This window comes from Pseudomonas sp. MH10, from assembly GCF_034353045.1.
Taxonomy (GTDB): domain Bacteria; phylum Pseudomonadota; class Gammaproteobacteria; order Pseudomonadales; family Pseudomonadaceae; genus Aquipseudomonas.
Genome location: NZ_CP133783.1, coordinates 3,505,035 through 3,560,881, shown reverse-complemented (window position 1 = coordinate 3,560,881; position 55,847 = coordinate 3,505,035). Strand labels below are relative to the sequence as shown.

General features: G+C 58.0%; 57 protein-coding genes (2 of these 57 cut by a window edge). 22 read left to right on the top strand and 35 right to left on the bottom strand.

From position 1 onward, the window contains the following. Both RHM59_RS15815 and RHM59_RS15810 read right to left on the bottom strand, forming a co-directional pair. A protein-coding gene (locus RHM59_RS15815; RefSeq protein ID WP_322184429.1) for a DUF3482 domain-containing protein crosses the window boundary here: on the bottom strand, window positions 1–1,218 show its 5' portion. The gene continues 147 nt to the left of window position 1, outside the view; only the first 1,218 of its 1,365 coding nucleotides appear in the window; it begins with the start codon at window positions 1,216–1,218; its stop codon lies off the left edge, out of view. Continuing rightward, window positions 1,211–2,590, bottom strand: coding sequence for a DUF2868 domain-containing protein (locus RHM59_RS15810; RefSeq protein WP_322184428.1), 1,380 nt, complete (start codon window positions 2,588–2,590; stop codon window positions 1,211–1,213). The genes RHM59_RS15815 and RHM59_RS15810 overlap by 8 nt, the downstream gene beginning before the upstream one ends. Before the next feature lie 88 nt (window positions 2,591–2,678). Between RHM59_RS15810 and RHM59_RS15805 the strand changes: the two genes are divergently transcribed. Together RHM59_RS15805 and RHM59_RS15800 are read left to right on the top strand one after the other, a co-directional pair. After that, on the top strand, window positions 2,679–3,197 hold the full coding sequence (locus tag RHM59_RS15805; protein ID WP_322167011.1) for a dihydrofolate reductase: 519 nt from the start codon (window positions 2,679–2,681) through the stop codon (window positions 3,195–3,197). Window positions 3,198–3,352: 155 nt separating this feature from the next. After that, window positions 3,353–4,408, top strand: coding sequence for a haloacid dehalogenase-like hydrolase (locus RHM59_RS15800; RefSeq protein ID WP_322167012.1), 1,056 nt, complete (start codon window positions 3,353–3,355; stop codon window positions 4,406–4,408). A 146-nt stretch (window positions 4,409–4,554) separates the two neighbouring features. On the opposite strand, the gene ilvD is transcribed toward RHM59_RS15800, so the two are convergent. The 4 genes from ilvD to RHM59_RS15780 form a co-directional block, all read right to left on the bottom strand. Further along, window positions 4,555–6,402 (bottom strand): dihydroxy-acid dehydratase, encoded by a 1,848-nt coding sequence (gene ilvD / locus RHM59_RS15795; protein WP_322167014.1) that lies wholly within the window; start codon window positions 6,400–6,402, stop codon window positions 4,555–4,557. A 255-nt stretch (window positions 6,403–6,657) separates the two neighbouring features. Beyond that, a complete protein-coding gene (locus RHM59_RS15790) occupies window positions 6,658–7,314 on the bottom strand; it encodes a TIGR04211 family SH3 domain-containing protein (protein ID WP_322286712.1) in 657 nt (218 codons plus the stop codon). A gap of 825 nt (window positions 7,315–8,139) precedes the next feature. After that, window positions 8,140–9,336 (bottom strand): class I SAM-dependent rRNA methyltransferase, encoded by a 1,197-nt coding sequence (locus tag RHM59_RS15785; protein WP_322224680.1) that lies wholly within the window; start codon window positions 9,334–9,336, stop codon window positions 8,140–8,142. A gap of 87 nt (window positions 9,337–9,423) precedes the next feature. Then, window positions 9,424–9,963, bottom strand: a complete 540-nt coding sequence (locus RHM59_RS15780; protein WP_322167016.1) for a type 1 glutamine amidotransferase domain-containing protein — start codon at window positions 9,961–9,963, stop codon at window positions 9,424–9,426. 251 nt (window positions 9,964–10,214) lie between these two features. Here RHM59_RS15780 and RHM59_RS15775 point away from each other — a divergent pair, with 251 nt between their 5' ends. From RHM59_RS15775 to RHM59_RS15765, 3 genes are all read left to right on the top strand, one after another. Beyond that, window positions 10,215–11,027, top strand: a complete 813-nt coding sequence (locus tag RHM59_RS15775) for an HDOD domain-containing protein (protein WP_322170628.1) — start codon at window positions 10,215–10,217, stop codon at window positions 11,025–11,027. A gap of 31 nt (window positions 11,028–11,058) precedes the next feature. Then, window positions 11,059–11,871, top strand: a complete 813-nt coding sequence (gene mutM, locus RHM59_RS15770) for a bifunctional DNA-formamidopyrimidine glycosylase/DNA-(apurinic or apyrimidinic site) lyase (protein ID WP_322167017.1) — start codon at window positions 11,059–11,061, stop codon at window positions 11,869–11,871. 122 nt (window positions 11,872–11,993) lie between these two features. Continuing rightward, the gene (locus RHM59_RS15765; protein WP_322224678.1) at window positions 11,994–12,326 is read left to right on the top strand and encodes a multidrug transporter; all 333 of its coding nucleotides are present in this window, start codon (window positions 11,994–11,996) and stop codon (window positions 12,324–12,326) included. A gap of 14 nt (window positions 12,327–12,340) precedes the next feature. Here RHM59_RS15765 and RHM59_RS15760 read toward each other — a convergent pair whose 3' ends face one another. The 5 genes from RHM59_RS15760 to RHM59_RS15740 all read right to left on the bottom strand — a co-directional run bounded on the left by RHM59_RS15760 (window position 12,341) and on the right by RHM59_RS15740 (window position 16,974). Beyond that, window positions 12,341–12,592, bottom strand: a complete 252-nt coding sequence (locus RHM59_RS15760) for a YfhL family 4Fe-4S dicluster ferredoxin (RefSeq protein WP_322167019.1) — start codon at window positions 12,590–12,592, stop codon at window positions 12,341–12,343. An 82-nt stretch (window positions 12,593–12,674) separates the two neighbouring features. After that, window positions 12,675–13,154, bottom strand: a complete 480-nt coding sequence (gene coaD / locus RHM59_RS15755) for a pantetheine-phosphate adenylyltransferase (protein WP_322167020.1) — start codon at window positions 13,152–13,154, stop codon at window positions 12,675–12,677. Window positions 13,155–13,342: 188 nt separating this feature from the next. Further along, window positions 13,343–14,935 carry a GMC family oxidoreductase gene (locus tag RHM59_RS15750; RefSeq protein WP_322167022.1) on the bottom strand — a complete coding sequence of 531 codons (1,593 nt, stop codon included), beginning with the start codon at window positions 14,933–14,935 and terminating at the stop codon, window positions 13,343–13,345. Window positions 14,936–14,969: 34 nt separating this feature from the next. After that, window positions 14,970–15,509, bottom strand: coding sequence for a twin-arginine translocation pathway signal protein (locus tag RHM59_RS15745; protein WP_322224676.1), 540 nt, complete (start codon window positions 15,507–15,509; stop codon window positions 14,970–14,972). A 34-nt stretch (window positions 15,510–15,543) separates the two neighbouring features. After that, complete coding sequence (locus RHM59_RS15740) at window positions 15,544–16,974, bottom strand: coniferyl aldehyde dehydrogenase (RefSeq protein WP_322224674.1); 1,431 nt, start codon at window positions 16,972–16,974, stop codon at window positions 15,544–15,546. A gap of 220 nt (window positions 16,975–17,194) precedes the next feature. Between RHM59_RS15740 and RHM59_RS15735 the strand changes: the two genes are divergently transcribed. Together RHM59_RS15735 and RHM59_RS15730 are read left to right on the top strand one after the other, a co-directional pair. Further along, window positions 17,195–17,866 (top strand): TetR/AcrR family transcriptional regulator, encoded by a 672-nt coding sequence (locus RHM59_RS15735; protein ID WP_322224672.1) that lies wholly within the window; start codon window positions 17,195–17,197, stop codon window positions 17,864–17,866. A gap of 41 nt (window positions 17,867–17,907) precedes the next feature. Continuing rightward, window positions 17,908–18,762, top strand: coding sequence for a sulfurtransferase (locus RHM59_RS15730; protein WP_322224670.1), 855 nt, complete (start codon window positions 17,908–17,910; stop codon window positions 18,760–18,762). 51 nt (window positions 18,763–18,813) lie between these two features. Here RHM59_RS15730 and RHM59_RS15725 read toward each other — a convergent pair whose 3' ends face one another. The 6 genes from RHM59_RS15725 to RHM59_RS15700 all read right to left on the bottom strand — a co-directional run bounded on the left by RHM59_RS15725 (window position 18,814) and on the right by RHM59_RS15700 (window position 24,565). Next, window positions 18,814–19,137, bottom strand: a complete 324-nt coding sequence (locus RHM59_RS15725; RefSeq protein ID WP_322167030.1) for an AzlD domain-containing protein — start codon at window positions 19,135–19,137, stop codon at window positions 18,814–18,816. Then, the gene (locus tag RHM59_RS15720) at window positions 19,134–19,859 is read right to left on the bottom strand and encodes an AzlC family ABC transporter permease (RefSeq protein ID WP_322224668.1); all 726 of its coding nucleotides are present in this window, start codon (window positions 19,857–19,859) and stop codon (window positions 19,134–19,136) included. Before RHM59_RS15720 ends, RHM59_RS15725 begins: the two co-directional genes overlap by 4 nt. Before the next feature lie 68 nt (window positions 19,860–19,927). After that, window positions 19,928–20,974, bottom strand: coding sequence for a hydrolase (locus RHM59_RS15715; protein ID WP_416195022.1), 1,047 nt, complete (start codon window positions 20,972–20,974; stop codon window positions 19,928–19,930). A 198-nt stretch (window positions 20,975–21,172) separates the two neighbouring features. Next, on the bottom strand, window positions 21,173–21,754 hold the full coding sequence (gene rsmD / locus RHM59_RS15710; protein ID WP_322224665.1) for a 16S rRNA (guanine(966)-N(2))-methyltransferase RsmD: 582 nt from the start codon (window positions 21,752–21,754) through the stop codon (window positions 21,173–21,175). Next, window positions 21,754–23,217 carry a pitrilysin family protein gene (locus tag RHM59_RS15705; protein WP_322224663.1) on the bottom strand — a complete coding sequence of 488 codons (1,464 nt, stop codon included), beginning with the start codon at window positions 23,215–23,217 and terminating at the stop codon, window positions 21,754–21,756. The genes rsmD and RHM59_RS15705 overlap by 1 nt, the downstream gene beginning before the upstream one ends. After that, window positions 23,210–24,565: a pitrilysin family protein gene (locus RHM59_RS15700; RefSeq protein WP_322167034.1), complete on the bottom strand. Its 1,356-nt coding sequence runs from the start codon at window positions 24,563–24,565 to the stop codon at window positions 23,210–23,212. Before RHM59_RS15700 ends, RHM59_RS15705 begins: the two co-directional genes overlap by 8 nt. A gap of 300 nt (window positions 24,566–24,865) precedes the next feature. On the opposite strand from RHM59_RS15700, the gene ftsY reads away from it, so the two are divergent. The 4 genes from ftsY to rpoH all read left to right on the top strand — a co-directional run bounded on the left by ftsY (window position 24,866) and on the right by rpoH (window position 28,986). Then, entirely contained in the window at window positions 24,866–26,326 is a 1,461-nt protein-coding gene (ftsY, locus tag RHM59_RS15695) for a signal recognition particle-docking protein FtsY (RefSeq protein WP_322224661.1), read from the top strand. Continuing rightward, window positions 26,323–26,994 (top strand): cell division ATP-binding protein FtsE, encoded by a 672-nt coding sequence (gene ftsE / locus RHM59_RS15690; RefSeq protein ID WP_322167036.1) that lies wholly within the window; start codon window positions 26,323–26,325, stop codon window positions 26,992–26,994. Before ftsY ends, ftsE begins: the two co-directional genes overlap by 4 nt. Then, on the top strand, window positions 26,991–28,019 hold the full coding sequence (gene ftsX / locus RHM59_RS15685; protein WP_322167037.1) for a permease-like cell division protein FtsX: 1,029 nt from the start codon (window positions 26,991–26,993) through the stop codon (window positions 28,017–28,019). Before ftsE ends, ftsX begins: the two co-directional genes overlap by 4 nt. A 112-nt stretch (window positions 28,020–28,131) precedes the next feature. Further along, the gene (rpoH, locus tag RHM59_RS15680; protein WP_322167038.1) at window positions 28,132–28,986 is read left to right on the top strand and encodes an RNA polymerase sigma factor RpoH; all 855 of its coding nucleotides are present in this window, start codon (window positions 28,132–28,134) and stop codon (window positions 28,984–28,986) included. Between the two features lie 182 nt (window positions 28,987–29,168). Here the strand turns inward: rpoH and mtgA are convergent, their stop codons facing one another. Next, entirely contained in the window at window positions 29,169–29,879 is a 711-nt protein-coding gene (gene mtgA / locus RHM59_RS15675) for a monofunctional biosynthetic peptidoglycan transglycosylase (protein ID WP_322170635.1), read from the bottom strand. A 79-nt stretch (window positions 29,880–29,958) separates the two neighbouring features. Here mtgA and RHM59_RS15670 point away from each other — a divergent pair, with 79 nt between their 5' ends. The 4 genes from RHM59_RS15670 to trmB all read left to right on the top strand — a co-directional run bounded on the left by RHM59_RS15670 (window position 29,959) and on the right by trmB (window position 32,260). Then, entirely contained in the window at window positions 29,959–30,336 is a 378-nt protein-coding gene (locus tag RHM59_RS15670; protein ID WP_322224659.1) for a DUF423 domain-containing protein, read from the top strand. Between the two features lie 114 nt (window positions 30,337–30,450). Further along, window positions 30,451–30,651 carry a sulfur carrier protein ThiS gene (gene thiS, locus RHM59_RS15665; RefSeq protein ID WP_322170638.1) on the top strand — a complete coding sequence of 67 codons (201 nt, stop codon included), beginning with the start codon at window positions 30,451–30,453 and terminating at the stop codon, window positions 30,649–30,651. A 75-nt stretch (window positions 30,652–30,726) separates the two neighbouring features. Then, a complete protein-coding gene (locus RHM59_RS15660; protein ID WP_322167040.1) occupies window positions 30,727–31,521 on the top strand; it encodes a thiazole synthase in 795 nt (264 codons plus the stop codon). Between the two features lie 10 nt (window positions 31,522–31,531). After that, complete coding sequence (gene trmB, locus RHM59_RS15655; protein WP_322167041.1) at window positions 31,532–32,260, top strand: tRNA (guanosine(46)-N7)-methyltransferase TrmB; 729 nt, start codon at window positions 31,532–31,534, stop codon at window positions 32,258–32,260. 312 nt (window positions 32,261–32,572) lie between these two features. On the opposite strand, the gene RHM59_RS15650 is transcribed toward trmB, so the two are convergent. The 9 genes from RHM59_RS15650 to RHM59_RS15610 form a co-directional block, all read right to left on the bottom strand. Then, a complete protein-coding gene (locus RHM59_RS15650; protein WP_322167042.1) occupies window positions 32,573–32,896 on the bottom strand; it encodes a DUF3392 domain-containing protein in 324 nt (107 codons plus the stop codon). Between the two features lie 11 nt (window positions 32,897–32,907). Beyond that, window positions 32,908–34,122: a radical SAM family heme chaperone HemW gene (gene hemW, locus RHM59_RS15645; protein ID WP_322167043.1), complete on the bottom strand. Its 1,215-nt coding sequence runs from the start codon at window positions 34,120–34,122 to the stop codon at window positions 32,908–32,910. Next, window positions 34,119–34,715, bottom strand: coding sequence for an RdgB/HAM1 family non-canonical purine NTP pyrophosphatase (rdgB, locus tag RHM59_RS15640; protein ID WP_322224656.1), 597 nt, complete (start codon window positions 34,713–34,715; stop codon window positions 34,119–34,121). The genes hemW and rdgB overlap by 4 nt, the downstream gene beginning before the upstream one ends. Then, window positions 34,712–35,146, bottom strand: coding sequence for a DUF4426 domain-containing protein (locus RHM59_RS15635; protein ID WP_322224654.1), 435 nt, complete (start codon window positions 35,144–35,146; stop codon window positions 34,712–34,714). The genes rdgB and RHM59_RS15635 overlap by 4 nt, the downstream gene beginning before the upstream one ends. Window positions 35,147–35,184: 38 nt before the next feature. Then, complete coding sequence (metW, locus tag RHM59_RS15630) at window positions 35,185–35,805, bottom strand: methionine biosynthesis protein MetW (protein WP_322167047.1); 621 nt, start codon at window positions 35,803–35,805, stop codon at window positions 35,185–35,187. A gap of 7 nt (window positions 35,806–35,812) precedes the next feature. Next, window positions 35,813–36,952 carry a homoserine O-succinyltransferase MetX gene (metX, locus tag RHM59_RS15625; protein ID WP_322167048.1) on the bottom strand — a complete coding sequence of 380 codons (1,140 nt, stop codon included), beginning with the start codon at window positions 36,950–36,952 and terminating at the stop codon, window positions 35,813–35,815. Between the two features lie 248 nt (window positions 36,953–37,200). Beyond that, on the bottom strand, window positions 37,201–37,791 hold the full coding sequence (locus RHM59_RS15620) for a YggT family protein (protein ID WP_322167049.1): 591 nt from the start codon (window positions 37,789–37,791) through the stop codon (window positions 37,201–37,203). A 10-nt stretch (window positions 37,792–37,801) separates the two neighbouring features. Next, complete coding sequence (gene proC, locus RHM59_RS15615; RefSeq protein ID WP_322167050.1) at window positions 37,802–38,620, bottom strand: pyrroline-5-carboxylate reductase; 819 nt, start codon at window positions 38,618–38,620, stop codon at window positions 37,802–37,804. A 25-nt stretch (window positions 38,621–38,645) separates the two neighbouring features. Further along, window positions 38,646–39,332 carry a YggS family pyridoxal phosphate-dependent enzyme gene (locus tag RHM59_RS15610; protein ID WP_322224652.1) on the bottom strand — a complete coding sequence of 229 codons (687 nt, stop codon included), beginning with the start codon at window positions 39,330–39,332 and terminating at the stop codon, window positions 38,646–38,648. A 55-nt stretch (window positions 39,333–39,387) separates the two neighbouring features. Here RHM59_RS15610 and RHM59_RS15605 point away from each other — a divergent pair, with 55 nt between their 5' ends. After that, the gene (locus RHM59_RS15605; protein ID WP_322167053.1) at window positions 39,388–40,422 is read left to right on the top strand and encodes a type IV pilus twitching motility protein PilT; all 1,035 of its coding nucleotides are present in this window, start codon (window positions 39,388–39,390) and stop codon (window positions 40,420–40,422) included. A gap of 93 nt (window positions 40,423–40,515) precedes the next feature. Here RHM59_RS15605 and RHM59_RS15600 read toward each other — a convergent pair whose 3' ends face one another. Further along, window positions 40,516–41,289: a C40 family peptidase gene (locus RHM59_RS15600; RefSeq protein ID WP_322167054.1), complete on the bottom strand. Its 774-nt coding sequence runs from the start codon at window positions 41,287–41,289 to the stop codon at window positions 40,516–40,518. Between the two features lie 249 nt (window positions 41,290–41,538). Here RHM59_RS15600 and RHM59_RS15595 point away from each other — a divergent pair, with 249 nt between their 5' ends. Further along, window positions 41,539–41,958: a TM2 domain-containing protein gene (locus tag RHM59_RS15595; RefSeq protein WP_322167055.1), complete on the top strand. Its 420-nt coding sequence runs from the start codon at window positions 41,539–41,541 to the stop codon at window positions 41,956–41,958. A gap of 337 nt (window positions 41,959–42,295) precedes the next feature. Here the strand turns inward: RHM59_RS15595 and RHM59_RS15590 are convergent, their stop codons facing one another. The 7 genes from RHM59_RS15590 to gshB all read right to left on the bottom strand — a co-directional run bounded on the left by RHM59_RS15590 (window position 42,296) and on the right by gshB (window position 48,292). Next, window positions 42,296–43,567: a dihydroorotase gene (locus tag RHM59_RS15590; protein WP_322224650.1), complete on the bottom strand. Its 1,272-nt coding sequence runs from the start codon at window positions 43,565–43,567 to the stop codon at window positions 42,296–42,298. Next, window positions 43,564–44,568, bottom strand: a complete 1,005-nt coding sequence (locus RHM59_RS15585; RefSeq protein WP_322167057.1) for an aspartate carbamoyltransferase catalytic subunit — start codon at window positions 44,566–44,568, stop codon at window positions 43,564–43,566. Before RHM59_RS15585 ends, RHM59_RS15590 begins: the two co-directional genes overlap by 4 nt. 22 nt (window positions 44,569–44,590) lie before the next feature. Further along, the gene (gene pyrR / locus RHM59_RS15580; RefSeq protein WP_322167058.1) at window positions 44,591–45,103 is read right to left on the bottom strand and encodes a bifunctional pyr operon transcriptional regulator/uracil phosphoribosyltransferase PyrR; all 513 of its coding nucleotides are present in this window, start codon (window positions 45,101–45,103) and stop codon (window positions 44,591–44,593) included. An 88-nt stretch (window positions 45,104–45,191) separates the two neighbouring features. Further along, window positions 45,192–45,632, bottom strand: a complete 441-nt coding sequence (gene ruvX / locus RHM59_RS15575) for a Holliday junction resolvase RuvX (protein WP_322224648.1) — start codon at window positions 45,630–45,632, stop codon at window positions 45,192–45,194. Beyond that, window positions 45,632–46,201, bottom strand: coding sequence for a YqgE/AlgH family protein (locus RHM59_RS15570; RefSeq protein WP_322167060.1), 570 nt, complete (start codon window positions 46,199–46,201; stop codon window positions 45,632–45,634). The genes ruvX and RHM59_RS15570 overlap by 1 nt, the downstream gene beginning before the upstream one ends. A gap of 56 nt (window positions 46,202–46,257) precedes the next feature. Further along, window positions 46,258–47,157: an energy transducer TonB gene (locus RHM59_RS15565; RefSeq protein WP_322167061.1), complete on the bottom strand. Its 900-nt coding sequence runs from the start codon at window positions 47,155–47,157 to the stop codon at window positions 46,258–46,260. 181 nt (window positions 47,158–47,338) lie between these two features. Next, the gene (gene gshB / locus RHM59_RS15560) at window positions 47,339–48,292 is read right to left on the bottom strand and encodes a glutathione synthase (protein WP_322224646.1); all 954 of its coding nucleotides are present in this window, start codon (window positions 48,290–48,292) and stop codon (window positions 47,339–47,341) included. 250 nt (window positions 48,293–48,542) lie between these two features. Between gshB and pilG the strand changes: the two genes are divergently transcribed. The 5 genes from pilG to RHM59_RS15535 form a co-directional block, all read left to right on the top strand. After that, a complete protein-coding gene (gene pilG / locus RHM59_RS15555) occupies window positions 48,543–48,953 on the top strand; it encodes a twitching motility response regulator PilG (protein ID WP_322167063.1) in 411 nt (136 codons plus the stop codon). Between the two features lie 51 nt (window positions 48,954–49,004). Beyond that, complete coding sequence (gene pilH / locus RHM59_RS15550; protein ID WP_299829060.1) at window positions 49,005–49,370, top strand: twitching motility response regulator PilH; 366 nt, start codon at window positions 49,005–49,007, stop codon at window positions 49,368–49,370. Between the two features lie 10 nt (window positions 49,371–49,380). Beyond that, window positions 49,381–49,920, top strand: a complete 540-nt coding sequence (locus RHM59_RS15545; RefSeq protein ID WP_322167064.1) for a chemotaxis protein CheW — start codon at window positions 49,381–49,383, stop codon at window positions 49,918–49,920. A gap of 73 nt (window positions 49,921–49,993) precedes the next feature. Further along, entirely contained in the window at window positions 49,994–52,036 is a 2,043-nt protein-coding gene (locus RHM59_RS15540) for a methyl-accepting chemotaxis protein (protein WP_322224644.1), read from the top strand. A gap of 158 nt (window positions 52,037–52,194) precedes the next feature. Further along, window positions 52,195–55,847, top strand: partial view of an Hpt domain-containing protein gene (locus RHM59_RS15535; protein WP_322224642.1) — the 5' portion only. Its footprint extends 2,362 nt past the window's final position; only the first 3,653 of its 6,015 coding nucleotides appear in the window; it begins with the start codon at window positions 52,195–52,197; its stop codon lies beyond the right edge, outside the window.

Below are 55,847 nucleotides of genomic sequence, written 5' to 3'. Positions count from 1 at the left end.
TGGCGCGGCCAGCGTGATGCTTGTCATGGCAGCATGACCGCGCAGGGTCAGCGCTTGCAGCAGTTGCCGCTGGCGCAGGGCGAGCAGCCTCAACACCGCATCGTCAACCGTCAGCTCGCGTTTGCCCTTGAGCTTGCCGATCAGCCGCCCTCCATAGCTGCGAGCCGTTTGCAGGGCACCACCGGCAATCGCACCCGCCAAAGCGGCAGCGCCCAGCGTAATACCGCCCAATAATAAATCGACGCCAGCCCCGGCGGCGGCACCCGCAGCGAGTCCACTGCCGACGCGGACACCCAGCACCTTCAAGGTTTCCGGGTTGAACAAATCGTCGCTCCATCGCCCGTCCAACAGCGGTACATCAATGGCCGTCGCATCGTGCGGGCGAAACGAGTACAGCTTGAGCAGCGCATCGACGCAGCGTTGCTCGCGTTGCCGCACCGCTTTGCGCAAGTCCTCGATAGCAGCCTGTTCCAACCCCGAACCGGTGACGACGCTGCGGCGACAGGCGGCGCAATCTATCAGCAGTTCGGCAATCAGCCTCGTCGCACTGTGCTGACGAGCGCCCCGTTGTGTCTGTTGATCAACGATCAGGCGTTCCAGTTGATCGCGGGAATTTTCCAGCAGCAGCGCCAGGCTTTCATACAACCGGCGCTCGCCATCTTCCGGCGGTGCTACGCTGTCGAACCGCACTAATGCGTGCAAGCCCAGCCGCGCTAGCGCTTCGCGCCACTCGGCTTCGCGGTGTTCAGCGCTGCTGACGAAATTCAGCACCGGCAGCAAGGGTTTGCCACAGCTCGCCAGCACGGCCAATTCATCTCGGTATTTGGCCAGCACCGGTTCACGAGCGTCGATGACGTACAAACCGGCGTCCGACGCCAGCAACTGACGCAGCACCTTGGCTTCTTGCTCGAAGCGCTGTCGGGCTTCGCTGCCCTCAAGGAATCGAGCCAACCGCGCAGGCCCATCAAGGCGCTCACCGGGGCGGTCAAGACGTTCCAGGTAGTCGAGCAGCGCGATGGCGTCTTCGAGTCCCGGCGTGTCGTAAAGCTCCAGCAGCGCCTCGCCGTCCACCGACAAGCGAGCGCCTTCGACGTGTCGAGTGGTGCTCGGGCGGTGCGACACTTCTCCGAAGTCGACATCTCGGGTCAAGGTTCGCAGCAGCGAGGTTTTGCCAACATTGGTGTGACCGACCACCGCGAGCGTGAGCGCTTTAGTCATGGCCAGTCTCCAACCAAATCAGCGGCGAGCTGTTAGCGTAGGTAATGGCGAGGGAGTCCAGCGCCGAATGCCAGTCATCCAGTCGCTCTGCGTCCAGGGTCTGGTCCAACGGCGCCGGCAGCAACCAAACCCTGGTAGCACCGGCACAACGCGCCAGCTCGGCGATTAGCGCCAGGCTGCCACGGTCCGGGGAGCGACGCGGATCGCAGGCGATGCCCAGCCGGGCAGGGGGAAAGCGAGTGAGCTGATCAAGCAGTTTTCGCCGGGATTCGCGGCTGTCTAGAACACCTGCGTTCTTGACTGTCTCGGGCAGCATCGGTGGCCACGGGTGTTGTTCGTCCAGTTCGATGGCGACCAGCAACGCCCCTTCGCTGTCGACGGCCACGGTGTATGACGGCGCGCTCGCCAGATGCTCTGGCGCCGCGTCATTGATACCCAAACGCTCGCTGCTTGGCATCAGCTGTTCGCGCAGATGGGCGTAACCGGGCAGCGTCAGATCAAGACTGAGTGCGGCACGACCGCGATGCCAACGCCACAGGCACATCAGCGCCAGTAACAGGCGTGGGACTATTCCGAATACCAGCAGCACGCCAACCATCCATGCCGCCCACGCTTGACGTGCGCTGTCGATGCTCAAGGCGTTATCGCCACTGGCGCGAATCATCGCTTCGGTCGGGACATTGAAGCCCAGGACCGCTGGGATCGCTCCCAGAAAACGGGTCACGCTGACGAAGGTATCGCTGCCTAGAATGGTGGTTTCCCACACAAAGCCGTAACGCCGAGTCGCCATCAGTAACAATAGGATTCCCAGCGCGCTGAGCAACGCCAGCAGCCACGCACCGTTGACCACCATGCCCAGCGCCCAGCGATTCAAGCGTTGGCGTTGCAGTAACAAAATCAGCGCCGGGGCCAGTTGCGCGGCCTGTGCGTCGCGGGCGAGCTTTTCGCTCAGCCATAACCACAATCGACCAAGGCTGGCGGTGCTTTCCCCCGCGAAGACCATGCCCAGCACCCAACTCAGCAGCAAAATCAGATCAAGTCCAAGCAAACTGCCCAGGGCCCAGAAGACATTGACCGGCGTTTGCCCATTGCCCAGCGCCGCGAACGCCAGGCCGGCGCCGCTGATGACGACGATAACGGCCAATAGCAGCAGCGCCAGTCGCGCGCCTTGTTTCCAGCGATGCAGCGCGCGGACTAAACCATCGCGTTGGGCCAACCACAACGCCCGGTTCTTGATCCGAGTCGTCAAATCTCCCGCCGTGGCGCGGGCGCGGCGATTGGCTTCCATATCCTCCAGCGGCCCGGCGTGTTCTTCGCGCAGGCGCACGGCTTCGGTCAGCCAGAGGTTATCCATAGGGGTTAGAGCAGTCACACGGCGTCCCGTCGATAAAGTCAGCGGTGAGCATAACCTCTGTGACCGGGCTCGGGGCAAGCCCCGTGCTTCTGCTATTCTCGCGCCCATGAAAACTCATCTCCCCCTCAGCCTGATTGCCGCCCTCGGTGAAAACCGTGTGATTGGCGTCGACAATTCCATGCCGTGGCATCTGCCTGCGGATTTCAAATACTTCAAGGCGACCACCTTGGGTAAGCCGATCATCATGGGTCGCAAGACTTGGGATTCACTCGGTCGGCCATTGCCGGGACGGTTGAACCTGGTGGTCAGTCGGCAGGCCGATTTACAGCCTGAAGGCGCGGAAGTATTTGCTTCGCTGGACGCTGCTGTTGTACGTGCCGAGCAATGGGCGCGGGAGCAGGGCGCCGATGAAGTAATGCTGATCGGCGGAGCGCAGTTATATGCGCAAGGCTTGGAGCAGGCGGACCGACTGTACCTGACCCGCGTTGCACTAAGCCCCGACGGTGATGCGTTGTTTCCCGAGTTCGATATGGCGCAATGGGCGCTGGTCTCGAATAACCAACACCCAGCGCTAGATGACAAACCGGCCTACAGTTTTGAAGTATGGGAACGCACTAAGGCCTGACTAAAAACCTGTACAGGAACGTGGGTCGCGTTCAAACCCTGTGTCGCGATTGTTATCAACATGACGCCGTCGGAACAAAAGTAGTCGCGGGTAAACCTGATATGTCATGAGATTTTGTTACGGTCGGTACTTAATTAAAAAAAGGGGACGCCGTTATGAAACTCGTGCCGAAACTGCTTGCTGCCGCACTAACGTTGGGAATTGCCAGCCACGCGTTTGCCACCGAATTGACCCATTGGCCTGCCGCTCAGGCCAAGCAGCTCAATGCCATGATCGAGGCCAACGCCAACAAGGGTAACTTCGCCGTATTCGACATGGACAACACCAGCTATCGCTACGATCTGGAAGAGGCGCTGCTGCCGTACATGGAAAACAAAGGGCTGATCACCCGCGAAACCCTTGACCCTTCCCTTAAGCTGATCCCCTTCAAGGACACGGCTGACCACAAAGAAAGCCTGTTCAGCTATTACTACCGACTGTGCGAAGTCGATGACATGGTCTGCTATCCGTGGGTCGCCCAGGTGTTTTCCGGGTTTACCCTGACCGAACTCAAAGGCTATGTCGATGAACTGATGGCGTCCGGCAAACCGGTACCCAGCACCTATTACGACGGCGACACGGTCAAGACCATCAATGTCGAACCGCCAAAGGTCTTCACCGGGCAGGCTGAGCTGTACAACAAGCTGATGGAAAATGGCATTGAGGTCTACGTCATGACGGCCGCTTCTGAGGAGCTGGTGCGCATGGTCGCGTCGGATCCCAAGTACGGCTATAACGTCAAACCGCAAAACGTCATTGGCGTGACCACCCTGCTGAAAAATCGCAAGACTGGCGAGCTGACGACGGCACGCAAGCAGATCACAGCGGGCAAATATGACCAGAAGGCCAACATGGGCCTGGAGCTAACCCCATACCTATGGACCCCAGCGACTTGGATGGCGGGAAAGCAGGCGGCGATTCTGACCTACATCGATCAGTGGAAAAAACCGGTGCTGGTGGGCGGCGATACTCCGTCGAGCGACGGCTACATGCTGTTCCACAGCGTTGACGTGGCCAAAGGTGGCGTTCACCTGTGGGTCAACCGCAAAGACAAGTACATGACCCAACTCAACGGCATGATGAAATCCAACGCACAAGCCCAAGCCAAAGAAGGCCTGGCGGTGACGGCGGACAAGAATTGGGTGATTGTGAAGCCGCAAGAGATTCAGTAAAGGCTTTGAAGGGCGCGGTGTATCAATGGCAACGCGTCGCTTCATTCGCAGGCAAGCCTGCTCCCACAAATTGAATGTCAGGCACAAACTATGTGTCCGGTCCAAATGCTGTGGGAGCAGGCTTGCCTGGGAATGGCCGGTTGCGTTTAAGGCATCAACTTATCAAGCATCGCTTTGTCGCGGACCGCGCCTTTGTCAGCGCTGGTGGCGAGCAGGGCGTAGGCTTTCAATGCTGTGGTTACTTTGCGCGGGCGCTTTTCAACCGGCTTCCAACCTTTAGCGTCTTGCTCAGCACGACGGCCTGCCATTTCTTCATCGCTGATCAACAGGTTGACCCCGCGGTTGGGAATGTCGATCAGCACTTTATCGCCATCACGTACCAAACCAATCGCGCCGCCTGCTGCTGCTTCTGGTGAGGCGTGGCCGATGGAAAGACCCGACGTGCCTCCCGAGAAACGACCGTCAGTCAGTAACGCGCAAGCTTTACCCAGGCCTTTTGATTTCAGGTATGACGTTGGGTAAAGCATTTCCTGCATGCCTGGACCGCCTTTCGGGCCTTCGTAACGAATGATCACGATGTCGCCGGCCTTCACCTCGTCAGCCAAAATGCCGCGAACAGCGCTGTCTTGGCTTTCGAAGATTTTTGCGGTGCCTTCGAACACATGGACCGACTCGTCAACGCCTGCGGTTTTTACGACGCAACCATCCAGCGCGATGTTGCCGTACAGCACGGCCAAGCCGCCTTCCTGCGAGTAAGCGTGCTCGACGCTACGGATACAGCCGTTTTCACGGTCGTCATCCAGGGTTTCCCAACGGGTCGACTGGCTAAAAGCCGTCTGCGTCGGAATGCCGGCCGGGCCCGCTTTGAAGAAAGTGTGTACGGCTTCATCGTCAGTTTGGGTGATGTCCCATTTGGCGATGCCTTCGGCAAGCGTCTTGCTGTGTACGGTGGGCAGGTCCGTGTGCAGCAGACCGCCACGGGCCAATTCACCGAGGATGCTGAAAATTCCCCCGGCGCGGTGCACGTCTTCCATGTGGTACTTCTGGATGTTCGGCGCGACCTTGCACAGCTGAGGCACTTTGCGCGACAGGCGGTCAATGTCCTTCAGGTCGAAGTCGATTTCTGCTTCCTGCGCCGAGGCCAGCAAATGCAGGATGGTGTTGGTCGAGCCGCCCATGGCGATGTCCAGCGTCATCGCGTTTTCAAACGCTTTGAAGTTGGCGATATTGCGCGGCAGAACCGACTCATCATTTTCGTTGTAGTACTGACGGCACAGGTCAACGATGGTCCGGCCAGCTTGCAGGAACAACTGTTCGCGGTCGCTGTGGGTCGCCAGTTGCGAGCCGTTGCCTGGCAGTGCAAGGCCAAGGGCTTCGGTCAGGCAGTTCATCGAGTTAGCGGTGAACATGCCTGAGCACGAACCGCACGTCGGGCAAGCGCTGCGCTCGTATTCAGCCACCTTCTCATCGCTGGCGCTGGGGTCGGCGGCAATTACCATCGCATCGACCAAATCCAGACCGTGGGCTGACAATTTGGTCTTGCCGGCTTCCATCGGTCCACCGGAGACGAAAATCACCGGAATGTTAAGGCGCAAGGCAGCCATCAACATCCCAGGGGTGATTTTGTCGCAGTTGGAAATGCAGACAATGGCGTCGGCACAATGGGCGTTAACCATGTACTCCACGGAGTCGGCGATGATCTCGCGGCTCGGCAGGGAATACAGCATGCCGTCGTGGCCCATGGCGATGCCGTCATCCACCGCAATGGTGTTGAATTCCTTGGCAACGCCACCGGCGCGTTCGATTTCACGCGCGACCAATTGGCCCATGTCTTTCAAATGCACATGGCCGGGCACGAACTGGGTGAACGAGTTAGCGATGGCGATAATCGGTTTTTTGAAGTCGGCGTCTTTCATACCGGTGGCACGCCACAATGCGCGGGCACCGGCCATGTTGCGGCCGTGGGTGGACGTTTTTGAGCGGTAATCAGGCATGGGGCACTCCGGCAAATCAGGTATCAAAGGGGGAGAGAGCTTCTACTGACGTCGCGAACATCCGGCAGTGACCGGAAATTGCGATGAAACCGACAACGCCACGGGATCGCCGCGCGCTCGGCCTGAGCTCATAAACCCGCCGGGGGATGACTGGCGATGAATAGAAGCGATTCTACACCTGTGGTGGCTTGAGGGAATGCTAAAGGTCGGGAGGCAGACACAGAACAGTTTGTTTGCATCTCCAGAGCGCGGCCATCAAACCCAACCATCTTTACGCTTACGGCCGCGGGTCATTGCGGGAATGATCAGGCCGAGGAGCAACCCGGCACCGGCGATGCTGCCGCCGTAGGCCATGTAGCGCATCAATACCTGATTGTTCTCGTCACCCATCTTGGCTTGGGTGCTGCGAAGTTCGGACTGCGCGTCGGTCAGTTGCGCGTTGAGGTCCTTGCTGCGGGCTTCGAGTTCATCGATAAGTTTCTTGCGGGTGTCGAGGGTCTCTTGCATGCCCTGAATACGGGCCTTCCAACTGTCATCGATGGTTTTCAACTGGCCAGTAAGGTCGGCTACTTGCTGAACCAGCTGCGGCAAGCGTTCGGCTTGGCCGGGTACGGCTTGCAGGTCGGCGCTGGGAATCCATACGGTGCCGCCGCCTTCGCCACGCACTTGGCTGTATTCGCCTTGGGTGTTGATCAGCTCAACTTTACGACCGGATTTGAGGGTACCGACGATGCGGTAACCATCGGTTGGGCCAGCGCGCACGTAGGTATTGAGGTTGTCGCTAATCCAACGGTCAGTGGTTTTGGCGTCTTCAGCCTGCGCCATGCCACAGAGCCCGAGCAATGTGCCAAACAAGCTGGCACCTAAGGCATATCGTTGACGGGAAATGAGTGTAGAAAGATGACGAAACATAGGCATGGTTATCTTTGGTTGGAGAAAAGATAAGGGCGCCGATGGACGGGCCGGTCACGAAGGGGAATTCGGTAGTAAGACCCGCTTAGCCCCAACAAAGACCCGACAAATTGTTTCAAGTTCATTTCGACCTGATGTGTGGACGGGCCATCTACACACCTTGGTGGCACGAGCGTACGTACTACGGGACAACGCGGTATGGACAAACCGCGTCGTACGCCTCGCCAACAAGTTGGCTCTTATCAAGCTACTTTGTAATCTTTTAAAAACAATGGGTTGGCGCTGTATTTTGTGTGTATATCCGGCATTTTTGGTTGCTGAAAGTAGGGTTTCGCTTTTACAGCGAGGAACCTTTTTCAAACGCCAAAAAGGTCCCGCCAAAAGGGCTTGCCCCACCATGCGGGCCCTCGCTTAGGCTCGGTCTTCCCTCACTCCGGCGTTGCTCCGGGGGTCGCCGTGAGCGGCCGTCCCTGGCCGCGCACGGCTTACTCGGCATCCTTGCCTCGTTACCCCCTGCGTAACGCCTGCGTTCGGCCGCATGGTTTCACGGGGCCTCTTTCCGTAATTTGATATTCAATTCACGGGCGATCTACAGGCAGGCGACCATCTGTAGCCAACTTGTTGGCGAAGGTCCTTCGGACCTATCGCAGCCTTCGGCAGCTCCTACAGAAATCTGTGCGGCGCCAAAACTGTGGGACCGAATTTATTTGGGAAGGCTTCCGTCCTGACACGCTGCAATCTCGAAGCACACAAAGTGCTTCCCAGTTTGCTGCGCGACAGCGCAGCGTCGAAGACGTGGCGGACCCTCCTACAGAACGCTCGTTATCAGCTATTCGGCAACAACCGGCACGTAATGCTTTTGATGTACCGCGTTTCTGCGATAGCCGGGTGAACCGGATGATCCGGGCCTTGGCCGCCGCGTTCCAGCAGTTGGATGTTGCGATCCAAATGGCGGGCGCTGGTCAGGAGGATGTTTTGCAGGTCATCTTCCGGCAGGTGCATGGAACACGAGGCGCTGATCAAGATTCCGTCTTTGCTGAGCAGGCGCATGGCTTGCTCGTTCAAGCGGCGGTAAGCACCTTCGCCATTTTTCATGTCTTTTTTGCGTTTGATGAAGGCCGGTGGGTCTGCAACGATGACGTCGAAACGCTCTTCGCTGTTTTTCAGTTCCTTCAGGGCTTCAAACACGTCGCCTTCGATGCAGGTGATTTTGTCAGCAAAGCCGTTCAGCGTTGCGTTGCGCTCAACACCGTCCAAGGCAAAGGCTGAAGCGTCAACGCAGAAAACATCGCTGGCACCGAATGCTGCTGCTTGCACGCCCCAGCCGCCGATGTAGCTGTATAGGTCCAGTACGCGTTTGCCTTTGACGTACGGGGCGATGCGCGCACGGTTCATGCGGTGATCGTAGAACCAGCCGGTTTTTTGCCCGGCAATGACCGGTGCTTCAAACTTCACACCGTTCTCTTCCAGTGCAACCCACTCCGGCACCAGGCCAAACGCGGTTTCCACGTAGCGGGTCAGGCCTTCGGCGTCGCGGGCGGCGGAGTCATTCTTGAACAGAATGCCGCTTGGCTTGACCACCTGAACCAAGGCCGCAATCAAATCGTCCTTATGTTTTTCCATGGTGGCGGAAGCCAGCTGCACCACCAGGATGTCGCCGAAACGGTCAACGACCAAGCCTGGCAACAGGTCGGAATCACCAAATACCAAGCGGTAATAAGGCTTGTCGAACAGACGGTCACGCAGGGACAGAGCGACGTTCAGGCGATGCACCAGCAACGACTTATCCAGTTGCACCTTGATATCGCGGGATACAAGACGCGCGCAGATCAGGTTGTTGGGGCTCATGGCAACAATGCCCAGTGGCTTGCCGCCAGCGGCTTCCAACTGTGCTTGATCGCCTGCAGCAAAGCCGCTGAGTGGGGTGGCGGCTACGTCGATTTCATTGCTGTAGACCCACAAGTGACCGTTGCGCAAGCGACGGTCGGCGTTGGCTTTGAGGCGCAAGCTAGGCAGGGACATGAGGTCGCTCCTGAAAAAAGAGCGAGATTATAACGCGTGATCCCGACTCAGGGCCGGGATCACGCTAATTAACTGGTACAAGTCCGATTATGCCGACAGGGCCTGAATCAGCTCACGGTTAAACGCTGGAATATCGTCGGGCTGGCGGCTGCTGATCCACTGCCCATCCTTGACCACTTCTTTATCAACCCAGTTAGCACCTGCATTGATCAGGTCGTCCTTCAGGGTTTTATAGCTGGTCATGGTTTTCCCTTTAACCAGGCCGGCGGATACCAACAGCCAGCCGCCGTGACAGATTACTGCAATCGGTTTGCCTGCCGAATCAGCTTTTTTGACGATCTGTTGGGCATCGACATCAACCCTAATCGTGTCGGAGTTCTGAACGCCGCCCGGCAGCACAACGGCGTCGTATTGATCAATATTCGCTGACTTAAAGGTCAGATTGACCTTGAAGTCGTCAGCCGGTTTGTCATGGTTCCAGCCTTTTACCTGCCCTTCCTTGGTCGACAGGATTTCGACTTTTGCGCCTGCTTGCTCCAGCGCATCTTTAGGGCCGGTCAATTCGGCCTGCTCGAAACCATCGGTGACTAATATTGCGATGCGCTTACCACTCAGGGTGTTGGACATGGTTCTTTCCTCGTTTTATGGCAGTGATCGTTAGTCCTGAGCTAACGTGATGGCTATTTTGCGTTCGTTGAACGAATCCTCAGTCATCACACTGTCCGAAGCATCTCTTTGGTCAAAGTTCCTGCCTTGTGCGCCAGCAGTTGTCGACTAAATCCGTGATGGGGTTAGAATCGCCGCCTAGTCAAGAGTACGTATTTATGTCACCAGAGCTTACCTCCGAGCAGATCCGACAGGCCCTGCAAGGAATCAGCGTGCCGCCCCAGCCGCAAATCATGGTGGATTTGCAGATGGAGCAGTACATGCCCGATCCAGATTTGGGCACGATTGCGCGGTTGATTGCGCAAGATCCGGGCTTATCCGGAGCGTTGTTGAAAATTGTTAATTCACCGTATTACGGCCTGACCGATAAAATCGCCTCGATTGACCGCGCCGTGAACTTGCTGGGCAGCCGTTCGATCATCAATCTCATTAACGCCCAGTCGATCCGGGGCGAGATGTCCGACGAAACCATCGTCACCCTGAATCGTTTTTGGGACACTGCCCAAGACGTTGCGATGACCAGCCTGACCGTGGCCAAACGCATCGGATCGGAAACGGTAGATGAAGCTTATGCGCTGGGGCTTTTTCACGATTGCGGCATCCCGCTGATGCTCAAACGCTTCCCCAATTACATGAAAGTGCTGGAAGACGCCTATGCCAAAGCAGGCCCTACCTGCCGTGTGGTGGACACCGAGAACGCCGCGTTCAATACCAACCATGCGGTGGTCGGCTACTTCACTGCCAAGTCGTGGCGCCTGCCTGAATTTGTCACCAACGCCATCGCCAACCATCACAACGCTCTGGCGATTTTTCAGGATGACACCGGGCGCAATAGCCAGTTGAAGAACCTATTGGCCATATTGAAGATGGCCGAACACATCTGTGCGTCCTATCGGGTGCTGGGTAATCAGGGCGAAGACCACGAGTGGGACAGCATTGGCCACTTGGTCCTGGATTACGTTGGGCTGTCCGATTACGACTTTGAACACTTGAAAGAGTCCATTCGCGAGTTGAGCGTCCACTAGGTGTCGCTCCCGCTTTCTGCCTGGGTCCCTCATGCCTGAATTACCCGAAGTCGAAACCACCCGCCGAGGCATCGCGCCGCATCTGGAAGGGCAACGCGTCACTCGCGTTATAGTCCGTGATCGGCGTTTGCGCTGGCCCATTCCTGAAGACCTTGATGTGCGTTTGTCCGGGCAGCGAATTGTCCTGGTTGAGCGCCGAGCCAAATATTTGCTGATAAATGCCGAGGTCGGGACGCTAATCAGTCATTTAGGCATGTCCGGTAACTTGCGCCTGGTTGAAGCCGGCCTGCCTGCGCTCAAGCATGAACACGTTGATATCGAACTGGAATCGGGACTGGCCCTGCGCTACACCGACCCACGTCGTTTCGGCGCGATGCTCTGGAGCCTCGATCCGCACAACCACGAGTTGCTGGTCCGCCTCGGACCTGAACCGTTAACTGAACTGTTCGATGGCGAGCGTTTGTTCGAGCGGTCGAGGGGCCGATCAATGGCGGTCAAGCCGTTCATCATGGACAACGCTGTCGTGGTCGGCGTCGGGAATATCTACGCCACCGAAGCGCTGTTCGCTGCCGGAATTGATCCGCGCCGGGAAGCCAAGAGCATTTCCAAGGCGCGATACATGCGGTTGGCCGTCGAGATCAAACGGATCCTGATCCACGCCATTGAGCGCGGTGGCACCACGCTAAAAGACTTTATCGGTGGTGATGGCCAGCCCGGTTATTTTCAGCAGGAGTTATTTGTCTACGGGCGTGGATATAAACCGTGCAAGGTCTGCGGCACTGAGCTGCGGGATGTCAGGCTTGGCCAGCGGGCGAGTGTGTTTTGCCCTAAGTGCCAGACCTGAAATACCTTTAACGAAAGCAGCATGGCGGATGAAACGATATCTCACCGATGCAAGCCTTGCGAAACCGGCGCCGCTGTTTATAGTGTGCGACATTCCTACCTTAGCGCTTGAAGGATCACGCCATGAGCCCGTTTCGTACCCTTGCTGTTGCCTTAGCCTTTTTGTTTGGCTTGCAGGCGCTACCAGCGCAGGCTGAGCAAGAGCGCAGCGGTGATCCGACTTACGAGATTGAATCGCCGCCAGCCTTCGCTATGATTGGCGATTTGCTGATTGCCCGCCCTTTACTGATTGCGGCAACCGCCGTTGGTGCGGTGTTGTTTGTTGTCGCGCTACCGTTTGCCGCCGCTGGCGGTGGTATTGGCGATATGGGTAAAGCCTTGGTTGTGCAGCCCGGACAAGCAGCGTTTGCGCGCTGCCTGGGATGTACCGGCGTAGGCTACAACAAGCGCGAATAACCAACGTAAAGCGTTTACGCCTTGCTGGTCAGAATCAGGTATTTGCTCATCAAGTCGTCTTTGCTCTCAACGTGGGCTTCATCCAACGGGATGCAATCCACCGGGCAGACTTGCTGGCATTGCGGCTCATCGTAATGGCCCACGCACTCGGTACACAGGTTCGGGTTGATCACGTAGATCTCCTCACCTTGTGAAATCGCTTCGTTCGGGCACTCAGGTTCGCAGACGTCGCAATTAATGCAATCGTCGGTGATGATCAGGGACATGAAACACTCCTGCCGCGGTCGGCGCCGGGGCATAGGGAAACTAATGCGGCGAATTGTGCCGCATTAGGCATGTTTCTGCACCCTAGCGTTTGAACCGTTCAGTCAATGCTTCGGCGACGGCGGGGTGGACAAACTTAGTGATATCGCCGCCCAGCGCTGCAATTTCACGGACCAATGTCGACGAAATGAACGAATAACGCTCAGACGGGGTGAGGAACAGGCTTTCAACGTCGGGTGCCAATTGGCGGTTCATGTTCGCCAATTGAAATTCATATTCGAAATCCGACACCGCCCGCAGGCCACGCAGGAACACGTTGGCGTTCTGTTCTTTGGCGAAGTGGGCCAACAGGCTGGAAAAACCTACAACTTCGACATTGGGCAGGTGTTTGGTGACCTCGCGGGCCAGCTCCACGCGCTGTTCCAGGGAAAACAGCGGGTTTTTCTTCGGGCTGGCAGCGACAGCGATGACCACTTGATCGAACAGGCGCGAGGCGCGTTCGACCAGATCGCCATGGCCCTTGGTAATAGGGTCGAAGGTGCCTGGGTACAACACTCGGTTCATCGCGTCGTCCTGGTCGGAGTCCTTGGGGAATCGGATGGTATCGCAGCCATCCCGGTCGGCCAAGTCGGCTTATGGCTAGCGTGCGCTTTTCAGCTACCTCTGTAGGCGCCAACTCGTTGGCGAGGCGGCGTGTCACGCGCTCCGCATCATGCCTATCGCCAACAAGTTACCTCCTACAGTTGGCTTGATTATGTCTTCAACCGCTCCGCCAACGCCGTCGCCAGCTGTGCGGTCAGCCCGTAAACCGACAGCTGTGGGTTCGCGCCGATGCTGGTGGGAAATAATGAGCCGTCGTGAATCGACAGATTACTCAGCTGATGATGGCGTCCAAGGCTGTCGCACACGGCACTATGTGCTGCTTCTCCCATGGCGCAACCGCCCATCACATGGGCGCTGCCCAGCCGGGTGCGAAAGGTTTCCAGTTTCAAACCATCGATGACCGCCTTTGCTTGCGCAATATTTTTCACGTAACCGGTGTCCTCATGCAACGGCATCACCGCCTTCGCGCCGCCAGCGAATTGGATTTCGGCCATGCTCTTATAGGCACGACGGATGCCGTCCCACGCGTAGGGGGAGACTTGATAATCCAACACTGGCGTTCCGTCACCGCGCAATTGCACGCTGCCACCCACGCTGTCGGGGTGAAAGCCATCGCGCATCAGGGCCAGCATCATGTGGGTCTTGGGCAACTGAGCCATGTGTTCGGCGTTGTCCTGGCCAAAACTACCCAGCAGGGTGGTTGCCAGTGCGGGTTGTAGAGGTGGCACTTCGAGTTTGTAGGACATCTGCCCGGTGGTGCCGTCGAGCCACTGGAAATGGTCGGAATAGATCGACTGAGGTGCGCCGTAAAACGGATTGATAACCCGATCAAACTGCGCCGCAGAAAAGCTCGTCAAGTGCAGAAAAGTCCGTTTGCCGACCCGATTATGGGGATCGGGCGCCTCAGAGCGCATCAGCAATGCCGGGCTGTTGATGCCGCCACCGGCCAACACATAATGCTTGGCGTTGACCGTGATACTGCGACCGTTGGGCGTGACGCAGCGCTCATCCATGCCCAGGCATTGCAAGCCGACCACCTTGTCGCCCTTGATCATCAGTGACTCGGCCCGCGCCAGGTAAAGCAGTTCACCGCCCTTGTCCAACGTGGCGGGAATGGTCGTGACCAGCATCGATTGCTTGGCATTGGTCGGGCAGCCCATGCCGCAGTAACCCAGATTCCAGCACCCGCGAACATTGCGCGCAATGACCTTCCAGCTATAACCGAGCTGGTGGCAACCCTCGCGGATCACATCATTATTGGCGTTTGGCGGCATGGCCCAGGGCGCGACACCCAGCCGCTGCTCCATCCTGTCGAACCATGGCGCCATTTGCGCAGCACTGTGGCCTTCGACAGCGTGTTGGTCCGCCCAATGAGTCAGCGTTGGCTCTGGCGTGCGAAAACTCGAGGTCCAGTTCACCAGCGTGCTGCCACCCACGGCGCGGCCCTGAAGGATGGTGATCGCGCCGTCCTTGCTCATCCGGCCAAGACCTTCTTGATACAGCGTGGAATAGGCCTGCTCTTCAAGCATCTTGAAATCGCTGCTGGTTTTGAGTGGGCCTTCTTCAACCAGCAATACCTTGTAGCCGGCGGCGCTGAGAATCTCTGCCGTCGTCCCTCCACCGGCGCCACTGCCGATGACCACTACGTCGGCCTCAAGCGTCAGGTCTTTCTCCAGCCGCGCACCGTTGTAGGCTTTCCAGCCACGGGCGAGGCCTTCTCGAAACATGTCAGGTACCGGCATAAAACCTCAGTTCTTATTGTTATTAACAGGCTGGTCAAACGGTCGGCGGGCCGGGGTATCCGCAGTGCGCCCATGATTGCGTTCGGCTGTACCACGCCATCATCACCAGTTGCAGCAAGGCGTTATGGCCCATGCGCAAAAGGCTAAGCGAGCTGTTATCCCAACGATCAAGAAAGCTCCTGATTTGCTCCGGGCTCGCGTTGACCCAGCGTCCCCAAATACCGGTTAACGGTGCACGCGTCACCGGCAACGCTAAAACATCGAACAGTTGCTGAGTCAGCTTCTGCACTTCAGGCGAAAGCCCATGCAGGCTGGCATCAATGTTTTTTAACGTTCCTGCGACGGCATCCTGTATTGAAACGGCGCCGAGGCTGCCTTCCAGCATCACCGGGATCAGCGCGCGTAGAAACGGCAAATCGCTGTCGCGCAGCACGTTAAAATCGCTGGCGGGCACGCTGGCTGAGCAGCCGCTCAGGCTTGCGGCGAGCCCGGCCGTGGACAAAAAAGCGCCCGCACACAGGCCGACTTTCAGTGCACTACGCCGCGACAACCCGGGGCTTTCAGGGCTATTCATTTTTAGTCGTGGACCTTTAGTTTCAGGAGCCTGATCAGCGAACAAACAGTTTGTAGATCAGCCGTTGAATCGCCTTCCCATACGGCGGATAGATCACTCGCGCGGCGTTAAAGCGTTGCTTGACGAACACACCCTTGGCCTTACTGAACGTTAGAAAACCTTCATGACCATGGTAGTGACCCATGCCCGAAGCACCGATGCCGCCGAACGGCATGTCATCCTGAGCGACGTGCAACAACGTGTCGTTCAGGCAGACGCCACCGGAATGTGTCTGCTCCAATACCCGCTGTTGCTCAGCTTTGTTGTATCCAAAGTAGTACAACGCCAGCGGGCGTGGTCGCTGATTGATGTAGGCAAACGCTTGGTCGATACGGCCGTAGGGCACGATGGGCAAAATCGGACCGAAGATTTCATCCTGCATCACCGTCATGTCGTCGCTGACGTTGAGCAATACGCTGAACGGCATGCGTCGACCTTGGCTTTCGTTGAACAGCGAAATCACGTTTGCGCCTTTGCTGCTGGCGTCGGTCAGGTAGCTACTAAGCCGTGCGAGCTGACGGTCATTGATGATTGCGGTGTAGTCCGGGTTGTCAGCCAGGGTCGGGTAAAAATTGTGGATCGCCTGGCGATAGGCTTCGACAAAGGCATCGACTCGATCTTCCGGAACCAGCACGTAATCCGGCGCAACGCAGGTTTGCCCGGCGTTCAGGGTTTTGCCGAAGGCGATCCGTTCAGCCGCATCCTTGAGTGGCACGTCATGGGAAACGATGGCCGGGGATTTTCCGCCCAGTTCCAAGGTGACCGGTGTCAGGTTTTCAGCTGCCGCACGCATCACATGCTTGCCAACGCTGGTGGCGCCAGTGAACAACAAATGGTTAAACGGCAGCTTCGAAAAGGCCATGCCGACTTCAGCTTCGCCCAACACCACCGTCACCAAGTCCTCGGGAAAGACCTGGCCCAACAACCGCTTGAGTAACTGACCGGTGGCTGGCGTGGATTCGCTGAGCTTGAGCATCACCCGGTTACCCGCCGATAACGCCCCAACCAGCGGCCCAATGGCGAGAAACAGCGGGTAATTCCACGGCACAATAATCCCGATAACTCCCAGCGGCTGATACACCACTTTGGCCGAGGCGGGTTGAAACGCCATGCCGACACTGCGTCGAGACGGCTTCATCCAGCGCTTCAAGTGTTTGCTGGCGTAATGAATGCCCAACAGACTTGGCATCAACTCCGCCAATAGCGTTTCGTCGGCGCTGCGGTGGCTGAAATCACTGCTGATGGCGTCGATCAATGCCTGCCTCTCATCGCTCAGCAACGTGCGCAAAGTCTTCAGCCATTGCTGGCGCTGACCTGCAGTCGGCATCGGATTGGCCGCGAAGGCCTGACGCTGGACGTTGAAGCGCTGTTCAAGGTCGGTGGCGGTGTGTTCAGACGCTTGCAAATAGGCGAGTTCGGCGGGCATGGTCGTGGCTCTTTTTAGCGTTATGCTGTGGTTTTAGAGTCATAACTCTATAAAGTCAAATACAAACATGCCCTCTGTAGGAGGCAAGGTGTGGGCGAGGGTATTTACGCGGCGACTCGTGAGCCGCTTCGCCAACACGTTGGCTCCAGAGATTCTGTGTGGGGTATGCCATTCTCGGTTGCGTTAAGATCCGGCTCATTCCCGCCTACCCGAGTTGAACATGGCCCCGCGTATCAAAACCCGTGAGCGCATCGTTGATATCAGTCTGGAGCTGTTCAATCAGCAGGGTGAGCGCAGCGTCAGCACCAACCATATTGCGGCGCACATGGAGATTTCTCCGGGCAATCTGTATTACCACTTCCCCAACAAACAGGCGATTATTGCCGAGTTGTTCGCCGCGTATGAAACGCTGGTGGACACCTTTTTACGTCTGCCAAAAGGCCGTTTGCCCGGCCTGGATGACAAGCGGTTTTACCTGTTTGAGCTGCTTGACGGCATGTGGCGCTATCGGTTTTTGCACCGCGACCTGGAGCATTTTCTCGACGCCGATCCAGAGTTGGCCGCGCGTTATAGGCGGTTTTCTCAGCGCTGCATGGTTCACGGCATGGCGATTTATGGCGGGTTTGTCGAAGCCGGCATTCTGCAGATGGACAAAGTGCAGATTGAATCGCTGACCCTGAACGTCTGGATTATCCTCACCTCGTGGGTGCGCTTTCTATGCACCACAACCGAAAACGCCACGCGGCTCAGTGAAGAAGCCCTGCGCCGAGGCGTTTACCAAGTGTTGATGTTGGAGTTGGGTTACGTCACGCCACACGCACGCGGTGCGGTGAATGCATTGTGCGAAGAATTTTATGTGCCGTTGAACCGGGCGCTGCAAGAAATGAGCTGATGCCTGGGTTTGAATCAACTTTTTCCATAGAGGAGCCTGTCATGTCTATTGCGCAATTGATCAGCCCGGAACAACTGGCTGCCCGCCTGGGGGAACCAGGGTTGGTGATTCTGGATTGCCGCTTCGCCTTGGAAGACCCGGAATATGGCCACAGCAGCTATGCCGAAGGGCATATTGCCGGTGCGCTGTTTGCAGATCTGGAACGTGACTTTAGCGGTTCGGTGATTAAGGGTGTGACCGGCCGGCATCCGTTGCCGAGCCCGGCTGATTTGACCCGGCGCTTGCAGGCGTGGGGCGTTAATCAGGACAGCGACATCGTGCTTTACGACGATGCTCCCGGTGCATTCGCCGCGCGGGGCTGGTGGCTGTTGGCATGGCTGGGCAAGCGCGATGGCGTGTATTTACTCGATGGCGGATTGAAAGCCTGGCATGCGGCGGGTCAAAAACTCAGCCTGGATGTGCCCGACGTTCAAAAGGGAGCGTTCGCCGGGCATGCAGATGATTCGTTACGGCTAAGTACTGAGGCGTTGCAAGCGCGTTTGGGCCAGCCGGAAATGACGTTAATCGATGCTCGCGCCGAACCGCGTTTCCGGGGTGAGGTTGAGCCGATTGACCCCGTCGCCGGGCATATCCCCGGCGCAGTGTGTGCCGCGTTCAACGAAAACCTCGGCCCGGACTCTCGCTTTCTCCCGGCAGCACAACTCAAGCAGCGTTTTGCGGCAAAACTGGAAGACCGCTCACCCGACGATCTGGTGGCGTATTGCGGTTCAGGGGTGACGGCGTGCCATAACCTCTTTGCACTGAGCTTGGCCGGCTATCCACTGGGCAAGCTGTACGCCGGATCGTGGAGCGAGTGGATTACCGACCCAACCCATGAAATCGCCACGGGGGCGTGATCAACACAACCGCCTCCCTCTGAGAGCCAACAAGTTGGCTCCTTGGTGCTGTTAAATCTGCCCCAGCGCCCAGCGCAGCAGGAAGAACACCAACAATCCGCCGCCAATCGTGGCCAGTAAATTTCGGCTGAGGGCGGCGATGGCGATGGTGGCTAATCCTGCCAGCAAGAACGCGTTGTTCAGGGTCAGCTGCCAATGCTCGCCGTCGGGCAGCAGCATGCCGGGCACCACGATCGCGGTGAGCACGGCGGTTGGCACGTAGTGCAGTCCTTGGCGAACCACCGGCGGGAAGCGTAAGTTCGGCCAGGCGAAGAGGCTGTAGCGCATCAAAAAGGTGATCGCCGTCATGCCGAAAATCAGCCACCAATAACTCATGAGTGCACCTCGTGGCTCGACGACCCGGTCACATCGGTGCGCCGACGTTCCAACAGCACGCCCATCGCAATCCCGCTGAAGGCCGCTGCCATCAATCCGAGTTTGTACGGCCAGGCATGGGTCATAAGGGCTACCGCGCCTGCCGCCAGCGCTGCCGCCACTTGCGGTCGGTTGCGCAACAGGGGCACGACGATGCCAATGAAGGTCGCGAGCATGGCGAACTCCAATCCCCAACTCGCCATGTTCGGGACGGCTTCGCCAAACAAAACCCCGACCAATGAGCTGCCGACCCAGCAGGCATACAACGCGCTGGCGACCCCCAGCCAATACCAGTGGGCGAGCGCTGAACGCCCGTGCACCAGGTAATAGCGCTGAACCACCGCGAAGGTTTCATCGGTCAACCAAAACGCCAACAACACACGCCAGCGCTGGGGTAATTCATTGACCTGCGGTTGGAGGGTGGCGCTGTACAGGACGTGGCGAAGGTTGACGATGAAGGTGGTCAGCAAAATCACCACACCGCTGGCGCCTGCGCCCATGAGGCTAACGACGATGAATTGCGCGGAACCGGCATAGACGAACAGCGACATGCCGACCGCCTGCCACAGCGACAAACCGCCTGCACCGGCCAGCGTACCGAAGATAATGCCAAAGGGCGCAATGCCGACCAGCATCGGAACGCTGTCGCGAAGGCCTCGGGAAAACAGTTGATAGCGGGACATGGGTCTCTCCTTGAGCCGGCATCTTAGGCGGTCAGGAAAAACGTGTCTCGGACGATTGTGCAGTTAAATTAATGAGCCGCTTGAGAACCCACGCCATGGGCCGTGCTCAACCAAGACGGAATGCGCCGTTCGAGGTAATAGCTCGGGTTTCTCAGCGAACCCTCGACGAACCCGACATGTCCGCCTCGGGCTTGAAGCTCGAAGTGTGTGCTCGACGACAGTTCGTCGGGGTCTGGCAGGCTGTGAAGAAACACGAAGGGGTCATCGGCCGCGTGAATAATCAGCGTGGGCGTGCGAATTTCTCCCAAGAAATAGCGGCTCGAAGCGCGGCGGTAATAGTCTTGGGCATCGACAAACCCGTGCAATGGCGCCGTGACCCGGCCATCGAAATCCCAGAACGTGCGCATATTCTCCAGTGAACCCAATGCTGAAAGCTCTGCCAATCCTTCGCTGAGTCCCTCGTGCTGGAAACGCCGCTGTTTGTCTCGGATGTAGGCGACCATCTCGCGCATGAAGTGCGCCTGGTAGACCTTGGAAAAACCTTGGCCGATCCGATCGGCGCTTTGATCCAGACGAAACGGTACTGAGACCGCAACGGCGCCTTGTAACTCGCTGTTTACGCCTTCTTCCCCGAGGTATTTGAGCAAGACGTTGCCACCGAGGGAGTAGCCGACTGCGTACAACAGCGACAATGGCCGCTTGGCACGGACATGGGCGACAACACTGGCGAGGTCCTCGCTGGCGCCGGAGTGATAGCTGCGTGGGAGCAGATTGGGTTCGCCGGAACAACCCCGCCAGTTTAAAGCGACACTGGCCCAGCCTTGCCGGGCCAACACCTGCTGCAAACCCAGTACATACAGTGAATTCGATGACCCGGTCAGGCCGTGTAATACCAATACCAGTGGAGTACCCGTTTCGTTCGGGCCGTACCAATCGAGGTCGAGAAAGTCGCCATCGGCCAACCACATCCGTTCCCGCTCACGCTCGATTCGCGCTTTTTTGCGCCACAGCGGACCCCATAAGGTTTGCAGGTGGGGATTTCCCAAGCCCAAGGCGGGGATAAAGCGTTCGGCGGGCGTTGGCAAAGCAGGTCGGATAGGCACGTCATTACTCATCGGCGATTCACGGTTACTGCTTAATCGCTACGTTGCCACAACCGTGGAGCGGCGTGCGGAGGTTTATGACCAACTGCAGGAGACAGCGTGTTGGCGAGGCGGTGTGCCTGACACACTGCTTTGAGCCTCTCGCCAACGAGTTGGCTCCTACAGATAATTTCTGGGGTGACATCGAGCTTGGGGCATCCGCAAGCTCGATTACCGCTGCCACAACACGTAATACACCTGACCCGCTTTCTTCTCGCGGTGCAGCCGCCACGTGCCGGGGACGCCGATGGTTGCCGGTGGTATCTCGCTTTCGGTGTAGACAAACGCCTCCTCGGCCAACCAATTGCGCTCTTCCAGCAGCGCGCAGGCCGCTGGCAGCAGGCCTTGGTGAAACGGCGGATCGAGAAACACCACGTCGAACTGCTCGGCAGGTTGGCCTTCCAAATGACGCAATGCATCGGTATGTACTAACTGCCCCGTCGTGCAATCAAGGGCGGTCAGATTGTGGCGCAAGCTGGCGATGGCGGCGCCGCTGGAGTCCAGGGCCAAGGCCATGCTCGCGCCACGGGACAACGCTTCCAAGTACAACGCGCCGCTGCCCGCGAATAAATCGAGTACGCGCGCGCCTTCGATAATCGGCGCCAGCCAGTTGAACAAGGTTTCACGTACGCGATCAGGCGTCGGACGCAGGCCAGGAGCGTCAGGAAAAGTCAGGCGACGGCTGCGCCATTGGCCGCCGATGATGCGAAGTTGACCCAGGCCGTTATGGCCCTTAGGTCTTGGATTAGCCATTAATGCTCCGGTACGCCAAGCGGTTGCTCGACGGGGTTATCTGTAGGGGGCGGCAAGTCTTTTTGCACGACCGTTGGGCCGGCGGTGACGATGACCATCTTGTCCGCACTCAGGTGCTTGTTCATCACTGTTTTGACTTGCTCAACCGTGGTGCTCTGAGCTTGTTGCATGAAATCTTCGAGGAACGTCAGCGGTAAATCGTAGAAGCCGATGGCGCCCAACTGACCCACGATGTCGGCATTACTCGCCGTGGACAGTGGGAAGCTACCGGCCAATTCGCGCTTGGCGTCATCCAGCTCTTTCTGGGTCGGGCCTGTAACAAGGAAGTCTCGCACGATGCCCTGCACCAGTTTAAGCGTGTTTTCGCTGAGCTCGGCGCGGGTTTGCAAGGCGATCAAAAACGGACCTTGGACTTCCATCGGCGTGAAGCCCGACGAAACGCCATAGGTCAGGCCGCGTTTTTCACGCACTTCAGTCATCAAACGGCTGCCGAAACCACCGCCACCCAATATCGAGTTGCCCAATGTCAGCGCGACGTAGTCCGGGTCATTACGGTCGATCCCTAACTGCGCGAGCATCAAGTGGGTTTGCTTGGAGGCGAACTCAATGTGGGTTTCGCCGGCTTTGGGCGCCACAGGCGCGGTTATTTTCGGCAGTGCCGGGCCTTTCGGCAGCGCGGCGGACACCTGAGCCGCGATAGCTTCGGCTTCTGTTCGAGACAGGTCGCCCACCAGCGCGATCACCACATTGCCCGCCGCGTAGGCTTTGGCGTGGAATGCCTTCAGTTGCGCAACGGTAATCGGGGTCACGCTTTTGGCGGTGCCTTCGCTCGGGTGCGCGTAAGGGTGGTCGGCATAAAGACGTTCAAACAGTTCATTACCCGCCAGCCTGCCGGGGTTTTGTTTCTGGTATTCAAACCCGGCCAGCAACTGGTTTTTGATCCGCGCCAACGATTCCTTGGGAAACGTCGGTTTACCCACGACATCAGCAAACAGCTTGAGCGCCGGTTCGCGTTTATCCACCGCGCTCAGGCTGCGCAACGACGCTACTGCCATGTCGCGGTAGGCGCCATTGCCGAAGTCCGCGCCCAAACTGTCAAAACCTTCAGCGATGGCGCTGACATTTTTGCCGGCCACGCCTTCGTTGAGCATGGCGTTGGTCAGCACGGCGATGCCAGGAATGCCCTGGTCGTGGCTGCTGCCAGCGGCGAAGATCAGGCGCATGTCGAACATTGGCAGCTCTCGCGCCTCGACAAACAACACCTTGGTGCCTTCGGCGGTTTTCCAGGTCTGAATGTTCATCGTGCGGTGGGCTGGCGGTTTGCCGTCGAGTTCTTTCAGCGATTGCAGGGTGTAAGCCGGAGCCGCAACGTCGGGTGCCGCGTTATCGGCTTGGGCCGAGGCCGTGATGAACAGGCCCAAGACCGTGGTCAGCACGACATGCAAAGCCTTGCGCTCACTCATGTGCTTTCTCCTCAGGCAAAACGTGCGCAACGCTGAGGCGCTCGCGGGTGAAATAGGTGCGCGCAGCTTTTTGAATATCAGCTGGGGTGACGTTTTTAATTGAATCCAGTTCTTCGTCGATGAGTTTCCACGACAGGCCTACGCTTTCAAGCTCGCCGATGGTACTGGCCTGACTGCTGATCGAATCACGTTCAAACACCAGGGCGGCAATCACCTGCGCCTGAACCCGTTCCAGCTCAGCGCTGGTCGGCGGGGTGGTTTTCAATTCATCTAACAGGCGCCAGATACCGGCTTCCACATCGGCCAGAGTTTTCTTTTTCTGCACGTTAGGCGTGGCGTTGATCATGAACAGGCTGTCGCCACGGCTGAAGGCGTCGTAGCTCGACGAGGCGCCGGCCACCAGTTCCTCGCCACGCTCCAGGCGGGTGGGAATTCGGGCGCTGTAGCCGCCGTCGAGTAACGCGGAAATCAGGCGCAAAGCATTGACCGAGCGTTTGTCTTCAGCGGTGGCCATGCTTGGCACGTTGAAGCCGTAAATCAAGCTCGGCAGTTGGGTCTGCACATGCAGCGTGATTAGCCGTTCACCCGGCTCTGCCAGTTCCAGCGGAATTTTCGCAGGCGGTGTCTCGCGTCGGGGGATCGGGCCGAAATAGCGTTCAGCCAGCGCCTTCACTTCATCAGGCTGCACATCGCCTACCACCACCAGCGTGGCGTTGTTCGGGACGTACCAGGATTGGTACCAATGGCGCAGCTCGGCGACGTTCATTCGGTCCAGGTCGGCCATCCAGCCGATGGTGGGCGTGTGATAACCGCTGGCGGGGTAGGCCATGGCTTTGAAGCGTTCGAAGGCTTTCGAGGTGGGCTTGTCATCGGTGCGCAGACGACGCTCTTCCTTGATCACTTCGATTTCACGGGTGAATTGCTCGGGCGGCAGCAACAGGCTGGCCATCCGATCCGCTTCCAACTCGAAGGCCACGCCTAAGCGATCGCGGGCCAATACTTGGTAGTACGCGGTGTAATCGTCGCTGGTGAAGGCGTTTTCTTCCGCCCCGAGGTCACGCAGAATCAGCGAAGCCTGGCCGGGTCCAACGTGCTTGCTGCCTTTGAACATCATGTGTTCCAGGGCGTGGGACAAACCGGTCTGGCCAGGAGTTTCGTAGCTGGAGCCGACCTTGTACCACACCTGGGAAACCACCACGGGAGCACGGTGGTCTTCGCGTACGATGACTTTAAGGCCGTTGTCCAAGGTGAATTCATGGGTAGGTTGTGGATCTGCGGCCAGTGCTGACAAAGGCAGGCAAACCGCGCTGAACAGCAGGCCGGCAGCGCGGCGGGCGAAAGCATTCATTCGTTTTTGAACCTGTGAGGCGGCCTGCTTGAACTTAGCGTAGGCGGGCGCGGAGGTGCTAGGATACTGGTCCGTTTGACTGCCGACCACGGCTAGAGCAGTACTTATGCTGTTACTTGTGTTTCAGCGGCCGGTTAGACATCGACAAAATCCGCAGAAATGACGTTTCCGGGCCAGCCCATTCGCTGCTTATCTATAGCTGCGGGTGAACAAGCCGGGACAAAAGCAGTCTGTTTCCCATTGACAGAATTTCCAGAGGCGCCGCTATGGCGCGTCGCTACCTTGAGATAGCCGTCCTCCATGTTTGGTTCCAACGACGACAAGAAGACCCCAGCTCCGGCTGCAGAGAAGAAAGGCCTGTTCGGTTGGCTGCGCAAAAAGTCGCAGGAAACCGCTGCCGATCAACCGCAAGGCGACATTTCAGCAACGCCCGAGCCGGTCATCGACCAGGCTCAGGTGGCCGTTGAGCCGTCATTAGTGCCCGCGCCGCTTCTAGACGCGGTGATTGAAGCGCCTGCGCCCGAAAACCCAACGTCCAAGCCATGGCTAGTGTTGCCAGTGGCCGAAGAGCCCGTCGCGCTGATCGATGAGCTTGAACCCCACGTTACGCCGCCGATTGCGCAGAAGATTGCTTCAATCGTGCAGTCGCTGCCCGAGGTGATGGTTGAGCCGGTGGTAACGGTGGAGCCTGTGCTTGCACCTGAGCCGGTCATCGTTTCTGAAGCATTGGTCGTGGCTGAACCGATCATCGTTGCCGAAGCATCGGTCTTACCGTCGCCCGTTCCCGTTCCGGCTTTGATGGTTGAATCGGCACCTACCGAAGCCAGCAAAATCGGTTTTTTCGCTCGCCTCAAGCAAGGCCTGTCGAAAACCAGCGCCAGCCTTGGCGAGGGCATGGCCAGTCTGTTTCTCGGCAAGAAGGCCATCGACGATGACCTGCTCGAAGAAATCGAAACCCGTTTGTTGACCGCTGACGTGGGCGTTGAGGCCACGTCGGTGATCATCCAAAGCCTGACTCAGAAAGTCGCGCGCAAGCAGCTAACCGACAGTGACGCGCTGTACAAATCACTGCAAGACGAGCTGACTGCGTTGCTAAAGCCGGTTGAACAACCGTTGGTGATCACCGGTCAGCAAAAGCCTTTCGTGATTTTGGTGGTGGGCGTCAACGGTGCTGGCAAAACCACGACCATCGGCAAGCTGGCGAAGAAACTCCAGCTCGAAGGCAAGAAAGTCATGCTGGCGGCAGGCGACACCTTCCGCGCAGCGGCAGTAGAGCAATTACAGGTCTGGGGCGAGCGCAACAACATTCCGGTCATCGCTCAGCACACGGGCGCGGACTCGGCTTCGGTTATCTTCGATGCGGTACAGGCTGCCAAGGCACGAGGCATCGATGTGCTGATTGCTGACACAGCCGGGCGTCTGCACACCAAAGACAACCTGATGGAAGAGTTGAAAAAAGTGCGCCGGGTCATGGGCAAGCTGGACACCGAGGCGCCGCATGAGGTGCTGTTGGTGCTGGATGCTGGCACCGGGCAAAACGCGATCAATCAGGCCAAGCAATTCCACCAGACCGTGACGCTGACCGGTTTGGCACTGACTAAACTCGACGGAACGGCCAAGGGCGGCGTCATTTTCGCGCTGGCCAAGCAATTCGGATTGCCGATCCGTTATATCGGCGTTGGTGAAGGCATCGACGATTTACGCACTTTTGAAGCCGAACCCTTTGTTCAAGCTCTGTTTGCCGAGCGGGAGCGCACATGATTCGTTTTGAACAAGTCGGAAAGCGTTATGCAAATGGTCACGTAGGCCTGCACGAGCTGAGCTTTCGGGTTCGTCGCGGTGAATTCTTGTTCGTTACCGGCCACTCTGGCGCCGGTAAAAGCACGTTGTTGCGCCTGTTGCTGGCGATGGAGCGGCCGACCACTGGCAAGCTGCTGTTGGCCGGTCAGGATTTAGGCAAAATCAGCACCGCGCAAATTCCTTATTTGCGCCGGCAGATCGGGGTGGTCTTCCAGAATCACCAGTTATTGTCTGATCGCACCGTGTTCAACAATATTGCGTTGCCCCTGCAAATTCTTGGTTTGTCCAAAGGCGAAGTCACCAAGCGCGTCGATTCTGCCCTGGAGCGCGTGGCGCTCTCGGACAAAACAGATCTGTACCCCGGTGATTTATCCACTGGCCAACAGCAGCGCGTCGGCATTGCCCGGGCCATCGTCCACCGTCCGGCGTTGCTGCTGGCGGATGAACCCACCGGTAACCTCGATCCACGGTTGGCAGCGGAAATCATGGGCGTATTCGAAGACATCAACCGTCTCGGCACCAGCGTGTTGATCGCCAGTCACGATTTGGCGCTGATCGCTCGGATGCGCCATCGCATGCTGACCCTGCAGCGCGGTCGGTTGATCGGTGACGGGGAGTCGACGGTATGAGTGCCACACGCACCCCCAAAGTGTCGGAGCGGGTTTCGCCCAAGGCCGCCGAGCCGACGCCGCAGAAAAAGAAAAAACAACGCGATGACGACGATGGCCCGGATTTCAGCGCACAGCTGAGCGCGTGGCTGGAAGCGCATCGCTCCAGCATGGTCGACAGCTTGCGACGCTTGGGCAAACAGCCTATTGGCAGCTTTTTCACCTGTTTGGTCATGGCCATCGCATTAAGTTTGCCGATGGGGTTGTCGTTGTTGTTGAACAATGTGGAACGACTAGGCGGTTCCTGGCAGCGTGCGGCGCAGATTTCGCTGTATTTGAACCTTGATGCCAACGCCGGTGACGGCGAGCAACTGCGCGAACAGATCAAAAGCATGCCTGGCGTAGCCGATGCTGAGTACATCAGCAGTGATCAGGCCTTGGCTGAGTTCCAGCAGCAGTCGGGTTTGGGTGAAGCGCTTAAAGAACTTCCGCAGAACCCGCTTCCCGGTGTTGTATTGGTCACGCCGCAGGAAGTTGATAAATCAGCGCTTGAAGCGTTGCGCGCTCGTCTGGCGCAGCTGCCCAAAGTGCAACAAGCCCAGCTCGACTTGGTATGGGTTGAACGGTTGGCTGCGATTCTGAAGTTGGGTGACCGTTTTGTTTTCGGCCTGACAGTCTTGTTGGTGCTGGCGCTTCTTTTGGTAATTGGTAACACAATTCGTCTGCACATAGAAAATCGCCGAACCGAGATCGAAGTGATCAAATTGGTCGGCGGTACAGACAGTTATGTCCGTAGACCTTTTTTGTATATGGGCGCGCTGTATGGCCTGGGGGCAGGTTTTCTGTCTTGGGGCGTACTTGCTTATGGGTTGAATTGGTTAAACGATGCTGTAATTGGACTCGCCGGCTTGTACGGAAGTGACTTCTCATTGGCCGGCGTACCTGCAGCCGATGGTCTGTCGCTCTTGCTTGGAGCCGTGTTGTTAGGGTATATCGGTGCTTGGATTGCGGTAGCCCGCCACTTAAGAGAGCTGGCGCCACGTTAATTTTTTACCTTGTGTTGTCATTTCAGCTGTTTTGGGAACTTGTCTACTGGTTCCCCGGTCAATTTCGCAGTGCTGAACTGCACCTGTCATGTGAGTTGGAGGTTTTTTTCGTATGACCACTTCTTTGCAACCTGTTTATGCATTAGTCCCAGGCGCAAACCTGGAAGCCTACGTGCACACGGTCAACAGCATTCCATTGCTGACGCCCGAGCAGGAGCGTGAACTGGCTGAGAGTCTTTATTATGAGCAGGATCTTGGGGCGGCTCGGCAGATGGTCCTCGCCCACCTGCGTTTTGTCGTGCACATCGCACGCAGCTATTCCGGTTATGGCCTGGCACAGGCTGACCTGATTCAAGAAGGCAACGTTGGCTTGATGAAAGCCGTCAAACGTTTCAACCCGGAAATGGGTGTGCGTCTGGTGTCGTTCGCCGTTCACTGGATCAAGGCTGAAATTCACGAATTCATTCTGCGCAACTGGCGCATCGTCAAGGTCGCCACGACCAAGGCGCAGCGCAAACTGTTCTTCAATCTGCGCAGCCAGAAAAAACGCTTGGCTTGGTTGAATAACGAAGAAGTCCATCGCGTGGCGGAAAGCCTTGGCGTCGAGCCGCGCGAAGTGCGTGAGATGGAAAGCCGTCTGACCGGCCACGACATGGCGTTCGACCCTGCTGCTGAAGCGGACGACGACAGTGCATTCCAGTCGCCTTCCAACTACCTGGAAGACCACCGTTATGACCCGGCTCGCCAGTTGGAAGACTCCGACTGGACCGACACCTCCAACGCTAACCTGCATCAGGCGCTGGAAGTTCTCGACGAGCGCAGCCGTGACATTCTTTATCAGCGCTGGCTGGCTGAAGAGAAAGCCACGCTGCACGACCTGGCGCAGAAGTACAACGTCTCCGCTGAGCGTATTCGTCAGCTGGAAAAAAGCGCGATGAACAAGCTGAAACTGTCGATCGCTGCGTAAACAGCTAGCCGACACACAAAAACGCCCCGATCAGAAATGGTCGGGGCGTTTTTTTGTTGTTTCGTTTTAACCGTGGCGTCCCCTTCGTTGGCAAGCCAACTCCCACGGGATCTATGTCAACAGAACCTGTGGGAGCAGGCTTGCCTGCGAAGAAGTCCGTTCAATCAGCGCAGAGCTGGCGTTTAAAACTTGCGGCTATGGTTCAGCCCCACCAAATAATCATCCCCGCCCAACTGACGCATCTGCTGGCGTATCCAGCTCGCACGGCTGGACACATAGCTGCTGGGATGGCTGGCGCTCCATTCGCGGGGGTTGGGCAATACGGCGGCGAGGTAGCTGGCCTGTTGCGTCGAGAGCGCGGCTGCACTCACACCAAAGTGATGCCGCGCTGCCGCTTCAGCACCGAACACACCGTCGTCCCACTCGACGCTGTTGAGGTAAATCTCAAGAATCCGCTGCTTGGACCAGAACACTTCGATCAAGCCGGTGAACCACACTTCCAGCCCTTTGCGCAGCCAGCTGCGGCCCGACCATAAAAACAGGTTTTTCGACACTTGCTGGCTCAGCGTACTGGCGCCTCGCACCGAGCCGCCCAGTTCGTTGTGCGCGATAGCCGCCTGAATTGCCTCGACATCAAAGCCCCAATGCTCGGCGAATTTTTGATCCTCGCCCGCAATAACCGCCACTTTCAGGTCGTTGGAGATCTTGTCCCAGGGCCGCCATGTGCGCTGCAGGTTGATCGGTTGGCCGTCAGACCAGGATTCGATCTTGCGCTCAACCATCAGCGCGGTGCCTGGCGGTGGCACCCAACGAAAGATCACTACCAGCACGACGCTGGCCGCTGCGAACCAGAACAGAGCTTTAAGGAGGCGATTGAAAAAGAGACGCAGCATAGAGATGGCTTGGCCGGAGCTGTTGAGCGGGCCATTATACAGACCCTGAGCAAATGACAACCGTTGACTGGAGTTCGACATGTTTCGTGGCTTTTTGATGCTGGCTGCTTTTTTTGGCTTCACCGGCGTAGCCCTTGGCGCGTTCGCCGCCCACGGCTTGAAGAACCGGCTCAGCGCCGAATACCTGGCGGTTTTCCACACCGGCGTGCTGTACCAACTGATTCACACCTTGGCCTTACTGGCGGTTGCCGTGATCGCGATCCAAGTTCCCGGCCGTCTGGTGACGTGGGCAGGCATCTCGTTTGCTATTGGTATCCTGCTGTTTTCCGGCAGCCTGTACGCGTTGACCCTGACCGGCGTCAGCCAGCTCGGCATCATCACTCCGTTCGGCGGTTTGGCGTTCTTGATCGGTTGGGCGTTGCTGGGCCTGACGGCGTGGCGCTTGGGTGGGGTTTAAGCCTTCGAGTCCTGACTCTCAAGCCCCGCTTGAGACGAATGGCTCGGCTTTGCCTTGGTCATACGTACTGATCGGGCTAGAATACTGGCCCCTAAAATGATGGCTGCTGCCCGCATGCACATTCAATTGAACGGCGAGTCCTTTGAACTGCCCGATGGCGAAACCGTCGCGGCGTTGATCGTCCTTCTGGACCTGACCGGACGCAGAGTCGCGGTCGAACTCAATATGGATATTGTTCCGCGCAGCCAGCATGTTTCCACGACCCTACGCGAAGGCGATCAGGTTGAAGTGGTCCACGCTATCGGCGGCGGTTGATCCGCGCCGAGCAACCAGCGGCCGTCTAACCCGGTTTCAAATCTGCACGAACCTCAACCTTAAAGAGGATTTCCGATGAGCAACTTTCGCACCGATAAGCCTTTCGTCCTGGCCGGTCGTACGTTCCAGTCGCGCCTGTTGGTCGGCACTGGCAAATACCCGGATATGGAATCAACCCGTCTGGCGATCGAAGCCTCGGGCGCTGAAATTGTGACGGTTGCCGTTCGCCGAACGAACCTTGGGCAGAACCCAGGCGAGCCGAACCTGTTGGATATCCTGCCGCCGGATCGCTACACCATCCTGCCGAACACGGCGGGTTGCTACGACGCCATCGAGGCCGTGCGCACCTGTCGCTTGGCCCGTGAGTTGCTCGACGGTAAAAATCTGGTGAAGCTGGAAGTATTGGCCGATCAGAAAACCTTGTTCCCGAACGTGATCGAAACCCTCAAGGCCGCCGAAATTCTGGTTAAAGACGGTTTCGACGTGATGGTGTACACCAGTGATGATCCGATCATCGCCCGTCAGTTGGCTGAAATCGGCTGTATCGCGGTCATGCCCCTCGCGGGCCTGATTGGTACCGGACTGGGCATTTGCAATCCGTACAACCTGCAAATCATCCTCGAAGAAGCCAAAGTGCCGGTGCTGGTCGACGCAGGTGTCGGTACCGCATCCGACGCGACCATCGCCATGGAGCTGGGCTGTGAGGCGGTTCTGATGAACTCGGCCATCGCCCACGCTCAAAACCCGGTGATGATGGCCCAAGCCATGAAGCACGCGATTGTCGCTGGTCGTCTGGCGTACCTCGCTGGCCGGATGCCGAAAAAACTCTATGCCAGCGCCTCCTCGCCGCTGGATGGCCTGATCAAGTAAGAGCTCGTTGATGACTGATTCGTTAGAAGCTGCACCGATCCCGGAAGAAGGCGAAGAGCGCCAACACCGCCGCATCAAGAGTTTCGTGATGCGCGCGGGGCGTATGACCGAAGGCCAGCAACGCGGCCTTGACCAAGGTCGACCGCTGTTCGTTCTGCCGCTGGTGGATGCGCCCGTGGATTTCGATCACGTGTTTGGCCGTTCTGCGCCGCGCACACTGGAAATCGGCTTCGGCATGGGCCATTCGCTGTTGGAAATGGCTGCGGCCTCGCCTGAGCATGATTTTATTGGGGTTGAAGTGCATCACCCTGGTGTCGGTGCGCTGCTCAATGGCGTGCTGACTCAAGGTCTGACCAACGTGCGGGTCTACGAGTGCGACGCCATTGAAGTGCTCAACCGTTGCATCGCTGATAACAGCCTTGACCGCCTGATGCTGTTTTTCCCGGACCCATGGCACAAAAGCCGCCATCACAAACGTCGCATCGTTCAGCCAGATTTCGCTGAACTGGTGCGCAGCAAGCTGAAGGTCGGCGGTATTTTGCACATGGCCACCGATTGGGAACCGTATGCCGAGTACATGCTGGAAGTGATGAACGTTGCGCCGGGTTATCGCAACCAGGCCGAAGATGGCAAATGTGTGCCACGCCCGACCGAACGCCCCATCACCAAGTTCGAACGCCGGGGTGAAAAGCTCGGGCACGGCGTGTGGGATTTGAAGTTCGAGAAGCTTGCTGTCTAACGACACAAATTTCGATCAAACAACACATAACGTGTTGTTTGTTGGAATATTTTGGTTGGCTGTAAAAAATCTGTGGGAGCCGAAGTCCTCTGTGGGAAGTTGGCTTGCCAACGAAAGCGTCATTGCAGGCGACCCGGGCGTCAAGTCGACATCAGTGGCGCGATGACGGACCTCTTCGCAGGCAAACCTGCTCCCACAGAATGAGCGGCGGCGTGAGTCTTTCGGCAGCTCTACCGTCGTTCGGTGTTTGCTGCGCGAAAGCGCCGCGTCGAAGACGTGGTCGCCCCTCCCACCGGATTATTTGTGTAGCACTTAGCGGCGATCCGCGATAACCCCGATCAGTACCAGCACCACCAACAGCACCGGCGCCAGGCTGTAGTTGTTGAATTGGCTCAGGCCCCGAATCACCCACGGGGTGGCATAGATCAGCGCTAGTCCGCTGCCGATGGTGCACAGCAACGCCATCACCGGTATCCGCAACGCGCCGGCGAATCCGCTGATGCGCCCGTCGATCCAGCCCTTGATATCCGAACCGAACAACACCAGCAGGCAACCGACCAATGCCAGCGAGATTTCGGAGAGGTTACTGCGGCTCCAACGCGAAACGGTAGCCAGCAGGTCGAGTACAAGATCCATACAAAAAGTCCTTAGAGCAAAAAATAGTGCAGCAAGTCATTCAAAAACAACTGACCCTGCGGGCTGGCAACCAGTCGCGTCGGGTCAGTGCTCAAAAGGCCACGCTGTTCAGCTTGTTTACGGGCGTCGGCCAGCGTGTCGAGGCTTAGACCGGTACGTTGGGGAAATAGCTCGGCGGCGACCCCATTTGTCAGGCGTAGCGCGTTCATCAGGAAGTCGAAGGGCATTTCTTCGAGGCTGACCAGCTTCTCTCCCGCCTTGAAGGCTTTGTCCGGGTTCAGGTAGTCCTTGGGCAGTCGGGTCTTCCAGGTGCGCACGATACGGCCGTCTGGATGGCTGAGTTTGCCGTGGGCACCTGCGCCGATCCCGATGAAATCGCCGAAGCTCCAGTAATTCAGGTTATGCCGTGCGGCTTTTCCGGGTTGGGCGTAGGCCGACACTTCGTATTGGGCGTAACCGTGTTCGGCCAGCAGCGCTTGCCCAGCTTCTTGGATGTCCCAAAGAATGTCGTCTTCCGGCAAGGTCGGCGGCTGATTCCAGAACACCGTGTTCGGCTCAAGGGTCAGTTGGTACCAGGACAGATGAGTCGGTGCCAGCGCAATAGCTTGGCGTAAGTCGCCGAGCGCGTCGTCCTGTGACTGATCGGGCAAGCCATGCATCAGGTCCAAATTGAAGTTATCGAAACCCGCCTGACGTGCCATGTCAGCGGCGCGAATCGCTTCGTCGCCGTTATGAATGCGGCCCAGCGCCTTTAGTTTCTCTTCTTGAAAGCTCTGAATGCCGATGGACAGTCGATTGATGCCCAAGCCGCGATAGGCGCTGAATTTGGCCTGCTCAAACGTACCGGGATTGGCTTCTAGCGTGATTTCGATGTCGCTGGCAAAACCAATACGTTGCTCAACGCCCTTGAGCAGACGACCTAAGGCATCAGCACTGAACAAACTCGGCGTGCCGCCACCAAAAAAGATCGAACTCAGCTCGCGACCATGAACGTGTGGCAGGTCTTGATCAAGGTCCGCCAGCAACGCATCAACGTAGTCCTGCTCCGGTAATACCGGGCTGGCGGTGTGCGAGTTGAAGTCGCAATACGGGCATTTACGCACGCACCACGGGATATGAATGTACAAAGCCAGCGGCGGCAGATGCGGCAGTGCGATCCGAGGCGCTTGCGACGAAAATCCCGCCTCGCCCAAAAACAGCGGCTGTACGGACGAATCTTGTGTCATTTCAAACCCAGACGCTGACGTAGCAACACCATGGCGCGTGCACGGTGGCTGAGTTGGTTTTTCTGCGCCGGACTGAGTTCGGCGCTGGAGCAATCGCGCTCCGGCACCCAAAACAGCGGGTCATAGCCGAAGCCGTGTTCGCCACTGGCGGCGGTCAAAATGCGCCCCTGCCACAGGCCTTCACACAGGATCGGCAATGGGTCATCAGCATGTCGAACCAGCGCCAGCACGCAAACGAACTGTGCCCCGCGCTGCTCAAGCGGCACGTCTTTGAGTGCTTCCAGCAATTTGGCGTTGTTGGCGGCATCGCCTTGGCCATCGGCGTAGCGCGCCGAATAGATGCCCGGGGCGCCGCCGAGAAAATCCACCGCCAGCCCTGAGTCATCGGCCAAGGACGGCAACCCGGAGATTCTCGCCGCGTTGCGCGCTTTGAGAATCGCGTTTTCGACAAATGACAAACCGGTTTCTTCCGGCTCGACGTCGCTGAATTCGCCGATGGAGCGCAATTGCACAGAGCCGCCAAGCATGGCTTGGAGTTCTTTGAGTTTGCCGGCGTTATGGCTGGCCAAAACGAGTTGCGTGAAATTCATCATTCGCCTGGGAAAAGTTCTTGATCGAAGCTGAGACTGTGGGTTTCTTCGCCAGCTTTGACGTTGATGGAGAAGGTCAGGGTTTCTTGCTGCACAATCGGGAATTGCGCGATGTAATACACCGCATCGTTTTCGGCGATCTGCTTGAACGTCAGTGCGAGGTTACGCCCAGTCAGGTCTTTCACGGTGCCGGTTACGTTCGCGATCAGGGGTTTTCCCGCCTTGATGGCCGCAATGTTCAACACGCCTTGATTCTTGCTTCGGATCAGCCCGGCTGCGGCGGCTACATCGGGCTGCAAATAACTGGAGGTGATCGCGCTGTAATACACGGTCGTTTCACCGAAGACTTCTTTACGTTCGGGTTTGGCGTAGTCTGCGGCGATGGCCGGTAAAGCGAGGCATAAAGCGCAGAGAAACAGGGCTAAGCGGCGCATGAATATTCTCCTTATTAATGTAATAACCCCTGTAGGAGCTATATCGCGATCTGGTGATCTTGCAGGCCAGGGCTGCTGACGCGGTAGATCCCGATCTCACCCAAGAGATTAGGCCATAGCTTGCTGGCCCATCCGTGACGATGCTGCTGATCGACGGCCAACCGGTCAATAACCCGAGCGTCGCGGCCACGGCACAACGCTTCGAAGTCTTCGAAGGTGCAGAAGTGGATGTTCGGCGTGTTGTACCAGGTGTACGGCAGAAAGTCCGAAACCGGCATCCGGCCCTTGCTTGCCAAGTACCAACGGCAGCGCCAATGGCCGAAGTTGGGGAAGGTGATGATGCATTGGCGGCCCACCCGCAGCATCTCGTCCAGGATTCGGTCCGGGTAGCTCACCGCCTGCAGCGCCTGAGTCATGACCACGATGTCAAAGCTGTTGCTGGCGAAGTTGCCGAGACCTTTGTCCAGGTCTTGCTCAATGACGTTGACGCCTTTGCTCACGCACAGCGCGATGTTGTCGGCGTCGTTTTCAAGGCCGTAACCGGTGACTTGTTTGTTGTCGCGCAGCCAGGCCAGCAGCTCGCCATCACCGCAACCGAGGTCGAGCACTCGGCTACCGGCAGGGATCCAGTCTTGGATGATTTCCAGGTCGGCTCTCATGGTTTCCTCAGAGTGCAATTCGGTTCATATAGCTGGTGAAGGCCTGCAAGTAGCGCGGGATCGGAATCAGGAAGGCGTCATGGCCTTGGGGGGCGTCGATCTCCAGATAACAGACATTCTTTTTCGCAGCCATTAGCGCATCCACGAGTTCCCGCGAGCGGGCCGGCGAGAATCGCCAGTCGGTGGTGAAAGAAATCACGCAGAAATCGGCCTTGGCCCCGGCGAGAGTCAGCGCCAGGTTGTCGCCGTGATTGGCCGCCGGGTCAAAATAGTCCAACGCTTTGGTCATCAACAGGTAGGTGTTGGCGTCGAAGCGGCCAGAGAACTCTTCACCTTGGTAGCGCAGGTAGCTTTCAACCTGAAACTCGACGCTGTGGAAGTCGTAGTTGAGCTTTTCGCTTTTCAAGCCCCGGCCGAATTTCTCGCCCATGGAGTCATCGGACAGGTACGTGATGTGCCCCACCATCCGCGCCAACATCAGGCCGCGCTTGGGAATAACCCCGTGTTCTTGGAAATACCCGCCATGGAATTCGGGGTCGGAGAGAATCGCTTGCCGCGCCACTTCATTGAACGCGATGTTTTGCGCGGACAGTTTTGGCGCCGACGCAATCGCCAGGCAATGGCGAATCCGCTCGGGAAAACTGATGGTCCATTGCAGCGCTTGCATGCCGCCCAGACTGCCGCCTACAACTGCCGCCCATTGCGCAATTCCCAGCCGGTCAGCAAGACGCGCCTGGCTGTGGACCCAATCTTCCACCGTCAGCACCGGAAAGTCGGCACCGAACGGCTTGCCGGCCTCGGGATTGATGCTGCTGGGGCCGGTGGAGCCGTTACAGCCGCCCAGGTTATTCAGGCTGACGACGAAGAATTTGCTGGTGTCGATGGGCTTGCCGGGCCCGATGCAGCTGTCCCACCAGCCGGGCTTACGCTCATCGACGCTATGAAACCCCGCCGCATGGTGGTGACCAGACAGCGCGTGGCACACCAGCACGGCGTTGCTGCCCGCAGCGTTGAGCTCGCCGTAGGTTTCGTAAATCAAGTCGTAAGCGGGCAGCGAGCGACCGCAGGCCAAGGCCAGTGGTTCGCTGAAATGCGCCATTTGCGGCGTTACCAGTCCAACAGAATCGGGGGGGAAGACCGTGGGCATCGATCCTGCTCTCGCATAAATGAGGCGTAAGTCTAAAGACCGCTGCCCCTAGCGGCAAGCAAACGCAGATTCTGGACCTGACACCGCTATTTCTGTAGGAGCCAACTGGTTGGCGAAGGCCCTTCGGACCTCATCTCAGCCTTCGGCCGCTCCTACAAAAATCTGCGCATCTCCGGAATCCGTGGGACCGAATTTATTCGGGAAGCTTCAGTCCTGACACGCTGCAAACTCAGGCCTTTGCTGCACTATCAAATCAGGCGCCACAACACGTCTGGCATCTGTGCATAGGTGGCCAAGGGAGGCATCACGTAGGACTGGATCACTTGAATCGCGATAAAGGCGAAAATCGGCGAAATGTCCATGCCGCCCAGGTTCGGTATCAAGCGACGGAACGGCGCCAGCACCGGCTCGCTGATCTGATAGGCCAGTTCTGCCGCCGGGTTATGGCTGCCAGGTGCGACCCAGGAGACGATCACCATGACGATCATCGCGACCCAAAAGATTTTCAGGAACAGCGAGGTGACGCCAATGATCGACCAGATCAACAAGTGTGGAACATCGCCGATAGTGCCGAAGGTCAACGTCAAGACCAGCGCCATCAATAACGCCTGGATGATGATCGCAAGCAGCAGTGAGGAGGTGTCCAGCCCGAACACGCTGGGGATTATCCGGCGGATGGGCTTGAGCAGCGGTTGTGTGGCACGCACCGCGAACTGGCAGAGCGGGTTGTAGAAATTGGCTTTGACCAATTGTAGAACGAAGCGCAGCAAGACAATGGCCAGGTACAGGCTGACCAGGGTCTGGACAACAAAAATCAGGGCGCCAGTAAGTGCATTCATCGGTAGTTCCTTATTTGCCCAGCTGTTCGGCCATTTCTGCCGAACGATGCGCGGCAGCAGTGAGTGCTGTGTCGACCAGGGCTTCAAAGCCACCAGCCTGGAATGATTTGATAGCTGCTTCTGTGGTGCCCGCAGGCGAGGTCACGCGGCGTCGCAGCTCAGCAGCATCAACATCGCTGCCCGTGACCATCAGCGCGGCACCCAGGGCCGTCTGCTTGGTCAGTTGAACGGCTATCTCTCGTGGCAAGCCGAGTTTCTCGGCCGTTGCCGTCATTGCTTCAATCAGCAGGAAGAAATACGCCGGACCGCTTCCAGACACGGCCGTGACCGCATCCAGTTGTTTTTCCTCGTCGAGCCACAACGCGATCCCGACCGCCGAGAGCAATTGTTCGGCTTGCGCCCGTTGTTCGCTAGACACTTTGTCAGTGGCGAACAAACCGCTCACGCCCTGACGCAACAGCGCTGGAGTGTTCGGCATACAACGCACGATCGGGTGATCACCCAACCAGTTATTCATGCTCGCGCTTGTGATCCCCGCGGCGACCGACACCACCAACTGATGGGGCTTCAGAGTTGGGCGCAGAGCGATGCACATCGCTTTCATCATTTGCGGTTTGACGGCAATCAGAACTACGTCCGCGCCTTCAATGGCTTGGGCGTTATTGGCGAAGAGTTCAATACCGTGTTCGGCGGCGACCTTGGCGCGGGTCTCGGCGCTCGGGTCACTGGCTCGAATCAACGCGGCGTCCACGCCTTGGGCGCGCAGCCCGCCGATCAGGCTGGTGGCCATGTTGCCGGCACCGATAAAGGCAATACGAGTCGTGCTCATCACTGGCTTCCTGTTAGCAAAGGGGTTATGGCTGGCCGTAGTCGCGGGCGCCAAACAGGGCGGTGCCGATCCGAACCCAGGTGGCGCCTTGTGCGATGGCGGCCTCCAAGTCGTGGCTCATGCCCATCGACAGTGTGTCCAGCGGCAGGTTCAGACTCTGTTGCAGGCTGCTCACGGCAGCAAACGCAGCGTGTTGAGCCGAAACGTCGTCCGTGGGTTCAGGGATCGCCATCAGCCCACGCAGTTTCAAGCGCGGCAGCGCACTGATGGCCGCCGCCAGCGCAGGTAGGTCTTCAGGCGTACAGCCAGACTTGCTCGCTTCGCCGCTGACATTGATTTGAATACAGATGTTGAGCGCAGGCAGTTCAGCAGGACGTTGTTCAGACAGCCGTTGTGCAATTTTCAAGCGATCCACGGAATGCACCCAAGCGAAGTGCTCGGCAATAGCACGAGTCTTGTTCGATTGAATGGGGCCGATGAAATGCCAACACAAGGGCAGGTCCGCCAATTCGAGCTGTTTGCTCAGGGCTTCTTGCAGGTAATTCTCGCCAAAATCGCTTAGACCGGCGGCGAATGCTTCGCGCAAGGCAGCCGCGGGTTTGGTCTTGCTTACGGCCAACAGGTTAATTGTGCTTGGATCCCGTTGCGCCACAAGGGCCGCAGCGCGAATTCGCTCATCAACTTGGGAAACGTTGTCTGCTATCGTGGACATTGATTTGCGCCAGCAGGGCTAAAGTCTGCGGCATTCTATGTGATTGGGGAGCTTTATGGATATTACCGAGCTGCTGGCCTTCAGTGCCAAGCAGGGCGCGTCAGATTTGCATTTATCCGCTGGCCTGCCACCGATGATTCGTGTCGACGGTGATGTACGGCGTATCAATCTGCCGGCTTTGGACCAGAAAACGGTCCAAAATTTGATTTACGACATCATGAACGACAAGCAGCGTAAGGATTTCGAGGAGTTTCTGGAAACAGACTTTTCCTTCGATGTGCCTGGCGTTGCGCGCTTTCGGGTCAACGCTTTCAACCAGAATCGCGGCGCCGGTGCGGTGTTTCGGACCATCCCCTCCAAGGTCCTGAGCATGGACGATCTGGGCATGGGAGAAGTGTTTCGCAAGATTACCGATGTCCCGCGCGGGCTGGTATTGGTCACCGGACCGACCGGTTCAGGGAAATCCACTACTCTCGCGGCGATGATCGATTACCTGAACAGCACCAAACACCACCACATCCTCACCATCGAAGACCCTATCGAGTTCGTTCACGAATCGAAGAAGTGCCTGGTCAACCAGCGTGAAGTGCATCGCGACACCTTGGGTTTCGCCGAGGCGTTGCGTTCGGCGCTGCGGGAAGACCCGGACGTCATCCTCGTCGGTGAAATGCGCGACCTCGAAACCATTCGGCTGGCATTGACTGCCGCTGAAACCGGTCACTTGGTCTTCGGCACGCTGCACACCACCTCTGCGGCGAAAACCATCGACCGTGTGGTTGACGTGTTCCCGGCGCAAGAGAAGTCCATGGTGCGCTCGATGTTGTCCGAATCGTTGCAGGCGGTGATCTCCCAGACACTGCTGAAGAAAGTCGGCGGCGGGCGGATTGCGGCTCACGAAATCATGATTGGCACGGCGGCCATTCGTAACCTGATTCGCGAAGATAAAGTGGCGCAGATGTACTCGTCGATCCAGACCGGTGGTTCATTGGGTATGCAGACGTTGGACATGTGCCTGAAGGATCTGGTCAACAAAGGCTTGGTGACCCGCGAAAGCGCGCGCGAAAAAGCCAAGACCCCGGACAATTTCTAGGGCGCCATGTGCGTGCTTAGGGATTTAGAGAGGGAACGATGCGCCGAAGGAGTCTTCGGCGCATCACCGCTGCGGCTTGGAGCCGCTAGCGAATCAACGTTGGCTGATGCGCAGCGTCGATTGTGAACCTTGTTTCGGCAGAACGCGCTTGGCAAGCACGTAGTGGTCTTCCCAATACGGTTTGCGCAGCGAGTCAATGGTTACGGCCTTACCCCGGCGTGGCGCATGGATAAAGCGATCGTTGCCCAGGTAAATAGCAACGTGATTCACCTGATGGCCCTTGATGTTGAAAAACAGCAAATCGCCTGGCTTCAAATCCTTGCGTTCAACCTTCTGCCCATGACCTTCAGCCATTGCGTTGGAGGTGCGTGGCAAATCAGCTGAATTCACGTCACGAAAAGCGTATTTAACCAAGCCACTGCAATCAAACCCTTTGCTTGGGCTACTACCGCCCCAATGATAAGGAGTTCCAAGGACATTCACCGCCCGGCTCAACACGACGCTGCTCTGCTTGGCGCCCATTTGAGGCGGCGCTATCGAGGCAACGGATGATTTGCCATGAGCGGAATGGCGAGAAGCCTGGTTGGAGGTCTTGCTGTGCTTGGAAGTGGAGGCTTGCTTGGAAGATTTGGAAGATTTGGTTTGTTTGGTGGTTTTCTTCTGAGCGGTTTTCCCGGAAGCAACCTTCCCAGGCTTAACTTTTTCGCTCGCTTCAGGTGTTTTTGAAGCCGTGGTAACGATCGAAGAATGAGATTTCGGAGCGTGGCCGTTAAAACTCGGCGGTAGTTGTTGCTCACGGTTGGTGGCGTGGGCGGCCAGTGGCATAAATAGGCAGATGGTTAGCCATGTCTTGAAAAATGGACGCATTCGGCAGGGCTCTTATTGGTCAACGCGCAACTTTATAACAGCTTTTTCGATGATTCTGACCCCGTTTGTCGAAACTTTTACACCAAGACCCATAGGATTGTTGCGGTAATGTGTCACATCAATTTGAGCAAAGCCGCTGAAACAAAGACTTACAGCGGAGGTCGAAGCCGCACGCCATACGTCAGGTCTGCAAATTAAAGTCACACAAATTACGGATATTTTTTTCTATCGGCTTGAAAGAGGCAGTGAATGAACACCTATCGGCAAGACCTTCAACCCCAAGACACCCACAGCAAACTCCTCGGATATTTGTTGTGGATCGTCGGCTTCACAGGATCGCATCGTTTCTACTACGGCAAGCCAGTCACCGGCACCATTTGGTTTTTTACGTTTGGTTTGCTGGGGATTGGTTGGCTTATCGACCTGTTTTTGATCCCGTCGATGGACCGCGACGCCGACCTGCGGTTTAACGCGGGCTCAACTGATTACAACGTCGCTTGGGTGCTGCTGACTTTTCTCGGCGTGTTCGGTGTGCACCGGCTGTACCAAGGCAAATGGATCAGTGGGATTGTCTATTTCTTTACTGGCGGGTTGTTTCTGTTGGGCGTGCTCTATGACTTCTGGACCCTGAATGAACAGATCTCCATGAAGAACGCACGAGAGGGCTAGAGGGTCTGTAGGAGCCAACGTGTTGGCGAAGGTCCTTCGGACCTGATCGCAGCCTTCGGCAGCGCCTACAGAAATCTGTGCGGCGCCAAAACTGTGGGACCGAATTTATTCGGGAAGGCTTCAGTCCTGACACCCTGCAACCTCAAGCCACACCAAGTGCCACCCAGTTTGCTGCGCGACAGCGCGGCGCCGAAGACGTGGCGGACTCTCCTGCAGGTTTATCTTTTTACCCAGCGGCGCGGTCTATCAGACAATCCGCGTCGCCTGCTTCGCGAATAAATTCGGTCCTGCAGGCATATCGCATCTTATGTAGCCCACGTGTTGGCGAAGCGCCCCATCAAGCGCTGTAGCTAACCCGGCCATCTACCACGGTGTAACGCACCGCACCGGGCAGGCAATGCCCAATGAAAGGGCAGTTTTCACCTTTGGACAACCAGGTTTCACCCGCCACTGTCGAGGATGTCGGGTCGAACAGCACAATGTCCGCCGCGCTTCCCACGCTCAACTGACCCACTGGCAAGCGCAATGCCGCGGCCGGGCCCGCGCTGAGGCGTGCCAGCAAGGTGGGCAGGTCAAGCAGGCCGTCTTGCACCAACGTTAGTGCCAACGGCAACAGCAACTCAACGCTGCTGATGCCCGGTTCGGTGGCACCAAAGGGTGCAAGCTTGGCGTCGCGTTCATGGGGTTGGTGGTGGCTGGAGATGGCTTGGACCACGCCGGACCTTACCGCTTCACGCAAGCCTTCGCGGTCGGCGCGGGTGCGCAGCGGCGGTTGGACGTGATACAGGCTGGAGAAGTCGATCAGTGCCTCGTCGGTGAGAATCAGCTGATACATCGCCACGTCGGCGGTGACCGGCAGGCCTCGGGCTTGCGCCTGGGCAATCAATTCGACGCCACGGGCGCTGGTCAACTGGCTGAAGTGCGCACGGACGCCGCTTTGCTCCACCAACAATAGGTTGCGCGCCAAGGCCACGGTTTCGGCGGTTTCCGGGATGCCCGGCAAGCCGAGGAAGCTCGCGGTCGCGCCTTCGTGTGCCAGCCCGCCCGCTGCCAGATCATGATCTTGAGAGTGAAAAATAACGGTCAGGTCGAACGTCGCGGCGTACTCCATCGCCCGGCATAAGGTCCGGGTGTTCTGGAAGCTGTCCAGGCCGTTGCCAAATGCAACGCAACCGGCATCGCGCAATGCCACCAGTTCCGCCAGTTGCTCACCTTCCAGCCCCTTGCTAAAGGCGCCAATGGGAAACACTTTGCAGTTGCCCGCTTCTCGAGCGCGGTCGAGGATTAGCTCCGCGACGGCAGAGGTGTCCAGTACGGGTTTGGTCCGGGGCGGGCAGCACAGGCTGGTTACACCACCGGCAGCAGCGGCCTGGGTTTCGCTGGCAATCGTGCCTTTGCGACTATAACCCGGCTCACTCAGGGCGACGCTGAGGTCAACCAGGCCGGGTGCGGCGACCAAACCCTTGGCATCAATGACCTGGACGGCGGCGAACCCTGGCGGGGCCTCGCCGATGGCGATGATCTTGCCGCCGTGCAGGTGCAGGTCGATCACTTGGTCCAAACCGCTGGTGGGATCAATGACGCGAGCGCCGAGGATGCTGAGCTTCACTGGGCAATCTCCTGCTCGAATTGACGTTGCGCGGTTTGCCCACTCATGGCCATGGACAACACGGCCATGCGAATGGCGATGCCGTAGGTGACTTGATTCAGGATCACCGACTGCGCGCCGTCGGCCACCGCTGACTCAATCTCTACCCCGCGATTGATCGGGCCGGGGTGCATGACGATGGCATCCGGTTTGGCACCGGCGAGGCGGCCGGTGGTCAGGCCGAACAGGCGATAAAACTCACCTTCGCTCGGTAACAGGCCGCCCTGCATGCGTTCACGTTGCAGGCGCAGCATGATCACCACGTCCACGTCTTTCAAACCGGTGGCCAAGTCGGTGAAGACTTTGACCCCATATTGTTCAATGCCCACCGGCAGCAAGGTTTTCGGCGCGATCACCCGGATGTCCGGGCAGCCAAGCGCTTTAAGCGCAATCATGTTCGAGCGCGCGACCCGTGAATGCAGGATGTCGCCGACGATGGCCACGGACAGGTTTTCAAACCCGCCCTTGTGCCGACGAATCGTCAGCATGTCGAGCATGCCTTGGGTCGGGTGCGAGTGACGGCCGTCGCCGCCATTGATGATCGCGACATCAGGGCACACGTGCTCCGCAATGAAGTGCGCGGCGCCCGAGTCGCCGTGGCGCACGACGAACATGTCGGCGGCCATGGCCTCAAGGTTGCGCAGGGTGTCGAACAGGGTTTCACCCTTACTTGTCGATGAGGTGGAGACGTTTAGCGTGATTACGTCCGCTGACAGCCGCTGAGCCGCCAATTCGAACGTGGTGCGGGTGCGGGTCGAGTTTTCGAAGAACACGTTGCACACGGTCTTACCGCGCAGCAGTGGAACCTTTTTAACCGCGCGGGCACCGACTTCGAGAAACGAGTCGGCGGTGTCGAGAATTTCAGTCAGCAGCTCGCGGGGTAAACCATCGAGCGAAAGGAAGTGGCGCAACTGGCCCTGATGATTGAGCTGCAGCGGTCGCTTGGCGTCGAGAGGCGTCATCGCAAAGACTCTTTATGAAGGGCTAGAGGGCGGCGCAAAGGTTTTGATATTCAAGCGCGAGGGGCGTTGGGCCCAACAGCTTTACTCGTTCGTCCGGCCCCAGCGACAAGGTCGCGCCGACCACGTTGGGGGCAATCGGCAGCTCCCCGGCGTTGAGGTCGAGCAGGCAAACCAGGGTCACGCTGGCAGGGCGGCCATAATCGAACAGCTCGTTGAGCGCTGCGCGAATGGTGCGGCCACTCATCAACACGTCATCGATCAACACCAAGTGCTGGCCTTCGATCTCGAACGGCAGCGCCGACGGGCGCACTTGTGGGTGCAAGCCGTTCTGGCTGAAGTCGTCCCGATAGAACGAAACATCCAGTGTGCCCAGCGGTGACTGGTTGCCCAGTTCGTTGAGTAACGCTTGAGCCACCCAGATGCCGCCCGTGCGAATGCCAATAAAGCGCGGTTCATTGATGCCGCGTTTGTTTAAATGAGCCGTGAGATCAACGGCCATCTGGCTGATCAGTGCGGCGGGATTGGGCAGGCTCATGGTTGCTCCTTCAAGGGCCTGAGCGTCGTCGACGCGTGTCGCTCAGGCTGAAACTGGATTCGGGTGGTTCAATCAAGCGGGGTGGCAATCAAGCGTCGAACAGCGCGCCGTTGGCGTCCAGCCAGCCTTGTAACAGCAGTGCTGCGGCAATGGCGTCCACCGGGTTATCACGATACGTGCCTTTTTGACCGCCTCGGGCCTGGCGTTCGCCTTTGGCCTCGAAGGTGGTCAGGCGCTCATCGTGGGTAAACACCGGGAGGTTGTAGCGGCCGTTGAGCCGGCGCGAGAACTTTTCAGCACGGGCGCTCATCTCGCTCGGCGTGCCGTCCATGTTCAGCGGCAAGCCGACGACGATTGCATCGGGCTTCCATTCACGCACCAGCGCCTCGACTTTGTCCCAATCCGGGATGCCGTTTTGCGCCTTCAAGATGCACAGCTCGCGGGCTTGGCCGGTGATGGTTTGACCCACTGCCACGCCGATCTGTTTAGTGCCGTAATCGAAACCCAGCAATAGGCGAAGTCCCGCCATCAGGCGTGGCCCGCCTGACTGGTCAATAAGCTCAGGTTGACGCCCAGACGCGCAGCAGCCGCGTTGAGACGCAGCTCCATCGGCATGTCGAACAGGATGGCGGGATCAAACGGACAGGTCAGCCAGGCGTTGGCCGAGAGCTCAGCGTCCAATTGCCCGGCATCCCAACCCGCGTAGCCAAGGGCAATGACGCTTTTTTCCGGACCGTGACCGTCAGCGATGGAAAACAACACATCTTGAGACGTCGACAGTGCCAGGTCACCCAAGTCCAGCGTGGCTTGGAACACTTGCCCTGGGGGGTGCAACACAAAACCACGGTCAGTCTGCACCGGCCCGCCAGTCAGGATAGGAATGTATTGGCAGCGCGCGGGCGGATCGATTTCCGGACGCAACTGCTCAAGCACATCCGCCAGATTCAGGTTCTGTGGGCGGTTGATAACAATGCCCATGGCGCCTTCGGCGTTGTGTTCGACAACGTAGGTCAGTGTCTGAACGAAGTTCGGATCGGCCATGTGTGGCATGGCGATCAGGAAGTGATGCTTGAGGTAGCTAGCGGAGACGTTTTTCATGAGCCCTAGTGTGGCGCTGGTCGGCAGACCTGACAACTGGCTAATCGGCTAGGTGGTCAGTTACTGGACAGCTTGTCGTTGGTGAACTTCCATGTCCGAATAATCTCCAGACGGTCGATGTCAGCAAGATCGCCGGTGAACGGCGAAAATGGCGCTGCCAACCGCACAATGCGCTGCGCCGCCTGATCAAGCAGCGGTTGGCCGGAAGACTCCAGTACCAACATTTCGTAGATCGATCCGTCGCGATTAATCGACACCATCATCCGCAAATTGCCGCGTATCTGTTGGCGGCGTGCTTCTTCAGGGTAGTTGAGGTTGCCGATGCGTTCGATTTTCTTGCGCCAGTCTTCTTTATACCAGGCACCTTTGTCGTGCATGGTCGACGCGGCGTTGAGGCGCTGGATCTTGGGTCGCTTGGCGTACAGCTGCTGTTCGTTGGACAGCTCCGCTTCCAGGCTGGAGATCTCGGTGGACAGCTCAGCGCTGTCAAAGGTCGGCGCCGCCTTGGCCACCGGCTCTTCCTTGACCTCTTCGTGCTTGATCACGGTCTTCTGGGCTTTCTGCGCCTTGGTGGCCACGGCAGTTTTTGGCGCTTCTTGCTTCTCGACCGGCTTAACGGCAGCGGGCGGCGGCGTCACCTTATTGATCTTGGTGTCCTGAAACGGTGCGATTTCGGTGGTTTTCGGAATCGCCTTGTTATCCAGCGTGCCGCTGCCCTGCTGATTGTCCTGAGCGAGGTAATCTGCCTGCTTCGGTGGGGCCTGGCTGACGAACGTGGCGAGGGTGATTTCCAGCGTTCGGCTGATGTCCTGCGGTTTGACGAAGGTAAAGCCCACACCGAGGATCAGCGCCACATGAATCAGCGCCGCAATCATCAAGGTGAACCCCAGCCGATCAGCCGGGCGCACGCCGCTGCGGGAGAATTCGGGGGGCATATCGTCAGCCAAAGCGTTCATCGGCAAGTCAGCATCACATTCCGCGTTTCACAGGGCGCGCATGATAGCGCACTGGCTGGTGGGTGAGCCTACAAGCTGCATTTTTGTGGGACCCAATTCATTCGGGAAGCAGACGAAGCGGTCGGTCTGATACACCGTGTAGCGGCTTTCCCGAATGAATTCGGTCCCATAGTTGGAGGTGTTATTTCGCCTTTAACTTCCCTTCAATCGCATCCATCAGCATTGAGCCGATATTGGTGCCATAGGCATTGTCGATTTCGCGGATGCAGGTTGGGCTGGTGACGTTGATTTCGGTGAGGTGTTCGCCGATGACGTCGAGGCCTACGAACAACAGGCCTTTTTCGCGCAGGGTGGGGCCTACTTCGGCGGCGATCCAGCGGTCGTGTTCGGTCAATGGGCGGGCTTCGCCTCGGCCACCGGCGGCGAGGTTGCCTCGGGTTTCGCCAGCGGCCGGGATGCGCGCCAGGCAGTACCGCACCGGTTCGCCGTCAATCATCAGGATGCGTTTGTCGCCGTCCTTGATCGCAGGCAGATAACCCTGGGCCATGATTTGCTGGGTGCCGTTGGCTGTGAGGGTTTCGAGAATCACCGACAGGTTCGGGTCGCCAACGCGGTGGCGGAAGATCGAGGTGCCGCCCATGCCGTCCAGCGGTTTCAGAATCACGTCGCCGTGCAAATCAGCAAATCCACGCAGAATATCCGCACGACGGCTGACTAATGTCGGCGGCGTGCACTGTGGAAACAGCGTGGCGAACAGCTTCTCGTTGCAGTCGCGCAGGCTTTGCGGACGGTTGACCACCAACACGCCCGAACGCTCGGCTTGCTCCAGCAGGTACGTGGCGTAAACAAATTCCATGTCGAACGGTGGATCCTTGCGCATCAGGATCACGTCCAGGTCATCCAGGCCGGCGTCGATTTCGGCTTCCAGCTCGAACCAATGTGCCGGGTCAGCGAAGACTTTAAGCGGTTTCATGCGCGCGCGGGCTTGCCCGGCGTTTTGGTACAGGTCTTGCTGCTCCATATAGAACAGCGTCCAACCGCGAGCCTGGGCGGCAAGGAGCATGGCCAGCGAGCTGTCCTTTTTATAGGAAATGCGCTCGATGGGGTCCATGACAATTCCTAGGCGAACGCTCATGGGCAAAATCCTCTGATGGGTATGGGGCCGCGACGGCCTTAAAATAGGCGTCAGGGTGGCGCCGTGCATGCGCCGGGTCAAGGGGAACGCGCGTGACAGCGGGCGTTATGGATTGCGTCTGGAGAGTGTGCTAAAAAGGCTCGGCACTTGAGCTTGGACCCCGCTGACGCGGGGTTTGGCGGCAGATAATGACCCGATGACGCCGGGCACATTGCAGTAAATGATTCGCCGCGGCGATGGTAGAGCGCACATGGAACAACATTCCACAGCTTTGAAAGTGATGGTTATCGACGATTCGAAGACGATTCGCCGAACCGCTGAGACGCTGTTGAAAAACGTCGGTTGCGAAGTCATCACTGCAATCGACGGGTTTGATGCACTAGCGAAGATCGCGGATAACCACCCCAGAATTATTTTCGTCGACATCATGATGCCGCGTCTGGATGGCTATCAGACCTGCGCGTTGATCAAGAATAATCGTGCGTTCAAGTCGACGCCGGTGATTATGCTGTCCTCCAAGGATGGCCTGTTCGACAAGGCCAAGGGCCGGATCGTCGGTTCCGACCAGTTTCTGACCAAGCCTTTTAGCAAGGAAGAACTGCTGAATGCGATCAAGGCCCATGTGCCTGAATTCGTTGCAGTAGAACAACAAGTATCTTGATGCGCTGTGACCTTGACCGGTCGCGGGCATCCATTGCATTTGGGGAACACCATGGCTCGAGTTCTGATCGTCGACGATTCGCCGACTGAAATGTACAAGCTCACCGGCATGCTGGAAAAGCACGGTCACCAGGTCCTGAAAGCCGAAAATGGCGCTGATGGCGTTGCTCTGGCGCGCCAGGAAAAGCCCGATGCGGTCTTGATGGACATCGTGATGCCCGGCCTCAACGGGTTTCAGGCTACACGCCAGTTGACCAAAGACCCCGATACGGCCTCGATTCCGGTGATCATCATCACCACCAAAGATCAAGAAACCGATAAGGTCTGGGGCACCCGTCAAGGCGCTCGTGATTATTTGACCAAACCGGTAGACGAAGAAACCCTGATTAAAACCCTGAACTCAGTGTTGGCAGGCTGACGGTCTCGTCATGCCTGCGACGAAAACGGCCTTTCAGTTGCTGCTAGAAATCGATCAGCGTTGTCGCTCGCTGGCTGCGGGCCTGCCCTTGCAGGACACCCGCCAGCAAGATTGGACCGGGATCGGCTTTCGGATGGGCGAGCACTGTTATGTAGCGCCCATGGGTGAAATCGGCGAAATCCTGCACGAGCCGCGTTATGCCGTATTGCCTGGGGTGAAGCCCTGGGTCAAGGGCGTCGCCAATTTGCGCGGGCGCTTGCTACCGATTATGGATTTATGTGCTTTTTTCGGTCAGGACCTCTCGCCGTTGCGTAAAGAGCGGCGAGTGTTGGTGATCGAGCACCAGGAAGTGTTTGTTGGTTTATTGGTGGATGAGGTGCTGGGAATGCAGCACTTCAATCAGCGCAGCCTGATGCCTGAGGCGCTGGTGGCGTTCGATGCCGACGTTGCTCCGTTTATTCGAGGGCAGTTTTTGCGCGAACAAGCCTGGCTGGTTTTCAGTCCGCGTGCGCTGGCCCAATCGCCAGGTTTTATGGATATAGCGCTGTAAATTCGGGAGGGCCTCGCCAGGCTCTTAATTCCAGGGACGTACACATGCAGTTGGTCCAGGCGGGGCCTGAAAAATGAGCAAGACAGGTAGGTCATTGGAAGGAATGCGCAGTCGGTCGCAGATCGTTGTGCTGTTTGTCGCCCTGATCATTTTCATCATGTTGCTGTTCGCTAACTTCGCCTACCTCAACACTCAGTCGAATTACGATAAGCAGTACATCGGCCAGGCGGGTGAATTACGCGTGCTGTCCCAGCGGATCGCCAAAAACGCGAGCGAAGCGGCAGCCGGCAAGGCTCCAGCGTTCAAGCTACTGGCCGATGCGCGTAATGACTTTGATCAACGTTGGATGGTGTTGAAAAAAGGTGACAAGGCCACCGGTCTGCCCCCTGCACCCCGCGACGTCAAAGACGAAATGCAGTCCGTGCAACGGGACTGGGAATCCCTGCGCAAAAGTACCGACGTGATCATTGCCAGCGAACAGACGGTGCTGTCGCTGCACCAGGTCGCGGCCACCCTGGCCGAAACCATTCCGCAGTTGCAGGTCGAGTACGAAAAAGTCGTCGACAGCCTTCTGCAAAATCATGCGCCCGCCACTCAAGTGGTGGTCGCCCAGCGTCAATCGTTGTTGGCTGAGCGGATTCTAGGCTCGGTCAATACCGTGCTGTCTGGCGACGACGCGGCGGTGCAGGCCGCCGACGCGTTTGGTCGCGATGCCAGCCTGTTTGGCCGCGTGCTGAACGGCATGCTGGAAGGCAATGCGACGATGAAAATCGCCCAGGTTCAGGACCATGACGCTCGCGCCCGCTTGAGTGAAATTGCCGAGCTGTTCCAGTTTGTGTCCGGTTCCGTGGATGAAATCCTTGAAACGTCACCCGAACTGTTTCAGGTTCGAGAGTCGGCAGGCAATATTTTCACCACCTCACAAACCCTGCTGGAAGAGGCGTCGGTATTGGCCAACGGCTTTGAGCACCTGGCCAGCGGCCGTGCGATGCACAGCATTGTCGGTTATGTGCTGGGCTTGCTGGCGCTGATGTCGATCATCTTGATTGGCATCGTGATGGTGCGTGAAACCAACCGTCAGCTGCGGGAAACTGCCGAGAAGAATGAGCGCAATCAGACGGCAATCATGCGTCTGCTGGATGAAATCGAAAACCTTGCCGACGGAGACCTGCGCGTCGCGGCCTCGGTGACCGAAGACTTCACCGGTGCCATCGCCGACTCCATCAACTACTCCATCGACCAGTTGCGGGACTTGGTGGGGACGATCAATTTAACCGCTGAGCAAGTGGCTTCCGCGGTTGAGGATACGCAAACCACTGCCATGCAGTTGGCTGCTGCGTCCGAGCATCAGGCGCTGCAAATTGCTGCCGCCTCCACCGCGATCAACAACATTGCACTGTCCATCGACGAAGTGTCGGCCAATGCGTCGGAATCTTCGGCGGTGGCTGAGCGTTCGGTGACCATCGCCAACAAAGGTAACGAGGTGGTGCACAACACCATTACCGGGATGGACAATATTCGCGAACAGATTCAGGACACGTCGAAGCGAATCAAGCGTTTGGGCGAGTCTTCGCAGGAGATTGGCGATATTGTCAGCCTGATTGATGACATTGCCGACCAAACCAATATTTTGGCGTTAAATGCGGCCATTCAGGCGTCCATGGCCGGTGATGCCGGGCGTGGGTTTGCCGTGGTGGCGGACGAGGTGCAACGGTTGGCCGAGCGCTCATCGTCGGCCACCAAGCAGATTGAAACGCTGGTCAGGGCGATTCAGAACGACACCAATGAAGCGGTTATTTCCATGGAGCAAACCACCAGTGAAGTGGTGCGCGGTGCTCGACTGGCGCAGGATGCCGGGGTGGCCCTTGAAGAAATCGAAGGCGTATCGAAAACCCTCGCGGCGTTGATCGAAAGCATCACCAACGCGGCAAAGCACCAAGCGTCGTCGGCGGGGCAGATTTCCCAGACCATGGCGGTGATTCAACAGACCACCACCCAAACCACGTCCGGCACCGCCGCCACGGCCGAGAGCATCGGTAACCTGGCGAAAATGGCCAGCGAGATGCGCCGCTCGGTATCAGGGTTTACCTTGCCGCCGTCAAGCGAGGTCGGTTGAGGTTGAAGCCGTAACCCTTGTGGAGCGAATTTTTTCGCGAATACGGTGCAGCAGGCGATCACGATATTGAACGTACCCACGCTTTCGCGAATGAATTCGCTCCCACAGGGATTGCGGTGAACCCAAGATGAAGCGTTCGAGCAAAGACTGGAGTTGTCATGGCTGATCGGCACGACTATGTGGCCCTGGAGTGGGTCAAAGGCGAAATTGCCGAAACGCTGAAACTGGCCCGTCAGGCCTTGGAAGCGTTTGTAGATAATCCCCACGCGCCAACTGCCATGCTCGACTGCCTGAGCTATGTGCATCAGGTGCACGGCAGCCTCCAAATGATCGAGTTCTACGGTGCCGCTCTGCTCGCCGAAGAAATCGAACAATTGGCGATGGCGCTGCAGCAAGGTCGCGCTGCGCAGCAAACCGAAGCCGTGCAATTGCTGTTGCAAGCGATAACCCAGTTACCGCTTTACCTGGACCGCATCCACTCTGCGCGGCGCGATTTGCCGTTGCTGGTGTTGCCGCTGCTGAACGACCTGCGCAGCGCCCGAGGCGAAAGCCTGTTGTCGGAAACCAGCCTGTTCACGCCGCAACTACTGGCCGTTCCCGAGCTGGATGCCACGGCCCTGGCGGCGCTAGACAGCCCCGACTTGATGGCTTTACTGCGCAAATTGCGGCAAATGCTGCAAACCGCGTTGGTCGGTTTGCTGCGTGAGCAGGAAGTGCAGACCAACCTTGGTTACATGGCCAAAGTCTTCGCGCGCCTGGAAGCGCTGTGTGAAAACGCACCGCTCGGGCCGTTGTGGCAAATCGCCTCGGCGCTGGTCGAGACCATGGCCGACGGCCACTTCACGAACAGCCCGGCATTGCGCGGATTGCTTAAGGAGTCCGACAAAGAACTCAAGCGGTTGCTGGAGCAGGGCATCAGCGGCATCAATCAGCCCGCGCCCGATGAATTGCTCAAGAGCTTGCTGTTTTACATCGCTAAATCGGACAGCCAGGCGCCGCAGATGTTGGTGCTCAAAGAGCAATACGGACTGGACGAAGCGCTGCCCGACGCGGCCATGGTCGATGAGGAGCGGGCGCGGCTTGCCGGCCCGGATCGTGATGCCATGCGTTCGGTGGTGGTCGCCTTATGCGAAGAGCTGGTGCGGGTCAAAGAACGCCTTGATGGCTTCGTGCGTAGCGACCGCAAACACGTCGGCGAACTCAGCAGCCTGTTGCCGCCGTTGCGTCAGATTGCCGATACCTTGGCGGTGCTCGGTTTCGGCCAGCCGCGCAAGGTCATCATCGATCAGTTAGCGGTGGTCCAACGCTTGGCCCAGGGTCAAAGCGAAGCCGACGATTCGGCGCTGATGGATGTAGCCGGTGCGTTGCTATATGTCGAAGCGACCCTGGCCGGCATGGTCGGTCCCGTGGAGCAGGCGAGCCACGAGGAAAGCCATCTGCCCACGACTGACTTGACCCAAATCCATCAACTGGTGATCAAAGAAGCACGGGTTGGTTTGCAGCAAGCTAAGGACATGATCATCGATTACATCGACGGGTCGTGGGATCGCGATCGCTTGCAAGCATTGCCCGGGCTGTTGGTGCAAGTGCGTGGGGCGTTGGCGATGATTCCGCTGGCGAGGGCCGCCAGCTTGCTTGCTGCCTGCAACGATTACATCCAGTCGCACTTGCTGATGGACACCTCGCCGCCGACCTGGCCACAGCTTGATGGCTTGGCCGACGCCCTCACCAGCATCGAATATTATCTGGAGCGCTTGGGTGAGGATCACGAAGCGCCCGGCGAACAGGTATTGGATATGGCGCAAGCAAGCCTGACCCAACTGGGTTATTCGCCGATCCCTAACGCAGCGATGGACGTACCGCTGCTTGAAGAAGTCATCACTCAGGATGAGTTGCTGGAAATGAATGCTCGACAAGCGCTGGTCAGCTCCACCCTCACCTTGGCTGAAGTGCTTGCCAGTCCTGTCTTGGCGGTCAACCCGCCCGCGCAGCATGTGCCCACCAGCCTGCTGCCGCCCCCCGCCGATGAAGAGCGGGTAGATGACGAGCTGCTCGAGGTGTTTCTCGAAGAGACCGACGAAATGCTCGCGGCGCTGCACGCGCATTTGCCGCAGTGGTTCAAGGACACTGCTGACACCGCCGCGCTCACCGAAGTGCGGCGAGCGTTTCACACCCTCAAGGGCAGCGGGCGCATGGTCCGCGCACTGATCCTCGGTGAGCTGGCCTGGTCGGTGGAAAACCTGCTCAACCGGGTGGTGGAACACAGTGTCCAGCCGGATCAGGACGTTCAGGGCCTGCTCAGTGATGTATTGGTGTTATTGCCCGCGATAATTCGGGAGTTCGCCGACAACGTTCAGCGCCAACGCGACGATGTGGACCTGTTGGCCGCGCGTGCCCACGCGATGGCCAAGCGGGAGCGGGTAGTGGAACTCCCCGTTGAGCCGCCCGGCACAGAGGACGGTGTTTCAGAAACGCTGGACCCCCAATTGCTGGAGATTTTCCGTCAAGAAGCACGCAGCCATCTCGACACCCTCGATTCATTCCTCCGGCGCGCCACCGCCACCGAAACGCCCGTCATCAGCGATGCCCTGCAACGCGCGCTGCATACGTTAAAGGGCAGTGCTTACATGGCCGGCGTGGTGCCCATCGCCGAACTGGCGAGCCCGCTGGACCAGTTAGTGCGCGAGTTCAAGGCGAACTTGATTCCCCTCGGTGCTGCGGAAATTCAACTGCTGCGCGCAGCCGAACCGCTGTTCAACCAAGGGTTGATGCAGCTCGGCAGCGAACCGCTGGCCACTATTCCAGGCGCCGATCACTACATCGCGGATGTTCTTGAACTGTTGCAACAGCGACTGAAAACAGCACTCAGCGCGCCCAACAGCGGCCTGCGATTGAAGCGGAATCCGCAGTTGATCGCGTCGTTTCTGGCGCAGGGCATGGACATCCTGCTCGACGCCGAAAGCTTGTTGCAGCGCTGGCGCGAACACCCTGGCGAGCGCCAGGAGCTCAGCGCGTTGCTCGATGAGTTGACCACCCTCGGCCACGGCGCGCACTTGGCCGACTTACCCCAGGTGGATGAGTTATGCGAAGCATTGCTCGACCTCTATGGCGCCGTGGAAGAAAGCAGCCTGGCGGTCAGCGAGCGGTTCTTCGATGAAGCAGCGAGTGGCCACGAAGCCTTGATCGATATGCTCGATCAAGTAGCAGCGGGCCAAGAGGTCCATGCCCGGCCTGAACACATTCAGGCCCTGCGTGAGCTGCTCGACCAAGCCCTTGACCCGAGCGCCATGGGCGTAATCAAAAGTGATGGCAGTAGCCGAGCGTTAAGCATTACCGAACTGAATGCCGCCACCGAGCGCCTCGCGACTCAAGTGTCGGCTGAAAACTTGGCAGATGAGCCAGTCGCAACCCAAAGCGGCATCGACGATGAGATTGTGGAAATCTTTCTCGAAGAAGCCGTGGATATCCTCGACAGTGCCGGGCATGCCCTGCGGCGCTGGTTGGATGACCCTGAAAACCCGATGCCGTTGTCGTCGCTGCAGCGCGATTTGCACACCTTGAAGGGTGGCGCGCGCATGGCCGAAATCCAACCGGTAGGCGATTTAGGCCATGAGCTGGAGACGTTGTATGAAGGGTTGATCGACCGCCGTTTCAGCTACTCGCCAGAGATGGCCAGCCTGCTCCAGAGAAGCCACGACCTGCTTGCCGTGTTGCTGGAACAATTGCAGGCCCATCAACCTCTGACGTGCCCGGCCCGGCTGATCGAGTCCATTCGTGCGTTTCGGCAGGACAACATCGTCGTACAGAGCCT

Coding starts and splice junctions, on each gene's coding strand:
- RHM59_RS15545 (WP_322167064.1), top strand. CDS start 49,381: ATGCCTGCGACGAAAACGGCCTTTCAGTTGCTGCTAGAAATCGATCAG.
- pilH (WP_299829060.1), top strand. CDS start 49,005: ATGGCTCGAGTTCTGATCGTCGACGATTCGCCGACTGAAATGTACAAG.
- pilG (WP_322167063.1), top strand. CDS start 48,543: ATGGAACAACATTCCACAGCTTTGAAAGTGATGGTTATCGACGATTCG.
- ilvD (WP_322167014.1), bottom strand. CDS start 6,402: ATGCCTGATTACCGCTCAAAAACGTCCACCCACGGCCGCAACATGGCC.
- RHM59_RS15765 (WP_322224678.1), top strand. CDS start 11,994: ATGAGCCCGTTTCGTACCCTTGCTGTTGCCTTAGCCTTTTTGTTTGGC.
- RHM59_RS15565 (WP_322167061.1), bottom strand. CDS start 47,157: ATGAACGCTTTGGCTGACGATATGCCCCCCGAATTCTCCCGCAGCGGC.
- RHM59_RS15725 (WP_322167030.1), bottom strand. CDS start 19,137: ATGAGTTATTGGTGGCTGATTTTCGGCATGACGGCGATCACCTTTTTG.
- pyrR (WP_322167058.1), bottom strand. CDS start 45,103: ATGAGCCTGCCCAATCCCGCCGCACTGATCAGCCAGATGGCCGTTGAT.
- ftsY (WP_322224661.1), top strand. CDS start 24,866: ATGTTTGGTTCCAACGACGACAAGAAGACCCCAGCTCCGGCTGCAGAG.
- ruvX (WP_322224648.1), bottom strand. CDS start 45,632: ATGGCGGGACTTCGCCTATTGCTGGGTTTCGATTACGGCACTAAACAG.
- RHM59_RS15585 (WP_322167057.1), bottom strand. CDS start 44,568: ATGACGCCTCTCGACGCCAAGCGACCGCTGCAGCTCAATCATCAGGGC.
- RHM59_RS15800 (WP_322167012.1), top strand. CDS start 3,353: ATGAAACTCGTGCCGAAACTGCTTGCTGCCGCACTAACGTTGGGAATT.
- RHM59_RS15600 (WP_322167054.1), bottom strand. CDS start 41,289: ATGCGTCCATTTTTCAAGACATGGCTAACCATCTGCCTATTTATGCCA.
- ftsX (WP_322167037.1), top strand. CDS start 26,991: ATGAGTGCCACACGCACCCCCAAAGTGTCGGAGCGGGTTTCGCCCAAG.
- RHM59_RS15740 (WP_322224674.1), bottom strand. CDS start 16,974: ATGCCCGCCGAACTCGCCTATTTGCAAGCGTCTGAACACACCGCCACC.
- RHM59_RS15745 (WP_322224676.1), bottom strand. CDS start 15,509: ATGAATAGCCCTGAAAGCCCCGGGTTGTCGCGGCGTAGTGCACTGAAA.
- RHM59_RS15705 (WP_322224663.1), bottom strand. CDS start 23,217: ATGAGTGAGCGCAAGGCTTTGCATGTCGTGCTGACCACGGTCTTGGGC.
- RHM59_RS15790 (WP_322286712.1), bottom strand. CDS start 7,314: ATGTTTCGTCATCTTTCTACACTCATTTCCCGTCAACGATATGCCTTA.
- RHM59_RS15735 (WP_322224672.1), top strand. CDS start 17,195: ATGGCCCCGCGTATCAAAACCCGTGAGCGCATCGTTGATATCAGTCTG.
- coaD (WP_322167020.1), bottom strand. CDS start 13,154: ATGAACCGAGTGTTGTACCCAGGCACCTTCGACCCTATTACCAAGGGC.
- RHM59_RS15650 (WP_322167042.1), bottom strand. CDS start 32,896: ATGGATCTTGTACTCGACCTGCTGGCTACCGTTTCGCGTTGGAGCCGC.
- gshB (WP_322224646.1), bottom strand. CDS start 48,292: ATGAGCGTTCGCCTAGGAATTGTCATGGACCCCATCGAGCGCATTTCC.
- RHM59_RS15720 (WP_322224668.1), bottom strand. CDS start 19,859: ATGTCCCGCTATCAACTGTTTTCCCGAGGCCTTCGCGACAGCGTTCCG.
- thiS (WP_322170638.1), top strand. CDS start 30,451: ATGCACATTCAATTGAACGGCGAGTCCTTTGAACTGCCCGATGGCGAA.
- rpoH (WP_322167038.1), top strand. CDS start 28,132: ATGACCACTTCTTTGCAACCTGTTTATGCATTAGTCCCAGGCGCAAAC.
- RHM59_RS15760 (WP_322167019.1), bottom strand. CDS start 12,592: ATGTCCCTGATCATCACCGACGATTGCATTAATTGCGACGTCTGCGAA.
- RHM59_RS15540 (WP_322224644.1), top strand. CDS start 49,994: ATGAGCAAGACAGGTAGGTCATTGGAAGGAATGCGCAGTCGGTCGCAG.
- metX (WP_322167048.1), bottom strand. CDS start 36,952: ATGCCCACGGTCTTCCCCCCCGATTCTGTTGGACTGGTAACGCCGCAA.
- RHM59_RS15605 (WP_322167053.1), top strand. CDS start 39,388: ATGGATATTACCGAGCTGCTGGCCTTCAGTGCCAAGCAGGGCGCGTCA.
- metW (WP_322167047.1), bottom strand. CDS start 35,805: ATGAGAGCCGACCTGGAAATCATCCAAGACTGGATCCCTGCCGGTAGC.
- RHM59_RS15785 (WP_322224680.1), bottom strand. CDS start 9,336: ATGTCCCTGCCTAGCTTGCGCCTCAAAGCCAACGCCGACCGTCGCTTG.
- RHM59_RS15780 (WP_322167016.1), bottom strand. CDS start 9,963: ATGTCCAACACCCTGAGTGGTAAGCGCATCGCAATATTAGTCACCGAT.
- RHM59_RS15700 (WP_322167034.1), bottom strand. CDS start 24,565: ATGAATGCTTTCGCCCGCCGCGCTGCCGGCCTGCTGTTCAGCGCGGTT.
- RHM59_RS15595 (WP_322167055.1), top strand. CDS start 41,539: ATGAACACCTATCGGCAAGACCTTCAACCCCAAGACACCCACAGCAAA.
- mutM (WP_322167017.1), top strand. CDS start 11,059: ATGCCTGAATTACCCGAAGTCGAAACCACCCGCCGAGGCATCGCGCCG.
- rdgB (WP_322224656.1), bottom strand. CDS start 34,715: ATGATGAATTTCACGCAACTCGTTTTGGCCAGCCATAACGCCGGCAAA.
- RHM59_RS15570 (WP_322167060.1), bottom strand. CDS start 46,201: ATGAAAAACGTCTCCGCTAGCTACCTCAAGCATCACTTCCTGATCGCC.
- trmB (WP_322167041.1), top strand. CDS start 31,532: ATGACTGATTCGTTAGAAGCTGCACCGATCCCGGAAGAAGGCGAAGAG.
- RHM59_RS15635 (WP_322224654.1), bottom strand. CDS start 35,146: ATGCGCCGCTTAGCCCTGTTTCTCTGCGCTTTATGCCTCGCTTTACCG.
- RHM59_RS15730 (WP_322224670.1), top strand. CDS start 17,908: ATGTCTATTGCGCAATTGATCAGCCCGGAACAACTGGCTGCCCGCCTG.
- RHM59_RS15660 (WP_322167040.1), top strand. CDS start 30,727: ATGAGCAACTTTCGCACCGATAAGCCTTTCGTCCTGGCCGGTCGTACG.
- RHM59_RS15750 (WP_322167022.1), bottom strand. CDS start 14,935: ATGCCGGTACCTGACATGTTTCGAGAAGGCCTCGCCCGTGGCTGGAAA.
- rsmD (WP_322224665.1), bottom strand. CDS start 21,754: ATGGCTAATCCAAGACCTAAGGGCCATAACGGCCTGGGTCAACTTCGC.
- ftsE (WP_322167036.1), top strand. CDS start 26,323: ATGATTCGTTTTGAACAAGTCGGAAAGCGTTATGCAAATGGTCACGTA.
- proC (WP_322167050.1), bottom strand. CDS start 38,620: ATGAGCACGACTCGTATTGCCTTTATCGGTGCCGGCAACATGGCCACC.
- RHM59_RS15620 (WP_322167049.1), bottom strand. CDS start 37,791: ATGAATGCACTTACTGGCGCCCTGATTTTTGTTGTCCAGACCCTGGTC.
- hemW (WP_322167043.1), bottom strand. CDS start 34,122: ATGACACAAGATTCGTCCGTACAGCCGCTGTTTTTGGGCGAGGCGGGA.
- RHM59_RS15670 (WP_322224659.1), top strand. CDS start 29,959: ATGTTTCGTGGCTTTTTGATGCTGGCTGCTTTTTTTGGCTTCACCGGC.
- RHM59_RS15715 (WP_416195022.1), bottom strand. CDS start 20,974: ATGAGTAATGACGTGCCTATCCGACCTGCTTTGCCAACGCCCGCCGAA.
- mtgA (WP_322170635.1), bottom strand. CDS start 29,879: ATGCTGCGTCTCTTTTTCAATCGCCTCCTTAAAGCTCTGTTCTGGTTC.
- RHM59_RS15610 (WP_322224652.1), bottom strand. CDS start 39,332: ATGTCCACGATAGCAGACAACGTTTCCCAAGTTGATGAGCGAATTCGC.
- RHM59_RS15805 (WP_322167011.1), top strand. CDS start 2,679: ATGAAAACTCATCTCCCCCTCAGCCTGATTGCCGCCCTCGGTGAAAAC.